52 protein-coding genes (2 of these 52 only partly in view) are annotated in these 57671 nt (G+C 47.5%); 24 read left to right on the forward strand and 28 right to left on the reverse strand.

The window, feature by feature from the left end; genetic code table 11:
- Window positions 1-771, forward strand: partial view of a hypothetical protein gene (locus tag MHM95_RS01315; protein ID WP_239383988.1) — the 3' end only. The gene continues 963 nt to the left of window position 1, outside the view; only the last 771 of its 1734 coding nucleotides appear in the window; its start codon lies beyond the left edge, outside the window; the stop codon is at window positions 769-771.
- A gap of 51 nt (window positions 772-822) precedes the next feature.
- Here MHM95_RS01315 and MHM95_RS01320 read toward each other — a convergent pair whose 3' ends face one another.
- Genes MHM95_RS01320 through MHM95_RS01350 form a run of 7 tightly spaced genes read right to left on the reverse strand, consistent with a single transcriptional unit; the run spans window position 823 to window position 8371 of the window.
- Window positions 823-1596: an SDR family oxidoreductase gene (locus MHM95_RS01320; protein WP_022944548.1), complete on the reverse strand. Its 774-nt coding sequence runs from the start codon at window positions 1594-1596 to the stop codon at window positions 823-825.
- Between the two features lie 2 nt (window positions 1597-1598).
- Window positions 1599-2486: a 3-hydroxyisobutyrate dehydrogenase gene (mmsB, locus tag MHM95_RS01325; RefSeq protein WP_239383989.1), complete on the reverse strand. Its 888-nt coding sequence runs from the start codon at window positions 2484-2486 to the stop codon at window positions 1599-1601.
- An 8-nt stretch (window positions 2487-2494) separates the two neighbouring features.
- Window positions 2495-3628 carry an enoyl-CoA hydratase/isomerase family protein gene (locus MHM95_RS01330; RefSeq protein ID WP_022944550.1) on the reverse strand — a complete coding sequence of 378 codons (1134 nt, stop codon included), beginning with the start codon at window positions 3626-3628 and terminating at the stop codon, window positions 2495-2497.
- Window positions 3628-4407: an enoyl-CoA hydratase gene (locus MHM95_RS01335; RefSeq protein WP_022944551.1), complete on the reverse strand. Its 780-nt coding sequence runs from the start codon at window positions 4405-4407 to the stop codon at window positions 3628-3630. The genes MHM95_RS01330 and MHM95_RS01335 overlap by 1 nt, the downstream gene beginning before the upstream one ends.
- Before the next feature lie 9 nt (window positions 4408-4416).
- A complete protein-coding gene (locus MHM95_RS01340; protein WP_239383990.1) occupies window positions 4417-5574 on the reverse strand; it encodes an acyl-CoA dehydrogenase family protein in 1158 nt (385 codons plus the stop codon).
- A gap of 53 nt (window positions 5575-5627) precedes the next feature.
- Window positions 5628-7118, reverse strand: coding sequence for a CoA-acylating methylmalonate-semialdehyde dehydrogenase (locus tag MHM95_RS01345; protein WP_239383991.1), 1491 nt, complete (start codon window positions 7116-7118; stop codon window positions 5628-5630).
- 59 nt (window positions 7119-7177) lie between these two features.
- Window positions 7178-8371 carry an acetyl-CoA C-acyltransferase gene (locus MHM95_RS01350; protein ID WP_239383992.1) on the reverse strand — a complete coding sequence of 398 codons (1194 nt, stop codon included), beginning with the start codon at window positions 8369-8371 and terminating at the stop codon, window positions 7178-7180.
- Between the two features lie 293 nt (window positions 8372-8664).
- Between MHM95_RS01350 and MHM95_RS01355 the strand changes: the two genes are divergently transcribed.
- From MHM95_RS01355 to MHM95_RS01420, 14 genes are all read left to right on the forward strand, one after another.
- On the forward strand, window positions 8665-9072 hold the full coding sequence (locus MHM95_RS01355; RefSeq protein ID WP_045978805.1) for a MerR family DNA-binding transcriptional regulator: 408 nt from the start codon (window positions 8665-8667) through the stop codon (window positions 9070-9072).
- A gap of 5 nt (window positions 9073-9077) precedes the next feature.
- Complete coding sequence (locus MHM95_RS01360; protein WP_239383993.1) at window positions 9078-10253, forward strand: isovaleryl-CoA dehydrogenase; 1176 nt, start codon at window positions 9078-9080, stop codon at window positions 10251-10253.
- A gap of 8 nt (window positions 10254-10261) precedes the next feature.
- Window positions 10262-11869, forward strand: coding sequence for a carboxyl transferase domain-containing protein (locus MHM95_RS01365; protein ID WP_239383994.1), 1608 nt, complete (start codon window positions 10262-10264; stop codon window positions 11867-11869).
- Window positions 11870-11878: 9 nt separating this feature from the next.
- The gene (locus MHM95_RS01370; RefSeq protein ID WP_053911614.1) at window positions 11879-12655 is read left to right on the forward strand and encodes an enoyl-CoA hydratase-related protein; all 777 of its coding nucleotides are present in this window, start codon (window positions 11879-11881) and stop codon (window positions 12653-12655) included.
- A gap of 3 nt (window positions 12656-12658) precedes the next feature.
- Window positions 12659-14611 (forward strand): acetyl/propionyl/methylcrotonyl-CoA carboxylase subunit alpha, encoded by a 1953-nt coding sequence (locus MHM95_RS01375; protein ID WP_239383995.1) that lies wholly within the window; start codon window positions 12659-12661, stop codon window positions 14609-14611.
- Window positions 14611-15516: a hydroxymethylglutaryl-CoA lyase gene (locus tag MHM95_RS01380; RefSeq protein WP_239383996.1), complete on the forward strand. Its 906-nt coding sequence runs from the start codon at window positions 14611-14613 to the stop codon at window positions 15514-15516. The genes MHM95_RS01375 and MHM95_RS01380 overlap by 1 nt, the downstream gene beginning before the upstream one ends.
- A 23-nt stretch (window positions 15517-15539) precedes the next feature.
- On the forward strand, window positions 15540-16241 hold the full coding sequence (locus tag MHM95_RS01385; protein WP_045978811.1) for a CoA transferase subunit A: 702 nt from the start codon (window positions 15540-15542) through the stop codon (window positions 16239-16241).
- A gap of 12 nt (window positions 16242-16253) precedes the next feature.
- A complete protein-coding gene (locus MHM95_RS01390; RefSeq protein ID WP_045978812.1) occupies window positions 16254-16913 on the forward strand; it encodes a CoA transferase subunit B in 660 nt (219 codons plus the stop codon).
- Window positions 16914-17127: 214 nt separating this feature from the next.
- On the forward strand, window positions 17128-19917 hold the full coding sequence (locus MHM95_RS01395; RefSeq protein WP_239383997.1) for a pitrilysin family protein: 2790 nt from the start codon (window positions 17128-17130) through the stop codon (window positions 19915-19917).
- Between the two features lie 125 nt (window positions 19918-20042).
- On the forward strand, window positions 20043-20378 hold the full coding sequence (locus tag MHM95_RS01400; RefSeq protein WP_045978814.1) for a zinc ribbon domain-containing protein YjdM: 336 nt from the start codon (window positions 20043-20045) through the stop codon (window positions 20376-20378).
- Window positions 20379-20506: 128 nt separating this feature from the next.
- A complete protein-coding gene (locus tag MHM95_RS01405) occupies window positions 20507-21430 on the forward strand; it encodes a GyrI-like domain-containing protein (RefSeq protein WP_239383998.1) in 924 nt (307 codons plus the stop codon).
- Between the two features lie 516 nt (window positions 21431-21946).
- Complete coding sequence (locus tag MHM95_RS01410; protein WP_239383999.1) at window positions 21947-22732, forward strand: NERD domain-containing protein; 786 nt, start codon at window positions 21947-21949, stop codon at window positions 22730-22732.
- Between the two features lie 276 nt (window positions 22733-23008).
- Complete coding sequence (locus tag MHM95_RS01415) at window positions 23009-23341, forward strand: zinc ribbon domain-containing protein (RefSeq protein ID WP_239384000.1); 333 nt, start codon at window positions 23009-23011, stop codon at window positions 23339-23341.
- Between the two features lie 225 nt (window positions 23342-23566).
- The gene (locus MHM95_RS01420; RefSeq protein ID WP_239384001.1) at window positions 23567-24061 is read left to right on the forward strand and encodes a hypothetical protein; all 495 of its coding nucleotides are present in this window, start codon (window positions 23567-23569) and stop codon (window positions 24059-24061) included.
- 363 nt (window positions 24062-24424) lie between these two features.
- On the opposite strand, the gene MHM95_RS01425 is transcribed toward MHM95_RS01420, so the two are convergent.
- The 4 genes from MHM95_RS01425 to MHM95_RS01440 form a co-directional block, all read right to left on the reverse strand.
- Window positions 24425-25135 carry a polysaccharide deacetylase family protein gene (locus MHM95_RS01425; protein WP_239384002.1) on the reverse strand — a complete coding sequence of 237 codons (711 nt, stop codon included), beginning with the start codon at window positions 25133-25135 and terminating at the stop codon, window positions 24425-24427.
- A gap of 112 nt (window positions 25136-25247) precedes the next feature.
- Window positions 25248-25790 (reverse strand): hypothetical protein, encoded by a 543-nt coding sequence (locus tag MHM95_RS01430; RefSeq protein ID WP_239384003.1) that lies wholly within the window; start codon window positions 25788-25790, stop codon window positions 25248-25250.
- A gap of 172 nt (window positions 25791-25962) precedes the next feature.
- Window positions 25963-26232 (reverse strand): DUF6678 family protein, encoded by a 270-nt coding sequence (locus tag MHM95_RS01435; protein ID WP_239384004.1) that lies wholly within the window; start codon window positions 26230-26232, stop codon window positions 25963-25965.
- An 84-nt stretch (window positions 26233-26316) separates the two neighbouring features.
- Complete coding sequence (locus MHM95_RS01440) at window positions 26317-26694, reverse strand: ankyrin repeat domain-containing protein (protein ID WP_239384005.1); 378 nt, start codon at window positions 26692-26694, stop codon at window positions 26317-26319.
- A 257-nt stretch (window positions 26695-26951) separates the two neighbouring features.
- Here MHM95_RS01440 and MHM95_RS18840 point away from each other — a divergent pair, with 257 nt between their 5' ends.
- The gene (locus MHM95_RS18840) at window positions 26952-27098 is read left to right on the forward strand and encodes a phage integrase N-terminal SAM-like domain-containing protein (RefSeq protein ID WP_343224293.1); all 147 of its coding nucleotides are present in this window, start codon (window positions 26952-26954) and stop codon (window positions 27096-27098) included.
- 252 nt (window positions 27099-27350) lie between these two features.
- Here MHM95_RS18840 and MHM95_RS01445 read toward each other — a convergent pair whose 3' ends face one another.
- Window positions 27351-29405 (reverse strand): TonB-dependent receptor, encoded by a 2055-nt coding sequence (locus MHM95_RS01445; protein ID WP_239384006.1) that lies wholly within the window; start codon window positions 29403-29405, stop codon window positions 27351-27353.
- A gap of 403 nt (window positions 29406-29808) precedes the next feature.
- Here MHM95_RS01445 and MHM95_RS01450 point away from each other — a divergent pair, with 403 nt between their 5' ends.
- From MHM95_RS01450 to MHM95_RS01470, 5 genes are all read left to right on the forward strand, one after another.
- Window positions 29809-30099, forward strand: coding sequence for a hypothetical protein (locus MHM95_RS01450; protein ID WP_130147858.1), 291 nt, complete (start codon window positions 29809-29811; stop codon window positions 30097-30099).
- On the forward strand, window positions 30096-31667 hold the full coding sequence (locus tag MHM95_RS01455) for a PepSY-associated TM helix domain-containing protein (RefSeq protein WP_239384007.1): 1572 nt from the start codon (window positions 30096-30098) through the stop codon (window positions 31665-31667). The genes MHM95_RS01450 and MHM95_RS01455 overlap by 4 nt, the downstream gene beginning before the upstream one ends.
- Window positions 31668-32290: 623 nt before the next feature.
- Window positions 32291-33859 carry an ATP-binding cassette domain-containing protein gene (locus MHM95_RS01460; protein WP_239384008.1) on the forward strand — a complete coding sequence of 523 codons (1569 nt, stop codon included), beginning with the start codon at window positions 32291-32293 and terminating at the stop codon, window positions 33857-33859.
- A 323-nt stretch (window positions 33860-34182) separates the two neighbouring features.
- Entirely contained in the window at window positions 34183-34593 is a 411-nt protein-coding gene (locus MHM95_RS01465; protein ID WP_152440772.1) for a hypothetical protein, read from the forward strand.
- A gap of 121 nt (window positions 34594-34714) precedes the next feature.
- Window positions 34715-36469, forward strand: a complete 1755-nt coding sequence (locus MHM95_RS01470; protein WP_152440773.1) for a DUF4209 domain-containing protein — start codon at window positions 34715-34717, stop codon at window positions 36467-36469.
- Window positions 36470-36622: 153 nt separating this feature from the next.
- On the opposite strand, the gene MHM95_RS01475 is transcribed toward MHM95_RS01470, so the two are convergent.
- From MHM95_RS01475 to sdhC, 9 genes are all read right to left on the reverse strand, one after another.
- The gene (locus tag MHM95_RS01475) at window positions 36623-38032 is read right to left on the reverse strand and encodes a DEAD/DEAH box helicase (RefSeq protein ID WP_239384276.1); all 1410 of its coding nucleotides are present in this window, start codon (window positions 38030-38032) and stop codon (window positions 36623-36625) included.
- A gap of 367 nt (window positions 38033-38399) precedes the next feature.
- Window positions 38400-39272, reverse strand: a complete 873-nt coding sequence (gene sucD, locus MHM95_RS01480; protein ID WP_045978833.1) for a succinate--CoA ligase subunit alpha — start codon at window positions 39270-39272, stop codon at window positions 38400-38402.
- Window positions 39272-40438: an ADP-forming succinate--CoA ligase subunit beta gene (gene sucC / locus MHM95_RS01485; protein WP_022946096.1), complete on the reverse strand. Its 1167-nt coding sequence runs from the start codon at window positions 40436-40438 to the stop codon at window positions 39272-39274. The genes sucD and sucC overlap by 1 nt, the downstream gene beginning before the upstream one ends.
- 180 nt (window positions 40439-40618) lie before the next feature.
- On the reverse strand, window positions 40619-42145 hold the full coding sequence (odhB, locus tag MHM95_RS01490; RefSeq protein ID WP_239384009.1) for a 2-oxoglutarate dehydrogenase complex dihydrolipoyllysine-residue succinyltransferase: 1527 nt from the start codon (window positions 42143-42145) through the stop codon (window positions 40619-40621).
- Window positions 42146-42155: 10 nt separating this feature from the next.
- The gene (locus MHM95_RS01495) at window positions 42156-44969 is read right to left on the reverse strand and encodes a 2-oxoglutarate dehydrogenase E1 component (protein ID WP_053910500.1); all 2814 of its coding nucleotides are present in this window, start codon (window positions 44967-44969) and stop codon (window positions 42156-42158) included.
- A 115-nt stretch (window positions 44970-45084) separates the two neighbouring features.
- Window positions 45085-45801 (reverse strand): succinate dehydrogenase iron-sulfur subunit, encoded by a 717-nt coding sequence (locus tag MHM95_RS01500; protein ID WP_022946093.1) that lies wholly within the window; start codon window positions 45799-45801, stop codon window positions 45085-45087.
- An 11-nt stretch (window positions 45802-45812) separates the two neighbouring features.
- Complete coding sequence (sdhA, locus tag MHM95_RS01505) at window positions 45813-47585, reverse strand: succinate dehydrogenase flavoprotein subunit (RefSeq protein WP_045978836.1); 1773 nt, start codon at window positions 47583-47585, stop codon at window positions 45813-45815.
- Window positions 47586-47933: a succinate dehydrogenase, hydrophobic membrane anchor protein gene (sdhD, locus tag MHM95_RS01510; protein ID WP_022944506.1), complete on the reverse strand. Its 348-nt coding sequence runs from the start codon at window positions 47931-47933 to the stop codon at window positions 47586-47588.
- The gene (sdhC, locus tag MHM95_RS01515; protein ID WP_051034453.1) at window positions 47924-48301 is read right to left on the reverse strand and encodes a succinate dehydrogenase, cytochrome b556 subunit; all 378 of its coding nucleotides are present in this window, start codon (window positions 48299-48301) and stop codon (window positions 47924-47926) included. Before sdhC ends, sdhD begins: the two co-directional genes overlap by 10 nt.
- Before the next feature lie 428 nt (window positions 48302-48729).
- Here sdhC and MHM95_RS01520 point away from each other — a divergent pair, with 428 nt between their 5' ends.
- The 3 genes from MHM95_RS01520 to MHM95_RS01530 all read left to right on the forward strand — a co-directional run bounded on the left by MHM95_RS01520 (window position 48730) and on the right by MHM95_RS01530 (window position 51752).
- Window positions 48730-50016, forward strand: coding sequence for a citrate synthase (locus MHM95_RS01520; RefSeq protein WP_045978838.1), 1287 nt, complete (start codon window positions 48730-48732; stop codon window positions 50014-50016).
- Between the two features lie 75 nt (window positions 50017-50091).
- A complete protein-coding gene (locus MHM95_RS01525) occupies window positions 50092-51339 on the forward strand; it encodes a cysteine desulfurase (RefSeq protein ID WP_239384010.1) in 1248 nt (415 codons plus the stop codon).
- Complete coding sequence (locus MHM95_RS01530) at window positions 51336-51752, forward strand: SufE family protein (RefSeq protein WP_138588116.1); 417 nt, start codon at window positions 51336-51338, stop codon at window positions 51750-51752. The genes MHM95_RS01525 and MHM95_RS01530 overlap by 4 nt, the downstream gene beginning before the upstream one ends.
- On the opposite strand, the gene tcdA is transcribed toward MHM95_RS01530, so the two are convergent.
- The 7 genes in view from tcdA to MHM95_RS01565 are tightly spaced (at most 59 nt apart) and all read right to left on the reverse strand, a layout consistent with a single transcriptional unit that may run on beyond the window.
- On the reverse strand, window positions 51749-52558 hold the full coding sequence (tcdA, locus tag MHM95_RS01535) for a tRNA cyclic N6-threonylcarbamoyladenosine(37) synthase TcdA (protein WP_239384011.1): 810 nt from the start codon (window positions 52556-52558) through the stop codon (window positions 51749-51751). The genes MHM95_RS01530 and tcdA overlap by 4 nt on opposite strands.
- A 5-nt stretch (window positions 52559-52563) precedes the next feature.
- Window positions 52564-53229, reverse strand: coding sequence for a TIGR01621 family pseudouridine synthase (locus MHM95_RS01540; RefSeq protein ID WP_239384012.1), 666 nt, complete (start codon window positions 53227-53229; stop codon window positions 52564-52566).
- On the reverse strand, window positions 53226-53975 hold the full coding sequence (kdsB, locus tag MHM95_RS01545; RefSeq protein ID WP_022944512.1) for a 3-deoxy-manno-octulosonate cytidylyltransferase: 750 nt from the start codon (window positions 53973-53975) through the stop codon (window positions 53226-53228). Before kdsB ends, MHM95_RS01540 begins: the two co-directional genes overlap by 4 nt.
- Complete coding sequence (locus MHM95_RS01550) at window positions 53963-54160, reverse strand: Trm112 family protein (protein WP_045978843.1); 198 nt, start codon at window positions 54158-54160, stop codon at window positions 53963-53965. The genes kdsB and MHM95_RS01550 overlap by 13 nt, the downstream gene beginning before the upstream one ends.
- The gene (gene lpxK, locus MHM95_RS01555; protein WP_239384013.1) at window positions 54161-55159 is read right to left on the reverse strand and encodes a tetraacyldisaccharide 4'-kinase; all 999 of its coding nucleotides are present in this window, start codon (window positions 55157-55159) and stop codon (window positions 54161-54163) included.
- On the reverse strand, window positions 55156-56901 hold the full coding sequence (gene msbA / locus MHM95_RS01560; RefSeq protein ID WP_239384014.1) for a lipid A export permease/ATP-binding protein MsbA: 1746 nt from the start codon (window positions 56899-56901) through the stop codon (window positions 55156-55158). Before msbA ends, lpxK begins: the two co-directional genes overlap by 4 nt.
- Before the next feature lie 59 nt (window positions 56902-56960).
- Window positions 56961-57671: the final stretch of a DNA internalization-related competence protein ComEC/Rec2 gene (locus tag MHM95_RS01565; protein WP_239384015.1), read on the reverse strand. Its footprint extends 1419 nt past the window's final position; only the last 711 of its 2130 coding nucleotides appear in the window; its start codon lies off the right edge, out of view; the stop codon is at window positions 56961-56963.

Consider the following 57671-nt stretch of genomic DNA (forward strand, 5'->3'; position numbering starts at 1 on the left):
AAAGATATTTTGGGCGCGTTACAAACTGTTCGCGGCTTTATTCCAAGTCACGTGACCAATAAAGACGATGGCTTATTTAGCGTCGGTTACGGTATCGATGTGGGTAAACTTGCACCACTTGCTAATACCGTTTGGAACGCATTTACGCAGGCTGAGTTTACCTGTGAGCCGCTAATGATGGCACAACAGCAAGCGAAACAATCAAACCCAATGGCTATGGCGATGGCCACCGGCATGGCTGCCGGAGTAAAAGGGATCAGCGTTAGCGTACAAAATGTGGTGATGGATTTCAGTGGCTATACCCCACAAGTAAGTGATATTGATGCGTTAGTCACGCTTAGCGCCGATGATCCAACAACACTCATAAACACCGCAAAAGGGTTAGTGCCGCAGCTAGCACAAATTGAAATCCCGAGTGATGGCACGGCTATTTCGATGAATGAAATTATGCCAGTGCCTGCCAGCGGTAATGTGGATGCTCAACTGGCTATAAACGGTCAGCACATCACTGTATACAATGGTGAAAAATCAACGGCGCTCGCCGCTGACATGAGTTCACAAGCAGTGGATGCCAACGGTGTATTAGGTATGAGCCTGCAATTTGCACCGATGATGGACATTGTCCTTGAAGCCGCCGCCAGTACAGGTGAAGAATTGCCACCTGAAATCCACTCGTTGGCTAAGCAAAACATGAAGCTATCATTGACAACAGATATCACCGACAACGGCATTGAGATGAAATCTGAAACCAATATCAGCAAAAGTAAATAACCACTAAAAAGGGCGCTAACAGCGCCCTTTGCTATTTTTAGCTTGCCAATACTACAGGCGAATACCGCCGTCTATCTCGACCACGCGACCGGTAAAGAAATCATTTTCGAAGATGTACTTCGCCGTATGCGCGATTTCTTCTGCTTCACCTAAACGGCCCACCGGCTTCATTTTAACAAGACGCTCTTTCGCTTCAGGCTTCATTGCATCGGTCATTTTGGTGCGGATCACGCCAGGTGCAATGGCACCCACACGAATACCATAACGACCAAGCTCTTTAGCCCAGCTTGTGGTCATGGCCACTACACCCGCTTTAGCTGCTGAATAGTTAGTTTGCCCCATGTTTCCGGAACGAGCCACACTGGACATATTAATAATCACCCCGCCCTCGGCGTGCTCCACCATGTGCACGGCGGCTTCGCGCCCGCACAAGAACACCCCGGTCAGGTTAACATCAATGACCGATTGAAATTGGCTTAGTGACATTTTATCGACCACCTTGCCCTCTTTCGCCTTGATAAATAAACCATCACGCAAGATGCCGGCATTGTTTATCAAGCCGTGGATAGCACCAAAGTCTTTCGCTATAGCAGCGAATGTCTGCTCAACTTCTTGTTCAACGCTGACATTGCAGATATAGCCTTGGATTTTGGCATCGGCGAGCGTGCTGTGGGTTTTTAGCTGTGCTATCGCCTCGTCTAATAAAGCGCTGTCCATATCAATCAGCGCCAAATGTGCACCGGCTTTCGCCGCCATAGCGGCCATCGATAATCCCAAACCTTGGGCTCCACCGGTGACAACGACTACTTTGTTGTTTAATTCCATGATTACTTCTTCTCGAATAAATTGAATATAGCACTGAAGTCTTGCGCCCCTGCCCCTTGGTTTTGTAGCAGGGTGTACAAGTTTTTGCTGAGCGCCCCTAAAGGGGTAACCGAGCCAGAATTCTGAGCGGCTTCTAGTGCTAAGCCCAAATCTTTGGCCATTAAATCGACCATAAAACCGGGCTGATAGTTATTGCTTGATGGCGCGTTTTCCAGTACCCCAGGGCAAGGATTGTACAATTCTAACGTCCAGTTCCGCCCCGAGCTATTGACCATGATGTCCGACAGCACTTTGGGGTCTAAGCCGTGATTGATGCCCATTTGCAGAGCTTCACTGGTCCCGGCCATTAAAATACTCAGCAGCATGTTATTGCAGATTTTTGCCACCTGACCGGCGCCAATATCGCCAGCATGGAAGATATTTTTCCCCATATCTTCCAGGACCGGTTGCACGGCATTAAAGTGAGTCTTAGCGCCACCAACAATAAAGGTCAAGGTACCAGCACTGGCTCCAGCGACGCCGCCCGAGACGGGCGCATCGACAAAGGCAATGCCCTTATCGGCTAAGGCTTGTCCGACTTCAGTGGCACTGGCCGCATCAATGGTTGAACAGTCAATCACTACGGTGTCACTGGCTAAATGATGGATTAAACCATCGTCTGCCAAGTACAGCGACTTAACATGCTTTGCCGCTGGCAACATGGAGATCACAAACTGTGCGCCGTGGGTGACCTCATCAGCGGTTGTACCTGCATGCGCGCCTTCATCGGCAAGCTCGTTGACCACCTGCTTGTTTAAATCAAACACGCTCACCGCGTGGCCAGCCTTAATTAGGTTACGCGCCATAGGCGCACCCATATTACCTAAACCAATAAATCCTATTTTTGCCATGCTGCCTCCTAGACTAGGGTTTCAAGTGGGTGTTCACGCCACTGGCGATTAAAAAAGCGCTCAATTACCGACTCAGGTACCTCTTGCAAACTTGGGTATTGCCACTGCGGACTCATGTCTTTGTCTATCAGCAATGCGCGCACCCCTTCTTGAAACTCACCCACTTCACAGCACGTCACCGACATACCCAGCTCCATTTTGAAGCAGGCTTTGAGTGACAGCCCTTGAGCACGCTTAAGTTGTTCAAATACCAGGTGAGCACTTAGCGGACATCCATGCTTCAGCGTTTTTACGGCTTTAGCTAACCATTTATCATCACTTTCTATACCCGTAAGGTAGTTTACCTTACCTGCTAAATCGCTGTATTCGCTCATACGATTTATGGTGTTCAAATGAGTGCGCAGGCCACCTTTTTCCATGGTTTTTGACTCACCATCAAACTTCTTCAAAAGTTGAGTGAGCTTATCATGATTAAGTGCAGCCACTTTGCCCCAACTCTGCTCGCACAAGGTTGCCAGTAAGGCGGTAAACTTGTTGCTATCGATACTGTGATCGGCAAGGGCAGCGAAGCGCGCATCATCGGCATTCATCAATGCCCCGGTCAGGCCTAAGAACAAGCCAATGTTGTCCGGTGCTTTTTGCAAAAAGTAGCTCGCGCCTACGTCAGGATACAAGCCAATGGTGATCTCCGGCATCGCAAGCTTTGAGCGCTCAGTGACCACCCGATGACTGGCGCCAGCCATTAGGCCCATACCGCCGCCCATGATAATGCCATCGCCCCACACAACAATCGGTTTGTTGTAACAGTGGATGGCATAATCAAGACGGTATTCCTCACTGAAAAAGGTTTGCCCATAGTCTGCAGGCTCCCCTGTAGCCATAGCGCTGTGCAAGCTGACGACATCACCACCAGCACAAAACGCTTTATCACCCATCCCCTTAAGAACTACAAAGGCTAATTCATCGTCATCGGCCCAATGCTTCAATTGCTTATCAAGCAAGCGAATCATATTCAAGTTCAGCGCGTTGAGAGCCTTAGGGACATTGAGCGTTGCCAATCCAATTTTAGAACCGTTGCTACACTGAGCCAGTTCAAAGACAACTTCGGCGTCTTGATTATTTAACGGGATAAGTTCGTCCATTAGCCATTCACCCACTTCGCTTTACGCTTTTCAAGGAACGCGTTAACGCCCTCGGTTTGGTCCTGGGTGTCGAATAGCTTCACGAATAACTCGCGTTCAAGTGGCAAAGCGCTGCGAATATCGCCATGACGCCCCTGCTGAATAAGAGTTTTACAATAGCTGACCGCGACTGGGCTTTGCTCACCTACCTGCTCAGCGAGGGCAAGAGCTTTATCTAAGCTTTCACCGCTGCCAACGACCTCTTCAATTAAGCCTATGCTATGCGCTTTGTCCGCTTTAATACGCTCACCACACAAAATCATGCGCTTAGCCCAACCTTCACCAACTAAGAGCGCCAAATTTTGAGTGCCACCAGCACACGGAAGTAGACCCACTTTAGCCTCAGGTAAGGCCATCTGCGCTTGCTCTTCGGCGATGCGAATATCACAGGCTAAGGCCACTTCCAAGCCTCCGCCCATAGCAAAACCATTGATGGCAGCAATAGACACACCACGAAAATCGCTTAAGGTTTCAAAGGCGGCGCCAAATACTTGTGACATTTGTGCAGCAACGCCTTTATCGCCACTGGCAAACACATTTAAATCGGCCCCAGCAGAGAAAAACTTTTCTCCTTCCCCGGTAAGCACCAAGGCAAAAATGTCCTTGTCGGCGTTTAGGGCTTCAACCTGCTCTTTAAGTGCTGTCAGTGTCTCTTTCGTCCACGTATTAGCCGGTGGGTTGCTCATTGTTAAAATGGCGGTGTGGCCACGTTTTTCCAACTTTATTTGTGCTGAGGACATAATGACTCCTTATAGAATTTCGCTGACGTGATCGGCCAAAATACGACGCGCAATGATCACTCGCATGATTTCGTTAGTGCCTTCTAAAATTTGATGTACGCGCACATCACGAAGGTGGCGCTCCAATGGGTATTCTTTGATATAGCCATAACCGCCATGAATTTGCAGTGCATCATCGCAGACCTTTACGCCCACATCGGTGGCAAAGCGTTTAGCCATGGCGCAGTAAGTGGTTTTTTCACTGTCATTGCTGTCGAGCTTAAACGCCGCTAAGCGGATCATTTGTCGGGCCGCCACCAGTTCGGTGTTCATATCTGCGAGTTTAAATTGCAGTGCCTGAAACGCCGCTAATGGCTTACCAAATTGTTCACGCTCTTTTAGATACTCTTTGGCGGTGTTCAATGCCTGCTGCGCCGTACCTAATGAGCAGGTCGCAATATTAATGCGGCCACCATCAAGCCCTTGCATAGCAAACTTAAAGCCCTCGCCCTCTTGACCTAACAAATGGTCTTGAGGAATGCGTACATTTTCAAACGTGACCAAACGAGTTGGTTGCGCGTTCCAGCCCATTTTTTCTTCGGCTTTACCATAGCTGATCCCTTCGGCATCGGCAGGCACAACAAAAGCGCTAATGCCCTTGGGCCCTGCTTCGCCGGTGCGAGCCATCACTACTAACACCTGAGTACTGCCAGCGCCGGAAATAAACATTTTTGAGCCGCTGATCAGATAATCATCCCTGTCACGAACCGCTTTTGTTTTTAGCGACGCCGCATCGGAGCCACTGCCTGGCTCGGTTAGACAATACGAAGCCAGTTTTTCACCGGTGACAAGCTCAGGGCAATAACGCTCCTTGGCGCTATCAGTACCAAAGCTTGCGACCATCCACGTTGCCATATTGTGGATAGTAAGCATGGCGGTTGTGGCGGTACAGCCCTTAGCTAGCTGCTCGAAAATAATGCTTGAGTCAAGACGTGACAGCCCTAGACCACCGACTTCTTCCGGAGTATAGAGTCCACAAAAGCCCAGCTCACCGGCTTTTTGTAGGGTCTCTATTGGAAAAATATGTTCTTGGTCCCATTTAGCTGCAAACGGGGCCAACTCTTGGGCAGCAAAACGCTCAGCCATATCGGCAAAGGCTTGTTGGTCTTCTGTAAGGTTAAAATCCATAATGCACTCTCTTTACTACTTACATAGCGGCCGGATTTAACCGGCCGAACCAGTTATTTTAGGTTGATGCTCATATTGGGACCGCTGACTGCGTCGTCTTCAAACCAACGTGCGGTGATGGTTTTGGTCTCGGTGTAAAAACGCACACCTTGTTTGCCATAGGTATGCTGGTCGCCATAAAACGAGCCCTTCCAGCCAGTAAAGGAGAAAAACGGTAACGGCACAGGAATTGGCACATTGATACCCACCTGACCCACTTCAATATGGTGCTGGAATTTACGTGCCGCTGCGCCACTGGCGGTAAATAGCGACGTACCATTGCCATAAGGGTTGTCGTTGATTAAGGCGATGGCCTCTTCCAAGGTATCCACAAACACACAGCACAGTACCGGGCCAAAAATTTCCTCGCGGTAGATAGCCATGTCTGAAGTCACATTGGCAAATAAAGTTGGCCCCACCCAGTTGCCCTTCTCATAGCCTTCGACAGTGCAATCTGAACCATCAAGCAAACACTCGGCACCTTCTTCTTTACCTTTGGCAATCAAAGAGAGAATACGCTCTTTGGCCGCAGCGGTGGTTTGCGGGCCATACGCAGCATCTTGATTATCCCAAGTACCTGGGTGTACTTTGCTCAACGCAGTTTTCAAATCATCAACCCATTGCTTTGACTGACCCACGAACACCGCCACTGAAATACCCATACAGCGTTGCCCTGCGGCGCCAACAGAAGAGCCCACTAGGTTATTAATAACATTCTCTTTATGCGCATCTGGCATCACCACGAGGTGGTTTTTAGCGCCCACACAGCACTGCACGCGTTTGAGGTTAGCGGTGCCTTTATCGTAAATGTATTGACCTACTGCACAGGAGCCGACAAACGAGATAGCGCGTACATCATCATGCTCTAGGATCTGATTAACCTGATCTTTTGCGCCATGCACCACCTGCAATACCCCTTTAGGTGCACCGGCCTCTTCAAATAACTCCACTAGACGCATCGGCGTGAGCGGATCTTGCTCAGAGGGCTTAAGGACAAAGGTATTGCCACAAACGATAGCCAGTGGGAACATCCACAGTGGGATCATCGCCGGGAAGTTAAACGGGGTGATCCCCGCACACACCCCTAAAGGTTGGATTAATGAATAGGTATCAATATTGCGGGCAACGTTAGAAACCGTCTCCCCCATCATATTTGATGGGGCGTTCGCCGCTTGCTCAACAACCTCAATACCACGCCAAACGTCGCCTTTGGCATCTTCAAAAGTTTTACCTAACTCATGGCAGATAATTGTAGCTATTTCATCATGATGCTCTTTTAGTAACTGCGCATAACGCATCATAATGCGTGCTCGCTCAGTGACCGGCACATCTTTCCACGTTTTAAACGCTTCTTTAGCTGAGGCAATCGCCTCATTGACTTCGTCTTCGGTAGCCAGTGGCACTTGCGCCAAGACTTCTTGGTTTGCTGGGTTAAGAACATCCAGCCATTGTGATGATGTGGATTGGCGCATTTCGCCGCCGATATAAAGTGGTACCTGATGCATGATGCATACTCCCCAAAATAGCAGCGCCCAGTGTTGTAGTAATTATGGGCGCGAAAAAATTAAAGTGTTTCGATAGCTAAAGCAACGGCTTCACCGCCGCCGATACACAGTGACGCGACACCGCGCTGTTTGCCTTGATTACGCAACGCATGAATTAGCGTGGTCAAAATTCGTGCACCACTGGCTCCAATTGGATGGCCAAGTGCACACGCGCCGCCGTGGACATTGACTTTGTCAGCATCAAGTTTCATTTCATTAATAGCCAGCATCGTGACCATGGCAAAGGCTTCATTGATTTCCCATAAATCAACGTCGTCTACTTGCCAATCAAGCTTTTTCAATAGCTTCTCCATAGCGCCAACAGGGGCGATGGTAAATTCAGCCGGTAAACGTGAGTGGGTGCTGTGTCCGCTGATCCGGGCAATGGGGGTCATGCCTTGCTTTTGCGCTTCGCCATAGCTCATTACCACAAGTGCCGCAGCGCCATCGGAGATTGACGAAGAGTTTGCTGCGGTGATGGTGCCGTCTTTTTTAAACGCTGGGCGCAGTGACGGAATTTTATCTGGACGGGCGTTCCCCGGTTGCTCATCCACCTCCACTGTCACGTCTCCTTTACGACTGCTGATAGTGTGCGCGGTGATTTCCGTTTTAAAGGCCCCGCTTTCAATCGCTTTATTGGCTTTAGCCAGTGAGTTAAGCGCAAATTCGTCCATTTGCTCACGAGTCATGTCGTATTGATCGGCAGTGCTTTGTGCAAAACACCCCATCGCGAGATTATCGTAAGCGTCCTCTAAGCCATCCTTCATCATATGGTCTTTTACTTCGCCGTGGCCCATGCGCATGCCTGAGCGCGCCTTCGGTAACATATAAGGAGCATTTGACATGCTTTCCATGCCACCAGCGATAACACTATTAACACTGCCTGCTTTGATTAGGTCATGAGCCAGCATTACCGCTTTTAGACCTGAGCCACACACCTTATTAATGGTTGTTGCACCAGTGTGCTTTTCCATACCTGCTTTCAACATCGCTTGACGCGCAGGCGCTTGTCCCAAAGCAGCGGGCAAAACACAACCCATAATGACTTCGTCGATTTCGCCGGCATCTAGATTAACGCTCGCTAAGGCGCCTTTGATTGCGCTAGCACCCAACTCAGTGGCGCTGGCACCGCTTAGTGCACCCATAAAACCACCCATGGCGGTACGCTGGGCACTGACAATAACAATATCGTTATCCTGCAATGGTGTACTCATACTGTGTTCTCCATATCAATTTCACTTGAGCATACATAAAATTTACGTTTACGCCAACGTCAATTAGATAAGTGAAATGATGAAATTTCAATCGCTGTAAACTTTAGCAGCCACCGCCTAGTTACGCCTATAAAAACAATGCGAGTTTAAGCTAAGCCTTATAAACAGTTAGCTTCAGGGCTTATGGAAAAGAAAATAGAAGAATAAAAGTGAGCACCAAATGCAGCTTTACCTTTACGTAAACTTCACTTATATTGGTGTTAAAAATTTGTAGTAGATAAGACTAAAAGACAATGACAGAGCAAAGCCCAACGGCCAGCGAGCAAACGTTCTCTATCAGTGAGCTTGCCAAGGAGTTTGATATAACCACCCGCAGTATTCGTTTTTACGAAGACCAAGGGCTTATTACTCCGAGACGAAATGGCCAAACCAGAATCTATTCTAAACGCGATAAAGTGCGCTTGAAGCTGATCCTTCGCGGTAAACGCTTAGGTTTCACCCTAGCAGAAACGGGTCGATTGTTCGAGCTTTATGATGCGGACAAATCCAGTGCCAAGCAGCTTGTCACTATGCTCGATCTTATCGAAGAAAAGAAAGCACACCTCAATCAGCAAATGGACGACATTAAAGTCGTGCTAATGGAACTCGTTACGGCTGAGAAACGCTGCCGTGAAACCCTCTCACATTTACAACAGGATTAATCACCATGAGTACAATTTCGCTTTATAAAGAACTCAACTTCGGCCTCGGGGAAACAGCCGATATGATCCGCTCCCACGTAAACTCATTCGCCAGCGCCGAAATTGCGCCGCTCGCAGAACAAACCGACGAGAAAAACATGTTCCCCAATGAGCTGTGGCCTAAATTTGGTGAGATGGGGCTACTAGGCATGACGGTAGATGAGCAATATGGTGGTGCCGGCTTAGGTTATCTCGAACATGTTATTGCGATGGAAGAAGTAAGCCGTGCCAGCGCCTCAATTGGTTTAAGCTATGGCGCACACTCTAACCTTTGCGTTAACCAAATCTTCCGTAACGGTAACGAGCAACAAAAAGAAAAATATCTGCCTAAGCTGGTCAGTGGTGAGCACATTGGTGCATTGGCGATGAGTGAACCTGGTGCCGGTTCAGACGTGGTGTCTATGCGCTTAAAAGCGGAGAAAAAAGGCGACCACTACATCCTAAACGGCAACAAGATGTGGATCACTAATGGTCCTGACGCTCACACCTTTGTAATTTATGCCAAAACCGATGCCAACGCCGGCCCGAAAGGGATCACCGCGTTTATCGTCGAGCGTGGCACTCCTGGATTCAGCCAAGCGCAAAAGCTCGATAAATTGGGGATGCGTGGCTCAAACACCTGTGAATTAGTGTTTGAGGATTGCGCCGTGCCCGAAGAGAACATTCTTGGCAACCTTAATGAGGGTGTCAAAGTACTTATGAGTGGCCTCGATTATGAGCGCGTAGTACTCGCTGGCGGACCGCTGGGTATTATGCAAGCGTGTATGGATGTGGTCGTTCCTTATATCCATGAGCGTAAACAGTTCGACAGCCCGATTGGTAACTTCCAACTTATTCAGGGCAAAATTGCTGATATGTATACGCAAATGAATGCCGCACGCTCCTATGTTTACACCGTTGCCCAAGCGTGCGACAGAGGCGAAACCACCCGTAAAGATGCGGCCGGCGTTATCTTATACGCAGCTGAACTAGCAACAAAAATGGCCTTAGATGCAATTCAGATTCTGGGCGGCAATGGCTACATAAACGAATACCCCACTGGGCGCCTGCTGCGTGATGCCAAGCTGTATGAAATTGGTGCTGGCACCTCAGAAATTCGCCGTATGCTAATTGGCCGCGAGCTATTCACTGAAAGCCGCTAAGGTGCGTTATGACGATTTTATCTTCTGCTATTAATCCTAAAGACCCGCAGTTTCTCACTAACGACGAGTCGATGCGCTCATTGGTTCAAGACCTTCATGAGCGCGCCGCCACCATTCGTGGCGGCGGCGGTCCGAAATACGTGGAGCGCCATCAAAGCCGAGGCAAGTTATTTGTCCGTGACCGTATTGAACATTTGCTCGATGAGGGCTCGCCGTTTTTGGAAATCGGCCAGTTTGCCGCCCACGGCGTGTATGAGCAAGACATTCCCTGCGCCGGTGTGGTTGCTGGGATTGGTCGAGTGCAAGGCGTGGAGTGCATGATTGTCGGTAACGATGCCACCGTTAAAGGCGGCACTTACTTCCCGCTGACGGTGAAAAAGCACCTGCGCGCTCAAGAAATTGCCGAGCGTTGCCACCTACCTTGTATTTATCTGGTCGACTCCGGCGGCGCTAACCTGCCAGAGCAAGACGAAGTGTTTCCCGATAAACTACACTTTGGCCGTATCTTCTACAATCAGGCGCGCATGTCGGCAAAAGGGATCCCGCAAATCGCCGTGGTCATGGGGCTGTGTACCGCTGGTGGTGCCTATGTTCCCGCCATGGCTGATGAAAGTATTATTGTCAAAGAGCAAGGCACTATTTTCCTTGCCGGCCCTCCCTTGGTTAAAGCGGCTACCGGGGAAGAAGTGAGCGCCGAAGACTTAGGCGGTGCCGATGTGCATTGTAAAACCTCCGGTGTGGCTGACCATTATGCTGACAATGACGAGCACGCCCTGTCGATTGCGCGCCAATGTATTGCCCGCACCAATCATGTACGCCCAGTCGCGCCGGTATTAAAAGAGATTAAGGCACCACGCTACGATATCCACGAGCTCTACGGCATTGTCGGCACCGACTTGAAAAAGAGCTTTGATGTGCGCGAGGTGATTGCGCGCGTCGTCGATGACTCTTCTTTTGATGAATTTAAGCGCTACTTTGGCGAGACCCTAGTGACCGGCTTTGCCGAAATTTACGGCCACCCGGTGGGCATTGTTGCTAACAACGGCGTGTTGTTTAGCGAGTCGGCGCAAAAAGGCGCGCATTTTATTCAGCTGTGTGCCAAACGTAATATCCCACTGGTGTTTTTGCAGAATATCACCGGCTTTATGGTCGGGCAGAAATACGAGGCCGAGGGCATCGCCAAGCACGGCGCGAAAATGGTGACCGCCGTCAGTTGTGCCGAGGTGCCTAAGTTTACCATTCTTATTGGTGGCTCGTATGGCGCCGGTAACTACGGCATGTGTGGCCGCGCCTATGAGCCAACCATGATGTGGATGTGGCCCAACGCCCGTATTTCGGTGATGGGCGGTGAGCAGGCCGCAGGGGTATTAGCGCAAGTGAAGCAAGATGGCCTAGCGCGCAAAGGCGAGTCCATGAGCGATGAACAGCTAAACGAGTTTAAAAAGCCCATCATTGACCAGTATGAGCGCCAAGGGCACCCCTACTACGCCAGTGCAAGGCTTTGGGACGACGGCATCATAGACCCCGCCGACACCCGCTCAGTACTTGGTTTGGCACTTGAGGCCACCACCAATGCGCCAGCGAAAGAGTCCGAGTTTGGCATATTTAGGATGTAAGGAGGCGCTATGTCTGTCACATTAACAATAACTAAAAGTCGCATCGCCATCTTAACCTTGGCCCGTGTTGAAAAACACAACGCCTTTGACGATGTGCTTATCAACGAGATGATCCGCTGTATCGAGCATGCCAGCACCTTAGATGTACGCGCTTTGGTACTTAAAAGTGAAGGCAAACACTTCTCCGCTGGGGCCGATTTAAACTGGATGAAATCCATGAAGGATAATAGCTTCGAGGATAACGTTGCTGATTCCATGGAGCTCGCACGCTTGATGCAGGTGCTGTATGAGTGTCCCCTGCCCACGGTGTGTTTAGTGCAAGGGGCCGCTTTTGGCGGCGCGCTGGGACTCATTGCCTGTTGCGACATTGCCCTCGCCGATAGCAGCGCCAAGTTTTGCCTGTCAGAGGTCAAACTGGGGCTTATTCCTGCCGTGATCAGTCCTTACGTGATCAACGCCATGGGCGAGCGCAATGCACGACGTTATTTCCTCACCGCAGAGGTATTTAACGCTGAGCAAGCACAAACGCTCGGGCTGATTCACGAGCTCAGTGACGATCTGGACGCTAGCGCCGAGCAACTGCTCAGTAAATTAGCAGATAATGGCCCGCAAGCTGTTAAAGCAGCGAAGCGCCTAATTGCCGAGGTGGCTCATCAGCCCATCGATGATTCTTTACGCCAACTGACCGCCGAGCGTATCGCCGCGATCCGCGTCAGCGACGAGGGCCAAACTGGGCTTACGGCGTTTTTTGAAAAGCAAGCTCCAGCCTGGCAACAACAAGGATAAGCTATGTTAAAACGAATTTTAATCGCCAATCGCGGTGAAATCGCCTGCCGCATTATCCGCAGTGCTAAGGCCATGGGGCTGCACACCATCGCCGTCTATTCCGACGCCGATGCCAATGCACAGCACGTTAAATTAGCCGATAGTGCCTTTCATATTGGTCCGGCACCAAGCAAGTCATCCTATTTAGATATTGAGACCTTGTTTCGCGTTGCCAAGCAGGCGGCGGCCGACTGCATCCACCCCGGTTACGGCTTCCTATCTGAAAACGAAGCCTTTGCCGAGCGCTGCGAGCGCGAAGGCCTGACGTTTATTGGCCCCAGTGCCAAAAGCATCGAAGCCATGGGCTCTAAAACCCGCGCCAAAGAAATTATGGCAGCGGCTAATGTGCCACTGGTTCCCGGTTATTATGGCGACCAACAAGACACCGAGTTTTTACGCCAAGAGGCGGATAAAATCGGTTACCCCGTACTTATTAAGGCAGCCTATGGCGGCGGCGGTAAAGGCATGCGCGTAGTGCGCGACAAAGCCGACTTCGTCGAGCACCTTGAGGGCGCAAAACGCGAGGCAGCCAGCAGTTTTGGCAATGATCTGGTGCTCATTGAACGCTATGTGGACACCCCGCGTCACGTTGAAGTGCAAGTGTTTGCCGATAAGTCGGGAAATTGCATCTACCTTGGCGATCGCGACTGCTCTTTGCAGCGCCGTCACCAAAAAGTGATTGAAGAGGCCCCCGCCCCCGGACTCAGTGATGCCTTACGCACCGCTATGGGCGAAGCCGCTGTGCGCTGTGCGCAGGCCATTGATTATGTCGGCGCCGGTACGGTGGAGTTTTTACTCTGTGGTGAAGAGTTCTTCTTTATGGAGATGAACACCCGACTACAGGTTGAGCACCCGGTCACGGAGATGGTCACCGGAGTTGATTTAGTGAAATGGCAAATTGCCATTGCTTCAGGGCAGCCTTTGCCATTAACGCAAGAGCAGGTACGCATTAGCGGGCACAGCTTTGAAGCACGCATTTACGCCGAAGACCCGGCGCAGCAATTTATGCCCAGTAGCGGCACCCTCACCCATGTGCAATTTCCACCGGCCAGCGCACAGATACGTATTGATACCGGGGTGACCAGTGGCGATGAAATAAGTCCGTTTTACGACCCCATGGTAGCCAAACTTATTGTTACCGGTGATAACCGCGAGCAGGCCTTAGCGCTTTTGGCTGATGCCCTAAAACAAACTCATATTGCCGGGGTAAAAGCGAATATTGGCTTTTTATTGGCGCTGACTCAAGCCGAGCCGTTGCAACAAGGCACCATGGATACCCACTTTATCGACAGTCACAGCGACGCATTGACCGTTGAGCCCCAAGCCGATGCCCATACATTGGCGATGGCCGCTTGGGTGTATTTCTGCCAATTAAATACTCAGCAATCGAGCGCCTCACCGTGGCAACGTTTAGCGGGCTTTAAACTCAACTCAGTCAATGAAGTTGCCGTGCCGCTTATTGGTCACGATGTGGTTATGCATGTGGCCACCACCGGGATGTCGGTGGATATTGATGGTCAGCGCTATAACATTAATGGCGAACGCCATGGCAACCACTATGTGGTGGTGGTCGATGGCCAGCGCTTTAGCGCCGATGCCACAGTTGATAGCGAGCATTTGTGTGTGATGCGTGACGCCCAGCAATTCCAGTTTGAGCTGGCATCGAAGCACTATATTGGTGCTGAGCAAAGTGCCAACGACGCCCTTGCCGCGCCAATGAATGGCACAGTGGTCAAACACCTGCAAACGCTTGGCGCTGAGGTCTCTCAAGGCGATGCCATCGTGGTCATGGAAGCCATGAAAATGGAATATACGCTTAATGCCCCTCATGATGGCGTGTTAAGCAGTTATTGCTATGGCGAGGGTGAGCTCGTTAGTCATGGCGCGTTACTTGCCGTGGTCGAGGAGCACAGCTAATGGCCATGCCTAATCAAGTGCGCATCGTCGAAGTTGGGGCCCGCGATGGCCTGCAAAACGAAACCAGTGTGCCCTTGGCTGCCAAGGTCGCGCTGATAAATGGTTTATGTGACGCTGGGCTTAAACATATTGAGGGTGGCGCCTTTGTTTCACCGAAGTGGGTGCCACAAATGGCCGACTCCAGCGCGGTATTTGCCGCTATTGAGCGCCCCAATGAAGTATTATTCAGCGCCCTGACCCCCAACCTAAAAGGAGCTGAGCTTGCACTGCAAGCCGGGGTGGGCGAATTTGCTATTTTTACTGCGGCCAGTGAAGCCTTCACCAACAAAAACATTAATTGCAGCATTGATGAGAGCATTGAGCGCTTTCGCCCAGTGGTGGCTTTAGCTCAGGCTAACGGCATCAAGGTGCGCGGCTATGTAAGCTGTGTGCTGGGGTGCCCATATCAAGGCGAAATCAGCGCTCAAAAGGTGCTCGAGGTCAGCCAGCAGCTGCTCGATTTAGGCTGTTACGAAGTCAGCCTTGGCGACACCATTGGTGTGGGCACTGCCAACCAAGTAGAAAGCCTGCTGAGCGTGCTATTGCAAGATATTAGCGCTGACAAGCTGGCGGTACACTTTCATGATACTTACGGCCAAGCCATCAGTAACATCTACACGGCGCTCAAAATGGGGATTGCCACCATTGACAGTGCCGTGGCGGGGCTCGGTGGTTGCCCCTACGCCAAAGGCGCGTCAGGAAATGTTGCCACCGAAGATGTGGTTTATCTATTACAAAAGCTTGGCATCAACCCAGGTATTGATTTACAAAGATTGGCACAGACAGGCGCAGCAATATGCCGCGCCCTTGATAAACAACCACAAAGCAAGGTCGCAAACGCCGTTCTTGCCCACTGTGACCAATAACAACAACGAAGGAGTGCGTAGACATGTCCGGTTTTGACAAAGTAGTCACCAGTTACGCCGATGCAATGGCGGGAATTAAAGACGGTGACACCGTGATCGCAGGCGGCTTTGGCCTGTGCGGGATCCCAGAAGGCCTCATTAGTGAAATTAAACGCCTAGGGGTGAAAGACCTCACCGTGGTTTCTAATAATTGTGGCGTGGATGACTTCGGCCTTGGTGTGCTACTCGAAGATAAACAAATTAAAAAAATCATGGCGTCTTACGTCGGTGAAAACGCCCTATTCGAAAGACAAATGCTGGATGGCGAATTAGAAGTTGAGCTCACCCCACAAGGCACCTTGGCTGAGAAGATGCGCGCCGGCGGTGCCGGTATTCCAGCCTTTTACACCGCCACTGGCTACGGCACACCAGTCGCCGAAGGCAAAGAAGTGAAAGAATTTAATGGTCGCCCCTATATTCTCGAAGAATCAGTCACCGGTGAGTTTGCCATTGTTAAGGCGTGGAAAGCCGACCGCTACGGCAACTTGGTATTTCGCCATACGGCCATGAACTTCAACCCCATGGCCGCAACGGCGGGTAAAATTACCGTTGCTGAGGTGGAAGAGATTGTCGAGCCGGGCGAGTTGGAGCCCAGCCAAATCCATACCCCAGGGATTTACGTTAATCGCGTTATCAAAGGCGATTTTGAAAAACGTATTGAACGTGTTACCACACGCACTGCCTAAGGAGTACTGAGCATGTCATTAAACCGCGAACAAATCGCCCAACGTGTGGCGCAAGAGCTCGAAGACGGATATTACGTTAACCTAGGTATTGGTATTCCCACGCTGGTGGCCAACTATGTACCGCACGGCATTGAGGTCATGTTGCAATCAGAAAACGGGTTATTGGGTATGGGTCCCTACCCCAGCGAAGATGAGCTCGATGCTGATATGATCAATGCGGGTAAAGAAACCGTTACAGCAGCCACAGGTGCAGCCATATTTAATAGCGCCGATAGCTTTGCCATGATCCGTGGTGGTCATGTAGACTTGACGGTACTCGGTGCATTTGAAGTGGATCAGCAAGGCAACATCGCCTCGTGGATGATCCCCAAGAAATTAATCAAAGGCATGGGCGGCGCCATGGATCTCGTGGCGGGGGCGAAAAACATTATCGTCACCATGACCCATGCAAGTAAGCACGGTGATTCGAAGTTGCTAGAGCAATGTACACTGCCGCTAACCGGCGTGAATTGCGTTAAAAAGATAGTGACTGACCTCGCAGTGCTAGAAGTCAAAGACGGCGCGTTCCATTTGCTAGAGCGTGCACCCGGTGTTAGTGTTGATGAAATAATCAGCAAAACCGCAGGGAAACTCATCGTTGAAGGCGATGTTCCCGAGATGCGCTTTGACTAACGGGACACCCCGTTAATGTACCATCCTCATTCCCAGTGCTAGTTGGCACTGTGTTACCCAAAACCCCTCATTTGAGGGGTTTTTTTTATACTTTAAATAACTAAACATATTTTCTTACATTTGTAACTCTCCAGTGCTCGCATCGATGATGCCGCTGGTTACAAAATCATGCTAAGTTACTACTGGACTCATAAATAGAATAACAAGGACTACCATGAATAAGATGTCTTTAAGCGCGATTAGTGTCGCCGTGATGTTATCCCTCAGCGGCTGCGCAAGCACTGCATCGCAAACGAATACCTCCGCCACCCAACAGGCGGAACAAACTGCAGCGCCAGCGCTGCCATTCGTTAATATCGATTATCAAACGTTCACCTTGGACAATGGCCTAACCGTGGTCGTGCACACCGACCGTAAAGCGCCAATTGTGGCGGTAAACGTGTGGTATGACGTAGGCGCTAAAAACGAACAGGTGGGTAAAACCGGCTTTGCGCACTTGTTTGAGCATTTAATGTTTAATGGCACGGAAAACTACGACGACGAGTATTTCGGACCATTCGAGCGCGCGGGTGCCACCGAGCAAAATGGTACCACTAACTCAGATAGAACCAATTATTTCCAAAACGTGCCGACCCCTGCCCTCGATATGGCATTGTGGATGGAGTCTGACCGTATGGGCCACTTGCTAGGCGCTATCACTCAAGACAAGCTCGATGAGCAACGCGGCGTAGTACAAAATGAAAAACGCCAAGGTGAAGCTCAGCCTTATGGCACCATGTGGAATAACGTGTGGAAATACACTTTCCCACAAGGCCACCCTTATTCATGGTCAGTCATCGGCTCGATGGAAGATTTAAATGCGGCATCGTTAGACGATGTGCATCAGTGGTTTAAAGACTATTACGGCCCCAATAACGCAGTGTTAGTGCTAGCCGGTGATATTGATGTTGAGACTGCGAAGAAAAAGGCCAACAAATACTTTGGCGATATTAAACCGGGTAAACCGGTAGCCAAACTGGAAAAATGGATAGCCAAACGTGAAGAGCAATCGCGCATGGTGATCAAAGACCGCGTACCTGCTTCGCGTATAGTGAAGGTGTGGAACATCGCAGAAAAAGGCACCACCGATGGCGAGTATTTAAACCTGCTAAGTGACGTGTTAGCCGGTGGTAAGAATTCGCGTTTGTATCAACGCTTGGTGTACGATGAGCAATTAGCATCTAACGTATTTAGCTTTAATTACCTGCGCACTTTAGCGGGTCAGCTGATCATTGGTGTTGATGCCCTTGATAAAGCAAATATTGAAAAAATCGAAGCCATCATCGATGAAGAAATTGCTAACATCATTGCTCAAGGCCCCACTACTGATGAACTTAACCGTATTAAATTCTCTAACGCCGCTGAGTGGGTAAAACAAGTAGAAGGCGTGGGCGGCTTTGGCGGTAAATCCGATGTACTTGCCTCCGGTGCCGTGTATCACAACGATCCAGGCTACTATAAACGCGCGTTTGAAATTACCAGCAACGCCACAACCAGCGATGTACAAGGCGCCGCCGAGCGCTGGCTAAGCAGTGGCGACTTTGTGTTGACCGTGCACCCATTTGCCGAGCTTAGCGCCAACGAACAAGGCGTTGATCGTTCCACTGGAGTACCGGGTGCAGGTGACGTCCCGAGTCTTGACTTGCCCGAGGTGAATACCTTTACCCTAAGTAATGGCCTTGAAGTGGTGTTATCTCAGCGCAGCGACACACCGGTGATTAATATGCGCTTAGATATATCTGCCGGTACCGCCAGTGACGATAATAACAAGCCAGGCGTGGCCAATTTCACCGCCAATATGCTTGATGAAGGCGCCGGTGAGTTATCGGCCTTGGCCCTTGCTGAAGAGCTCGAAAAACTTGGCGCATCGATCGACACCAGTGCAAGCCTTGATAAGACCTCGCTGTCGATGTCGGCCATGGCGATTAACTGGCAACAAAGCTTAGCGCTGTTTTCTGAGGTACTGCAAAACCCCAGCTTTAATGACAGCGACATTGAGCGCGTGCGCACACTCATCTTGCAGCAAATCAAGCAAGAAAAGGCACGGCCTATGAGCAATGCCCTACGTGTATTACCGCCCCTGCTCTACGGTGCCAGCCACCCTTACGGTAAACCGCTCACCGGTACTGGTAACGAAGAATCAGTAGCGGCAATTAGCCGTGATGATATGCTCGCCTACACCGAGAAATGGATGCGCCCTGATCTTGCGCGCTTAGTGGTTGTTGGCGATATTGACCAAGCGCAATTGAAGCAGAGCCTTGAACAAGCCTTAGCAAGCTGGCAGGCACCACAGCAAGCGGCGCCTAGTTTAGATATTCCGACGGTGGACAACGCCGAGCAAGCGCGGGTCTTTGTACTTGATAAACCAGACTCGCCGCAGTCATTGATTATTTCTGGATTGCTGGGGCCCGATGCCAGCGACACTGACGCCCAGCAAGAAGTGACCTTGGATATGATGAACACCATCATCGGCGGCAGTTTCACCTCACGTATGAATATGAATTTACGTGAAGATAAGGGGTGGTCTTACGGTGCTCGGACTATTTTAATGGATACCGACGCGCAAAGTACGTTCTTTGTGTTTGCCCCAGTGCAAACCGATAAGACCAAAGAGTCAATGCAAGAAATTCTGAAAGAGCTTAACGGCTATATTGGCGAGCAACCAGCTACTCAAGAAGAGCTGGACAAAGTGGTTGCCAATAAAATCGCGAAACTGCCAGGTCGCTATGAGAAGAAACGTTCTCTGCTTAATGCCTTGGCTGATGCCTACGACAATGGCCGCGACGTAAGCTATTTAGAAAAATACCCGCAGCTAGTGCAACAGCCAGATACGCAGGCTATCGCTAAGCAGGCACAGTCACTTATTAAGCCCAAGCAGCTTACATGGGTAATTGTTGGCGATGTTGCTAAAATCAAAGAGCAAATCGAAAGCTTGAACCTAGGTGAAGTCACTTACTTAGACTAAAGCTAAGGTAATATAATATACTAAGCCCCAACTTGTTTGGGGCTTTTTTGTGTGCGAAGGCACTCGCAAAATCCCGTCCCAGCCTTTATCATTGGCGCTATTGTCAATCTCAGTAGTTAAATAGTATGTCTCTTCCTCCTTGCCCAAAATGTGACTCACAATACGTGTATCAAGACCAAAACCAATTGATTTGCCCTGAATGCGCCTATGAATGGGACCCCAATCAAATCGAAGAAGAAGAAGCGATCACAGCCAAAGACGCCAACGGCACGGAATTAAATGAAGGCGACAAGGTGACCCTTGCCAAAGACTTGAAAGTAAAAGGCAGCTCAATGGTCATGAAAATCGGCACCAAAGCCGTGATCCGCCGCATTCAAGACAGTAAAGACCATGAGCTCGACTGTAAGGTCGATGGCGTAGGTGAAATGATGGTTACCGCTAAGTTTGTGAAAAAAGCCTAACCGCGCTTTATACCCGCCTTGCTGCCTGCTGTGCTAAGCCACTAGCAGGTGGTAAGCTCACTGCCCCGCTTCGCCTTTAATACTGTGGCAGGAAATATCACAGTAGCCATATTTTAAATCAGGTTTCTATGGACAGAGAATATAAAAAGCGCATTGAGAGAGTAATTCAATACATTGAAACTCATTTAACGGAAAAAATTTCCCTTGCTGATGTGGCAAAGGTTAGCCATTTCTCGGCGTATCACTTTCATCGTATTTTTACCGGGGTTATCGGTGAAACCGTCAACGATTACATCGCTCGGCGAAGACTCGAGCGAGCTGCGAATTTTTTAATCTTTAAAGATCAGTTAACAGTCACCGAAATAGCCTTAGCCTGTGGTTTTTCATCAAGTGCCAACTTCGCAAAAGCCGTTAAGCTTCACTTTGGCTTCACGCCATCACAAATACGAAATCCAGAGAAAGTTAAAAATAGCAAGATTGGAAAAATCTTTAGCAAATATGGAAAAGATTTCCATCCTCGCGATTTATATCCTGCACACATCACAAATGAAGTGATGATTAAAACTAAATCGAAGGATATAAATATGAATGTTGAGATCAAAGACCTTGATACCCAGCGCGTATGTACTTTAGCCTCACAACGAGGCTATGAGCCTGAGTCTATATATAACGCATGGGATAAAATAATTGAATGGGCAACGAATAATGGCATAAAAGCGGACGAACAACAGCGCTTTGCCTTCGCGTTTGATAACCCAACAGTCACTCCCGAGGATAAGTGCCGCTACAGCGCCTCTATAGTGGTTGGCGAAAACGTGAGCATCAAGCCGCCATTTTCGCCATCTGAAATTCCAAAAGGTAAGTATGCCGTCGTCTATTTTAAGGGGAGTCCAGAGGAAACGATTCAGGCCCAGCTAGGTATTTATTCTGACTGGCTGCCTAATAGCGGATTTGAACCCGACAACTTTCCAATGTTGGAGCGTTATCTGAATGATGCAAGAGTTGATGGCTACGTAGAAATGGAAATCTACGTTAAATTGAAAGACCTGTAGGAAAACAAAGTAGCTGCCGGCAGGAAGTTGCAAAGCTCAACAAGTTAAGCAATGTCTCTGCTGGCAGCTTCTCGGATAAAAATGATGAAATATTATTTGAAGTCTAGCTCTCTCTGTTTGCTGTTAATTCTTAGCCTTTCAATTTGGGGTTATTACATATTACTGGGTAACTTAGGTGACCCTCGTGTTGCTGACTCAAGCCTAGATAGTGAGGAGATGTACGTATGGGAAGTGCTACTTCTTGCCTTATCACTGCTTTCTTTATTTTACCTTTGGGCCTGTTCTTTGGTTCATTGTTTTAAAAATAAACGTATATTCGTGGCAATTCTCATTATGCTAATCTGGCCCTTAACCTATATATACAGCCTCTATATTTTGAGCGGCCACGTCGCCAGAAACAAGGCTCGCTAATTTATACTTACATACGCGTGCCGTCGCGCCAGAGGCTACTGTGCTCAGGAGTACTTTACCAATTTACCGTATTGAACTGCGGTAAGATTTAAATAAGGATGTTATGTGGACATACTAGCACTGCTAGCCGGGGGGTTAGCGAAAGCTTGGTACTTCGTACCGCTAATTATTATTCTCTGTGTATTCAAAAGCCCTTGGTTCAAAGGCCGCGCCGGCGAGTTTGTTATAAATAGACTGTTATCACAGTTACCCTCGTCGGATTACACATTAGTGAAAGACGTAACTCTGCCAACTGAGGGCGGAACGACGCAAATAGACCACCTTGTTATTTCTGTATATGGGTTATTCGTTGTGGAAACCAAAAATATGAAAGGCTGGATATTTGGCTCTAAAACACAAAAGCAATGGACGCAAAAAATTTACCGTCATTCAACGCGTTTTCAGAACCCGCTTCATCAGAATTATAAACACACTAAAACTCTCGAGTCGTTATTGGCGATTGCACCAAATACATTGCATTCAGTAGTCGTTTTTATCGGTGATAGTAAGTTTAAAACCGTGATGCCAGACAACGTTACTTATGCACGAGGATGCGTGGCTTATATTAAGCAATTTACTCAGCCAGTGTTTTCAATGGCCGAGTGCCATGACATTATTGCATCCATTAACGAGTTAAAGCTTAAAAAAGGCGTGGTTACTAATTTTAACCATCGTCGTCATGTAAAAGACTTGCTAGCGAACAAAGCCAACGCAAAAACGTGTTCGCGCTGCGGCTCCGCGATGGTTATTCGTAAAACCAAACGCGGTGTCAATAAAGGCGCTCAGTTTTGGGGGTGTTCAACGTTTCCGAAGTGCCGCTCAGTGGAAACACTCAGCGAAAACGACGCATAACACACTTTGCCTAAAAACGCTCAAGCCACTTGTTGCAACTTTAGAGAAATCAAATACTATAAATGGCCACGAAGTTAGCCAGTTTTCCAATGTCGGTAAGAATGTTGCCCACTCCACTCACACTGCCTGAGGTAGTTCTTAATTTACCTAATAAATTGCGACAGCTCTTTGCGCCTTACTCAGAGGTTTGTATTTGTTTAGGCTTGTGTTTAACAAAGTGGCGTGCCCTGACAATTCTCGCTAATACGTGTTCTATCCATTGTTGGAGAAAGATTGATGTTTGACAATGAACCAAATTACAGTTCATATTCCTTAGATGAACTATTTGACGCCTACTCTTCTATCGATAAGGACAGCTTCCCGGAAAGGTTCAATTTAATTAAAAAAATTATCGCTGAAAAACAAGGTGGTGATTACCAATGCCCCAAGTGTAAGTGCAAAGGTTATGAAGCTAGTCAACTCTATGCTGCGGCTGACCGCTTAGAAAGTATTCTGGATTATGAAACCGGTAAATATGTAACCATTAGCTGCCTGGATTGTGGTTTCACTGAGTTATATAAACGCAATAGTTCGGTGAGTGCTCCGCTTGTGGACTTTTTCACCACCTAGGCTTAAGGCTAGGTGATGAAAAAATTATATGAATAACATGTATGTACGTCACCGCTATCTCACATAGCAACAATGCTTTTTGTAATGTCCTTATCCAAATTTAGTAACCGATTAAATACAAGCCGTATAGTTCGTGGTGTGCAGTTTCTGGATTGATATAGTTAAGGGAAACGGAGCGAACATGGTTCATATGCATGTGCAACCAAGATTAGATAGAGAGCAATAATGTTTGAGATTTATTATCAATCTAAAATTCCAACTATAGGCTGGGACTTCTATATCAAGATCGCGATTACCTTATCTTTAGTCTTCTCTTTTTTCTTTCTCAAGAGGTTATATGAGGATAAGCTAAAACTGTCTAATTTAATGGATTTTATATTACTGTTTTCATTGGTTTTGCTTTATTTGGCTGCTAACATTTATACTTATTGTGAAAGAATTGAAAGAATTGATAGAATTGAATCTGGAGAGTTGGTTTCTGTTGAAGGTATAATAAAAGAGTTAGCTATTAGTAGCTCTAGCAGTCGAAGTGAGAGCTTTAAAGTTGGAAAGGTTAGTTTTGATTATAATGATTTTGGCACTAGCGGCATGTTTTTCGCCAACAGAGCGCATGATTCAAAAGTAATAAAAGAGGGTAACAGAGTTAAAATATCTTATTTGCCCGAAGAGGATGATAACTTAATTTTTGAGATTAAAGTTTTTAAGCCTAACGTTAAATAATAAGAGTCATAATCACGGTTAAGCGATGATAAGAGAATGACAGCCTGTTAGTGGACTTTGTTAATCGCCTAGACCATGATTTGAAGCGAAGAGCAAAGAAACCAATTCCAAACCTCAATGCGTCTACTAGGGAAAGCTAATTGCATCCAAAAGGCTCTCCAATGATTGGTCGTTAATTGAGGAATAACATAGGCTTAATGCTTGTAGCGCGAAAATCATGGGAAAGATTTTGATGCCTTCCCTTGATTTTTCTCCTCACTATTTATATCGCTTCTGATTTCATCCTCCCTTAAATAGTTGGGTAAGTCCTTTGGCTAAGGTCCGCAACAGCCGGGAGCGCAGCGAGTCGGCTGCTTGCGTTTGCTATGCATTTTTCCCTAGCAACTGTGAGACCGTAACAAATTTGTAGCCCTTTGCTCTCAGCCCCTTAATTATTGGCCCTATAGCGTCTCGCGACTCTTTGTTTTTAGACCCCAAAACGTGTAAAAGAATAATTGAACCTGGAGTAGAAGAGTTAACAACATACTCTGCGATAGACGCAGAACTTCCTGCAACTTTAGGATAGGTTTCAGGCTCAACGTTCCATGTGATTGTTTTTATTCCTTCCGAATTCAAATAATAGGGCAAAACAAAAAGCTTTTTACCATACGGAGGCCTAAAATATATTTCACCCTCGAATCCAATCTGGCGAATTAAGGCTGTAGTGGAGTCGACTTCATCCCTCACCTCGTCAAGCCCCATTAACGTCATATTTTTATGGTTGTACGAATGATTGCCTATCTGATGACCTGCGTTAACCAGATCTATAGCCGATTGCTTGTTTTGTTGAATTCCCGACCCATTGAGGAAGAACGTACCCTTCACGTCATGCTCTTCGAGGATATTCAACACTTGAGTGGTATATTTCGCCCCCCAAGGACCATCATCAAATGTTAAGGCGATAACCTTTTCATTCGTTTCAGCCTTTGCGACTACCTCCCCAAAAACCTGAAAAGTTCTTGATTTACTTATATTCCAAGCTCCCAAGACCATTACTACAGAGAGAGTCAATATCGTCAGGTATACTCTTTTCAATGGGTTCCATCCTTATTTTCATAATGCTTGATAAAAAGCAAAAAATAGCAGGCAAAATAAGCGACCAAGGAGCGCACGCCTGTTGTTTTACGCCCACAGTTTAACTAACTTGTTATACGGCAAATACACCAATCATAATCAAAGCGACTAGTAAAAAAGCCATAATAAAGTATTTACCGAGCCCCTGAACCAATTTCATTTCTTGTTGGTAAGCTACCCTTGCTTTGTTTACTTCACTTTCGTTCTTGCCAAAACAATATGGGCAATCTTCAAAGTCCTCTGAAACAGGTAAACTACATTTAATACATTGTCTGGGTGCTCTAGTGCGAAGACTCGGCACTCCGAGCAGAAAGCTAACTTCGTTCGCTTCAGTCACCCCCGAATAGCCAACATCTTTACTTAACCTTCGCCTAGATGTATTTAATTGAGCTTTCTTATACTCTTTATCCAGCTTAATTTTTTCGGCATCACTCAGCAATAGCTCTTGTGGTAACTCAAAACTACAAAATTCACAATGCGATAATCTTCGATTGAAAATAGTCTTATCGCAATTTGGGCATTTATACTTCATATTTAATATATTATTGAAATGTAACGCCCGCCTAAGAGGCGGAAAATACTTGGCTAAAATTAGCGAGGAACGAGCATCAGCCAAGCTTTAGACGTCCATTCATTCATGCGATTGTTAGGTATACTTTCCACCAAATTATTTGTAACACTTTGGAAAGTAACACCAAACTCTTACAAATGAATCTGTCGCTTTAAATTCAAAGCCGATGTGTTGAATAAGGTTTAGAACCTTTTCAGACAAATCAATATCAATCCACTCAACACTCAACACTCAGCAGTGGAAATGGCAAGTGATAGTACCATTCGCTGTCCCAATCAGAAATGTAACCGTTAACCACCTTTGTTCGATAACATGGCTTTTCTGAAAATTCACAAACCTCAGAAATAAGCTCATTCCATTTGGTATTGTTGGCTACCCCAACCAACTGTCTCTCAGCAATAATACTCTTTGCTTCTTTTTTATACTTTTCATCAGAAACGGCATCAGCCATTGGCAGCAGACTCATTGGTATACCTAACGCCGCCATATGGGCCGCACAAATGCTTGGCTAAAACTAGCGACGAAGGAGCGCAAGCTAAGCGTTTTGCGTCCAATTACCATAATGGCCTTGTTATATTTGCTTTGCACCATCGAGGTACTCAGCAATAAACTTTTTGTTTTGTTCATTTAAACGGGGCATGGAGCATTCAGCTAGCCTTTGTTTCGCTGTTTTTCCACTATTATCTTTTAAACTAGGTTTGGCTCCATTAACAACAAGCAACTTTACTATATTTGGGTAGCCAGCAGTGACGGCTCTGATTAGAGGCGTTGTATCCGAACAACTAGAATTCAAATCAACACCAGCTTTTATGAAAAGGGAAACAATGTCTTCTGCCCCGCATTGGATTGCCATAATCAAAGGAATTCCATTTGGGTTTGCTCCAGCTTCAAGCAACTCTTTAGCTGATTCGAGGTCGCAGTCAGCAGCTTGAATTAATGCATCATTCAATTCCCTTTGATTCAAAACTTACCCTCGATTCTGATTTGCAAATATAACACGTTTATAGCGAGCTAATCGCGCGTTTTTCTACTACGCTACCGCTCACTTTTCTGAATGATATATTTTTAACAGAGTAGTTAACTCATTGCCAGCATTATCAAAAACAGCGATTGGACAATTGCTGTTCAATAACACTGTGTCCACATATTTTCAAAGGAATGAAAATTAAAACTTGCTCGCCTTATTTAAATTACATCGCAGACAACATGTTGACTCGACAGTATTCATTGAGAACGGTTAACGCTTACCTTAGTTGGATATCTAACTTCATACATTTTCATAATAGAAGATATCTCACTGCTATGGGCGATAACGAAGTGTTTAAGCTTTCAGACCCCTTAATTTTAAAATGAAATATGTCGCCCAGAGAGCACATGGGGCCGCATTAAATGCATTAGCGTTTTTGTACAAACACATAATAAAAGAAGAATTGTCGTTGGACTTAAGTTTTGCCAAAAGCAATCGACAACCAATGACACTATAAGAAGTCAAAGAAATAATGTCGTGTATGAAAAAGCGCTATTACTTAATTGCGGGGTTAATGTACGGAAGCGATTTAAATTAAGCTAGTCGCTGGTTCATCAGCGACTAGCTATCTTGTTAGATTAGAATCGGTAAGTAACTGATGCACCGACTGTTTGCGGGTTCACAACGGCCGCATAACCTTGTGGGTAACGGCCACTTGCCGGCTCTTGTGAAGTGTATGCCTCTTCATCTAGGGCGTTATTGATGAAGGCACTGATCAACCATTGCTCGGTGTCGTAGGTCATTGATAAACGAGTAATAGTGTAATCACCTGCAATACGCTCTTCTGTGTTTGTTAAGTCACCATAATACTCACCCACATAGTTGGCGCTTAAATTTACTTTTAGGCTATCGGTAAACCAGTGTGAAAGACCTAAACTCGCCGTTAGTTCAGGTGCAGAGTTTAAATCACTGCCAACGGCATCTGGAAAGGCTGATGATTCATCAATGTTAGTTTTTAACAAACCAAAACCACCATGTAGCTGCCACTGCTCTCCAAGCATACTGTAAGCATCGACCTCTAAACCGTAGCTATGAGCATCTTCTACATTCGTGATTCTGCGCGCTGAACTTAATGCTTGATACCCGTTAAAATTGTTGTAAAACACATTAGCGCTAATATTGATGTCGCCATTATCTATTACGCTGCGTGAACCTATTTCATAGGTATTAACCGTTTCTTCGTCGTAGTAGTAGTAATCTTCAGCGGTAAAATCGAGCGCACCGCCCCCTGCGTTATAGCCACGGCGAGCACTGGCAAATAAAGTCGTTTCGTCGCTAACATCATATTGAATCGCTAATTTTGGTAAACGCACTGTGTGTGAATTATCAAGTTGTTCAACGAGCTGATCACCACGAAACGCCATATTGAAATTACGTAATTGTTCTTCACGCTCAATACGAAGGCCCGCAGTTAACGTTAATTCGCGGCTTAAGTTAAAGCTTGTTTCGCCATAAACTGCGGTCGATTTACTGCTATCGTCACCGTAGTAGTTTGTTGCCCCCACACTTTCAAATTCTTGGTCGCGATCAAAGTAAGCAAGGCCGATAAAACCCGAGTAAAAGCGGTTGCTTATCCCAAAGTTGAGCTTGGTATCGACGGTGATATTGCTCTCGTCCATTGATACGTCAGATTCGGCGCTTTCAATGGGCTCGTATGCTTCAAAGCTCCATTGATAATCCATGTAAGCAACTAATACGTCTAACGAAAAATCATCATTAATACTGTAATCAATATTTACTTGCGTAGTATCAGAGTCTGTATCCACAATACGTTGATATAGCGGCTTATAATCAAATGGTTCGTCCGCAACAAAGTATTTACGACCAGAGTTACCCTCTTCACTGTAAGTTGAATAAGTCAGCTGTACGGCAAGGTCTTTGCTTGGCGTGTAAAGTAATTTAGCGCGCGTACTGCTGGTATTTAACTTGTTTAATTCACGATCAGTTGGGTTTGTGTCGTATACCGACGGGTTTGAAAATGTTTCGCCATCGACATACTGAGTTGATAAACGAAATGCCAATACATCCTCAACTAATGCTCCCGATACCACTGCGGCAGTATCAAGGTAGCTATCTTGATTGCGATAACCTACGCGCACTGCCCCTTCAAAATCCTGAGTTGGCGCTTTCGTTGTCATGTACACCGCACCTGCGATGCTATTGCGACCATTGCTAGTTGATTGCGGCCCCCGGTAAACCTCAATTTGTTCTACATCCCAAAGGCCGGTATCACCCGTTAAGTCAGCAACAAAGGGTTGGCTTACACCATCTATTAACGTTGAAACACGGGCTTTTGAACCTCCGCTAAATGAGTTAAAACCGGTTGCCCCACCATTACCAGACACTCCTCGCATATCAGGCACCGAACCCGTTAACACCACCACGTTTGCCATTTCTGAGAGCGCTTCGGATATAGACGCAAGCTGGCCGTTTTCTAGTAGCGCCTTATCAACAACCGCCACCGACGACATGGTTTCTTTAAGAGACTTTTCCGTTTTTTCACCGGTAACAACAATAGTGTCCATTGATTCTCGACTGCTTTGCTCGTCGTCAGCCCAAGCCGAGCCTTGAGCAGCAAGTAACGATGCAAAAATAACCTTGGTTATTGTGTTGAGTTTTAATGCAGTAGCCAATGTCCTTTCCCCGTAAGAGATTATTAGAATTAAACAAATCGAGCTTGATAAAAAGCGCTAGGAAATTAACACAGGCTTAATGATATTGCAATTGAGTTTAGTTATCATTTACAATGCGATATAACATAAATTCTAACTCTCATTTTATGCTCATTTTCACCGTTACTTTACTCATCGTTTTCGCTGTCAGCACTTTTTACTGCACCAGAAAACAACAGCGATTTTTAAAAAAACCGATAAAAAAACATTGGCGATTACTATCGTTTGCATTAATAGCGTGTGCACTAACACTTGCCTTTGTGCAGCTATCAGCCACAGCAGCTGTGTTCTACATAATCTTTAGCGTGATGCTTATGCTAATGCTGATCCCTTTTATTAGCCTGCTGCAAACAAAGGGTAATTCATGAAAAACTCATCAAAGCGCCAACCAACGTGGTTAGGTAAAACGCTAGCCGGTGCCTTTTTAGGGTTGGCACTGTCATTTATATTCATTGCTTTTTTTGCTTGGTATGGCCCTGGAGGCATTGAAGCTCGCGATAAAGTGCAGTTTAACATGTGGATGATCACCCCTATTTGGCTAACCATTTTTAGTTTTAGTTATTTGTTCAACTCTGCAAAGCAAGCTTGGCTTGTCCTTGGCAGCTTAACTGTGCTGCTTTATGGCGTATTTTTCATGCTCAGGAACGCACTATGAAAGTAAGATCGGATATTTTACGCACCTATCAAGGTGTACATACATGGACGGGCATTATTGCTGGCTTAGTGCTGTTTATTGGTTTTTATGCTGGCAGCCTGACCATGTTTAAACACGAAATACAACGGTGGGCTGCACCGGTTACAGCGCCTAAAGTAACCAGTTCTGATTATGACTACCAAAAACTGGTAGATACGGTAATAAGTGTGCGTGGTGACCAACTTGCTAAAGGCTTTAACCTAGACTTACATACCCAAGACGCGCCTCTTTCTTGGTATATCAAAGGCAGTGCCCGTGGCATGGAGCTTGATAAACAGCTCAACTATGCCCACCTCAATGCTGATGGCACATTAAACGTCAGCGCGCAAACTGAAAACGAACTTGGCGATTTAATTGATTATTTACATCGCACAGCAGGCTTTATTGGTGAAATTGGCCATGACCAATCAGGGGTTTATATTCTAGGTATTGCCAGTGTGTTGTATTTTTTAGCTTTGGTCTCTGGGGTCATTATTTTACTGCCGACACTAGTTAAAACCTTTTTTGCATTGCGTAAAGAAAAAGGGCCAAGCCGGTTTTGGCTCGACAGCCATAACCTTGTGGGGATTGCCAGCTTACCGTTTCATTTAGTCATAGCCTTCACTGTGGTGGTGTTTGCATTTCATGACTTTATTTATGGTGGCTTAGCGCAATTTTATGATGATAAACCGCTGTTTCAGCGCCCTACTCCCGCTGCGCAAAGTTTTCACATTGACAACTTGCCTAGTATCGACGAGCAAGTGCTTGCAGCTAAAAGCTATGCGCCTGGCTATGAGCCTATCCACATTCGCTACAGTAATTTAAATTCAGCTTCGCCCTCTGCGGTGTTTATGATGAGTAACAACAATGCGGTTGTGCGCGGCCCAGATACTGACTATTTGTTTATGAACCCGTATACCTTAGAGGTCGTTAACTCAAGCTACCCACAAGGCGAAGATGCAGTGTGGGGTAACATGGTGGCCAGTATTTTCTCACTCCACTTTGGCACCTATGGTGGAGAATGGGGGCGCTGGGGTTACTTTATAATGGGCTTACTTGGGGCATTTTTGTTCTATTCAGGCAATTTATTATGGATAGATAAGCGCTTCAAAAAAGATCCCAACAAACGCAGTACGTTGTTTATGGCAAAGCTCACTATTGGTGTTTGTTTAGGGTCGATGATTGCCGTTGCTTTCACGTTAGTTGCAGCTAAATGGCTACCTACATTTGTTGCCAATACAAACTACGCCAGTCTATACAGTTACTACGCCGCGTTTTTTGCTTTTGTGATATATAGCTTCATAAAACCTGTACAAAAGGCAACGACGGTTGGCCTTTATTTACTCGCGAGTTTGTGTGCATTAATGGTGCTATCAACGCTGGTGAAACTTGCACTAAATGACGGGAATACGCTCTTCTACTCAAGCTATACGGTTGATATCGTCGCCGCTATTTTTGCTGTTATTTTCTTTAAAATGTCGAAACATCAGCAGCAAAAACAGGCCACACAAAGCATCATGCCAGCCTTTGAAAAAGTCAGCCAAACTTAAGCACTCCTAGTATGGGTATCAGAGCAATTTGATACCCATCCTTTTGCCTTATCCACGATTCGCTCCCGTTTAATGAAAGCATTTCTTGTCCCATAAAACAGCTGTAGTAACAAGTAATGGTGTCAGGTCGTGCAATGTGCATGTTCCCAACGTTCGCTTGTAGCACGTCAGCGAAGTTCAAAATAAATCCGTGGAGTAAATACAAACCAACTAAAGCGCCATGTACCAAAAGCGCGAAGATAATTAACTATTCGCGGTACTACACTCGCGTGGAATGCTTAAGCGGTGAGCCTTTTGAGCATTCTGGTAGTGCGCACTTCCCCACCAGAGTGGGTGCGCATCATAGTTTTGCCAGTAGGAGGCATCTTGACCCAGCCGGAAAGGATGCTGTAGCCTTGGTTTATCACTTCTAAGGAGATTACGCCAACATGAACAACTAAACCTGTCATCCATTTCTTATTTTCTTTTTGGATTTACAGGGTGAGTAGGCGTAGCTCACATTCCGATATGTCTGTACAAGCGAATTGTGTATTTTGCCCATCGGCAGAAGCGTATAGTGGTATTGATCACCTCTAAAAGATAGCTAGCTGCGACTGTTGCCCCTTTCGTACAGGAGGCACTTTATGCCATTACTACAGGCTTACAATATAAGTTATCAATTGGATAACGGCGATTTTCTCTTTCAACAACTGTCATGTTCACTGTCTAACAAGCGTGTTGGCTTAGTCGGGCGTAACGGTGTTGGGAAGTCAATACTCGCGTCAATTTTAAGTGGTGAACAACAACCATCAAGTGGGGCTGTTGCTTTGCCTCAATCAGTGGCTGTGTATCATCAGCAGCCACCCCAGTCACTATCTTGCGAACTGACGATTGCTCAGTTCTTAGGTAAAGATCAGGTGCTTAAAGCGATAAAGCAGGTTGAGTCGGGTGATTGTTCACAGCAATGGTTTGATATAATAAAGGAACAATGGGACTTGCCCTTAAAACTCACTCAGCAATTAAAAGAGCAAGGCTTACCAACAGATCTAGATTTTCCATGCGCTCAGCTCAGTGGTGGGCAATTCGCCCGCTTAAAGCTTTGGCAGTTGTTTGCAAGCGATGTTGAATTACTCATACTTGATGAGCCATCCAACCACCTTGATGTGCAGGCTAAACACTGGTTAATTCAGTCTATGCGCGCCTTCAAAGGGGCAATTTTACTTGTCAGTCATGAGCGAAGGTTACTGCATGAAATGGACGAAATTTGGCAGCTTTCAGAGCTTGGGTTACAGGTATTTGGCGGCAACTATACTCTGTACGCCGAGCAAAAAAGGGCCGAGTTACAAGCGCTTGAACGAAAACTGGCAAGCATTGATAAACAAAAAAAGCAGTTACAAGTACAAACGCAGAAAAACCGTGAAAAGGCAGAGCAAAGAGCGGCTCAAGGTACCCAGTTACGAAAGAATGGCAGTCAGCCCAAAGTGTTGCTTGATGCTAAAAAAGACAAAGCAACGGCACAGGCAGCTAATCGAATTAAAAATGAGCAACTTCGTCGAGCGCATTTAGCTAATACAGAGCGCTCACTCAAGGCACACAAAGAGTCACTGAAAGGCCAAAAACTCTATTTAGCGCATACCCCTATTCGCTCACGTAAAGTCATTTCGATTCATCAAGGCGTATTGCCGTTTGGTCGCACTGAGCCTGTCTCATTTCAAGCATACGCTCATGATAAGATTTATCTGACAGGCAAAAACGGCAGTGGTAAATCAACGCTCCTGAAAACGCTATTAGGTGACGTTTCTCTCCAGCAAGGCGAGCTGCAAATTAATACCCCTTTGTATTACCTTGATCAACATTTTGGGGTTATTCGAGGGGATTTATCGCTACTCGATAACCTTGTAACGCTTTGCCGTGGCCTTAAGGAGAGTGATGCCAGAACATTGCTAGCAGGCGTTGGCTTTAGTCGTGACAATGTGTTTCGTCTTGGTCACATGCTTAGTGGCGGTGAGAAGATGAAGTTAGCCATGCTTATTGTTAGTCACCAGCAAGCTAAACCTTTTTTACTGCTCGATGAGCCTGATAACCATCTCGATCTTGAGTCAAAACTTATGCTAGCCCAAGCGCTCAATCAATACCCTGGAGGCTTTATTCTCGTTAGCCATGATGAAGACTTTGTTCGTGAATCAGGGGTTCAGATGCGAATCGATATTTAACTAACATAACTGCCATCTGGCAGCGAACTATATCGTCCATGGTACAAAACGAGCTATCGGCCATGGGCGGCATGCCCTCTTTCACCCACGCGAAAATAACTGTTTATACATCCACACTCTTTGAGTTTCCCCCATAGTCAGGAAAACGACCCATTGGGTCGTTTTTGTCGTATCCACGTTTAGAGCAATACCGCCTAACTTCAATGCTGGTAAGTACTTGTTTAATTTGCTATCAATGGTCTTAGGACAAAAACGAGAATGATTGCGTTAGAAAAACGACCCAATCGCTCGATATTAAGTTGTTATAAGCCTCGGAGGTTTAGGTGAGCGGAATAATCTCTCGAATCCATCAGGGACGATATGATACAGAGAAAGAGCTATTGAATTTAAGAACCAATGCAATAGATAAAAAGCGCACTGATGTTTTAGATGCGGTAAATCAAAGGCTAAAGAAGTTACACCCTAAAATTTATCAACGAATTGTAGGTCCTTTGGAAATAAGGACAAGAGACGAAAAATATAAATGTTACTGCAATAACCCGAGTACATTGCATGAAGTTTACAAAGATATTGTAAGTAATAGTGTTCATCATCACTCTTTAACATGCGACGCTTGCTGGCAAGAAGATTTAGCCAAAACATGGGGATATTATGGTTGGGCTAGTAAATTAATATCTCAAGAGGTTTGGGACGCACTTTGTGAAAAAAGAGCAAACTATAAGTTTGTCGAATAGGCTTATAACAAGCGCATTAAGCACGGGATTGCTAATAGTTTGCTCGGTTCCGCTTCGTTTCACATTTTAGCAAACAATTATCAGCCCCTTATGCGGGCGTTAGATTTCCTTGGAGAGTTTTATGAGTCACATAGAAGCAGCCACCATTGCCAACGAAATCATCGCAACATGCGATGATTTCGACTGTGTCTACTATCAGAGTACGTTACGGCAGAAAGCGGAAGACGCCACCATTGGCTTGGAGACTCGAGGTTGCCTCAAAGTTCTGGCCTCCGTCGCTTCATATCACTCTAAACGTGAAGATAGCGCCTCCCCATTCGGCCCCCTCATGCAAACTCCTGAGGGCCGCTCACCTATTCCTGAGGATTTAACTGAAGACCAGCTCTCGCTACTTCAAGAGACTCATCCCTACCTTGAATCAAGCGCGCTCAAGGCAAGAGTTCTAGATGTTTTATGGTTGCGTCTACGCTCACCAGATAATGCGGAACAAGCAATTAATGAGTATATAAACTGTGCCCGCAAATATTTCGATCTAGAACATTGGACACATAGTGCCGAGTACGCCGAACGTGCGCTGAGACTATCGGCATTGTTTAGAAAGAAGAATTCTGAGCTGTTTGATTCAGTAGCAGAATTGTTTCTGTCTTGGGTTCAAAATCACATCACAGCGGACAAAAAGTTCATAACTGCTCGGTCTATTCAACTACTTCTAGACTTTGGTGCCGCTGAGGCTGAGGAACTACTAGAAGCCTCGCAAACAGCGGCAAACATCGCAGAATCAGTTGGGGATCACCATAGAGCTGAAAATTACTGGAAACTCGCTGTAAGTGCTGCCCGGAAGGCTAAAAATGAAGAGGCAGCAAACGCAGCACAAACGGCCCTTGCTGAAACCTATGTGAGTAACGCAAAAGGCTTGGGTGGTGGAATGTCCGCTGCCCATTGGATGCAACAGGCCATTGAAGCATATAAAGCAGTTCCAAATTCTAAGGGGCGACGCGACGAGCTCTATACAGAGTTACTGGAGTTCCAAAAGCAGAGTCTAGACGAAATGGGTAAGTTTGAGAAGCCACTCGATATATCGGATTGCGTATCTCAGACTGTGGAAACCATAGAGGGCAAGCCTTTTCGGGAGGCTCTTTTCGTTTTTGCATTTAGTATCACTTCAGTGCCTAACTACGAGAAACTAAAGCAACAGGCTGAGGAGCTTGCAAAGAAGCACCCACTTTCGCATTTGTTCGGCGCTACGCATCTGGACCACGAGGGCAAGGTAATTGCAAAGTCTCCAGGCAGCTTCGACACAGGCGAAGTTTCAAGTCACAACCTTTACCGCTCGGCAGCGTTGAATCATCAAATTTCTGTTGCTGGCTGTATCTTGCCAGCATCTGACATCATTCGAGTTGAGCATCCATTTACGTTAACTGAGTTCGAAGCCCTTACCACGAACAACCCATTTGTAGCGCCGGGCCAAGAACGTATGTGGGCGCAAGGGCTGCTAGCTGGTTTGGACGGAAAGTATGAAGTTGCACTTCCGATCATAATCCCGCTGCTAGAAAACTCTCTTAGAAATATTCTCAAACAATCAGGTGTAAGGGTGTCAACGCTCAATACACATGGTGTCCAAGAAGAATTGCGAATATCCGCAATTCTTGACCATGAGGTCGCATTGGAGCTTTTTGGATATGACCTAATTATGGATCTCAAAGGCTTATTGCAAGAGCGAACATATGCGAATCTACGAAATGTGGTGTCACATGGGCTTGGTTCAACTGGCACTTATTATTCAGCGCCATCAATCTATTTATGGTGGCTGTGTTTCCGATTAGTATTAACTCCTTACGCGAAACAGCGTTCTGAACCTGAAAGTCCGGAAATCTAACAATGCCTTGCAGCCGTCAAATTTACCGCTGAGCGCAGCGGTAGCGACCGCATCAGCTAGCCACTGCGTGCCGAAAGTTCACACTAGCCTTGGCAATACAACCAAAAAAGCGAGCCTCTAAGGGTCTCGCTTTTTTTAGATAAGTGCTAGAACCTAGCTGCTGCCGGTTTTGGCGCGTCGTGTTCTCCAGCGGTTATTTCTTCTTGCCGGGCCTTTCGCTTGGGGTGAGTCGCTATCGCGCCCTCTGGGTTTATTAGCAACGCCCTGCTCTTTACCCTGCTGCGGCGCACTCGCCGCTTTTTTCGCGTGCGAAGGCTTCTTTTTCACTGCTTGCTTAGCGGTGTTGCCTGGCTGATCGGCTTTGGCTGCTTTCGGCTTTTTGGGTTTTTTAGGCTTTTTCGGCGCCCGCAATGTGCTTGGTGCCACCTCATTCGTGGGCTCAAAGCCCGCGATAGTTTGCCGTGGCAATAACTCTTGAATTAGGTTTTCAATGCCGTTTAAGTCTTTTGCTTCATCGGCTGTGACAAATGAGATAGCCAATCCTGAGGCCCCTGCCCGACCGGTTCGTCCGATACGGTGAACATAGTCTTCGGCAACATTGGGCAAGTCAAAGTTGATCACACAAGGAAGCTGGTCAATATCAATGCCGCGCGCGGCGATATCGGTGGCCACCAGAACTTTAATACTGCCGTCTTTAAATCCGGCCAACGCTTTGGTTCTGGCGCCTTGGCTCTTGTTGCCATGAATCGCGGCAGAGTGAATGCCACGCTTTTCCAAATTAGTGGCAATGCGATTCGCGCCATGCTTGGTGCGGCTAAACACCAACACCTGCTGCCAATCATTTTCTTTAATTAAATGACTTAGCAGCGCTGTTTTACGCGATTTATCCACTGGGTAAACCCACTGCTCTATGGTTTTTGCCGTGGTATTGGCAGGCACCACAGAAATCTCTAGCGGCTGGTAGACTATGGTTTTCGCCAATTCACGGATCTCGTCCGAGAAGGTCGCCGAGTACAGGAGGTTTTGTCGTTTCGGCGGCAATAACTTAATAATGCGGCGAATATCGTGGATAAAGCCCATATCTAACATGCGGTCGGCTTCATCAAGCACCAGCATTTCTAGTTGCTCAAATTTAATGGCATTTTGCTGATACAAATCCATTAACCGTCCGGGCGTGGCCACGAGGATATCGGCCCCGCGACGCAGTTGCATCATTTGCGGGTTAATTTTAACGCCGCCAAAGGCCACGCAATAGCTCAGCGCTAACTCTTTACCATACGTAGCGACACTGGCGCCGACCTGAGCGGCCAGCTCACGGGTAGGAGCAAGCACTAAAGCTCGCACGTTATTACCGCGAGCACGCTGCCCTTTACTTAATATTTCTAGCATCGGCAAGGTAAAACCCGCCGTTTTACCGGTGCCGGTTTGCGCTGCGGCCATCACGTCGTGGCCGGATAACACCGCAGGAATGCCTTGCGCCTGTATTGGTGAAGGATGCTGGTAGCCTTGGCGTTCAATCGCTTGAAGTAGTTTAGGTTGTAGTTTTAAGTCACTGAATTGGATGGTGTCTTCGGTTTTGATGGTGTTGTTTGCTGATGGTACTTGCTGTTCGGTCATATAAACTCGGTATACATGGCGAAACAAGCTTAAACCCGATTGCATCACCAAAAAATTAAAAAGGCGTAGCGACTTGCTACACAGGCGTAAAGAGTAAAGAGCGTCGGCGCAATGGCGCCTCAAGGTATGCTCTTTACTGATCACGCTGCCATCATAACACACTCTGGGTTGATACAGTGCATGGCAAAAAAAGAAAGCGCAAATCCGCTGCTCATTCCCATTGGCATGTGCCCTACTCACTTGTAACTGAGCATCAGTGCAGCCATAAAAAAACCCGCTCGAGGCGGGTTTTTATGTCACTCACTAGCAGAGCTTACCAACCGGTTTTCTCTTTTAGTGCGTTGCCAATTTCAGCAAGTGAACGTACAGTTTGTACGCCCGCTGCTTCTAAGGCTGCAAATTTCTCGTCAGCAGTACCTTTACCACCAGCGATAATCGCACCAGCGTGACCCATACGTTTGCCTGGAGGTGCAGTTACACCAGCAATGTATGAAACAACAGGCTTAGTGACGTTGTCTTTGATGTACGCAGCCGCTTCTTCTTCAGCTGTACCGCCGATCTCACCGATCATTACGATAGCTTCAGTTTGCGGATCTTTTTCGAACATCTCTAGTACGTCGATGAAGTTAGTACCAGGAATAGGGTCACCACCGATACCAACACATGAAGATTGACCAAAGCCAGCGTCAGTTGTTTGCTTAACGGCTTCATAAGTCAAAGTACCAGAACGTGATACGATGCCTACTTTACCAGGCTTGTGGATGTGACCAGGCATGATACCAATCTTAGACTCACCCGGAGTGATAACACCTGGGCAGTTAGGACCAATCATACGCACGCCAGTTTCATCAAGCTTAACTTTAACGTCAACCATGTCTAGCGTTGGGATACCTTCAGTGATACAAACGATTAGCTCGATGCCCGCATCGATCGCTTCTAGGATTGCATCTTTACAGAAAGGCGCTGGTACGTAGATAACAGAAGCCGTTGCGCCTGTTTCTTCAACAGCGTCACGTACAGTGTTAAATACCGGCAGACCTAGGTGCGTTTGACCGCCTTTACCTGGTGATACACCACCAACCATCTGCGTACCGTATTCGATTGCTTGCTCAGAGTGGAACGTACCCTGACCACCAGTGAAACCTTGGCAGATTACCTTAGTGTCTTTATTAATTAGTACAGACATTATTTGCCCTCCGCAGCAGCAACAACTTTTTCAGCTGCGTCTGTTAGAGATTCTGCAGCAATGATGTCTAGACCTGAGTTAGCAAGAACGTCACGGCCTAGTTCAGCGTTAGTACCTTCAAGACGTACAACTACAGGTACGTTTACGCCAACTTCTTTAACCGCACCGATAATACCTTCTGCGATCATGTCACAACGTACGATACCGCCGAAGATGTTAACAAGTACTGCTTTAACATTGTCATCAGAAAGGATGATCTTAAATGCTTCAGCAACGCGCTCTTTAGTTGCACCGCCGCCCACATCTAGGAAGTTAGCTGGCTTGCCGCCGTGTAGGTTAACGATGTCCATAGTACCCATCGCAAGACCCGCACCATTTACCATGCAGCCTACAGTACCGTCTAGCGCTACGTAGTTTAGTTCCCACTGTGCTGCGTGTGCTTCACGCTCGTCTTCTTGCGAAGGATCGTGCATCGCGCGGATTTTAGGCTGACGATATAGTGCGTTGCCATCAACACCGATTTTACCGTCTAGGCAGTGTAGGTTGCCTTCGTCAGTGATAACCAGTGGGTTGATTTCAAGTAGCGCGAAATCGTGATCGATAAACATGTTGCCAAGACCCATGAAGATCTTAACGAACTGCTTAAGTTGAGTTGGGTTCAAGCCAAGTTTGAAAGCAAGCTCACGGCCTTGGTAAGCCTGAGGACCTACAAGTGGGTCGATCTCAGCTTTGTGGATAAGCTCTGGCGTTTCTTCAGCAACAGTTTCGATTTCAACACCGCCTTCGGTAGACGCCATGAAAACAACTTTACGTGAAGCGCGGTCGACAACAGCACCAAGGTAGAGTTCGTTTGCAATGTCAGTGCAGCTTTCAACAAGGATCTTTGCAACAGGCTGACCATTTTCGTCAGTTTGGAAAGTTACTAGGTTTTTACCTAGCCAGTTCTGTGCAAACTCTTTGATTTCTTGTTTGCTGTCAGCAAGTTTTACACCGCCCGCTTTACCACGGCCACCGGCGTGAACCTGACATTTAACAACCCATTTATCACCGCCGATTTTATCAGCAGCTTCAGCAGCTTCTTGAGGTGTGTCACATGCGTAACCTTCAGAAACTGGTAAACCATATTCGGCAAAAAGTTGTTTTGCCTGATACTCATGCAAATTCATGATGCTTTATCCAATTTTTTGTACTAAAAGAGCTGAATAAATATGCAATTTACCCAACCATCCCAAATTGCGCACCTAGTATAGATCCCATGGCTATGCTTGAAAACCCTAGTGGGACTAAAGGCGGCAAAAAAAAGCTGCGGCGCGGGCCACAGCTTAATTTTTATTCATTCTCGATGTTTATACATCAAGTAGAAGACGTGTTGGATCTTCTAACATCTCTTTAATGGTCACTAAGAAGCCAACAGACTCTTTACCATCGATTTGGCGGTGGTCATAAGACAGGGCCAAATACATCATAGGTAGAATCTCAACTTTGCCATTCACCGCCATAGGACGCTCTTGGATTTTGTGCATACCCAAGATTGAAGACTGTGGCAAGTTGATGATTGGCGTTGATAATAGTGAGCCAAATACACCACCGTTGGTGATAGTAAAGTTACCACCGGTCATGTCTTCAACCGTTAGCTTACCATCACGGCCTTTAAGCGCTAGCTCACGAATACCGGCTTCGATTTCTGCAACCGACAGCTTGTCACAATCGCGTAGTACTGGCGTTACCAAGCCACGCGGTGTTGATACCGCAATGCTGATATCGAAGTAGTTGTGATAAACGATGTCGTCGCCATCGATTGATGCGTTCACATCTGGGAAGCGTTTAAGCGCTTCTACTACCGCTTTAACATAGAACGACATGAAGCCTAAACGGATACCGTGGCGCTCTTCAAAGGCGTCTTTGTATTGCTTACGAAGGTCCATGATTGGCTTCATGTTCACTTCGTTAAAGGTGGTCAACATCGCCGTTGAGTTTTTCGCTTCAAGTAGGCGGTTAGCGATGGTCTTACGAAGACGTGTCATAGGTACACGTTTTTGCGTGCGGTTACCCACAGGCGCTGACTGAGCATCATCGGCTTTGCTTTCTTGCTTAGCCGGCGCTTGCTTAAGGAACTTGTCTACGTCTTCTTTAGTAACACGACCGTTTTTGCCTGAACCTTTGATTTTTGACGCATCTAGGCCTTTTTCAGCAATGAGGCGGCGTACTGAGGGAGTCAATGCATCACTGGCACTGCCATCACCACTTTGCTCGGCAGCCGGAGCAGACTCTTCTTTGCTACCGCCAGCAGCTTTAGCGCCTACTTTCACTTTACCGATAACTTGCTCGGCTGTGACCGTATCGCCTTCACCGTGAACGTGCTCGCCCATGACACCGTCATCCGGGGCTACCACTTCAAGTACAACTTTGTCAGTTTCAATATCAACCAAGTTCTGGTCGCGGCTGACCGCTTCACCTGGTTGAACATGCCATGTTGCGATGGTGGCATCGGCAACAGATTCAGGAAGTACAGGTACTTTAATATCCACTTCTTTACCTTCTGAAGCACCGCTGTCTTTGGCTGGTGCTGAATCAGCTTTTTCTTCACTTTTAGCGTTATCGTCGCTGCTGTTCTCATCAGCAGCAGGCGCATCGTCGGCTTCGCCAACAATGGCTAGCACTTGCTCAGCAAGTACCGTTGCGCCTTCTTGCTCTTTAATCTCGCTGATCACACCGTCTGCCGGCGCCGCTACTTCAAGTACGACTTTATCGGTTTCGATGTCTACGAGGTTCTGGTCACGACTTACTTTGTCGCCAACACTGACATGCCAAGTTGCAACGGTGGCGTCTGCAACTGACTCAGGAAGAACAGGAACCTTGATTTCTGTGGTCATCTCTTATCCCTTATTTTTTAATGGTAAGCGCGTCAGCGACTAACGCTTGTTGTTCTTTAGTATGTACTGACATGTAACCACATGCCGGTGACGCGGACGCGTTACGTCCTGCATAAGTTAGGTTTGCACCTTGTGGAATTGCCTGCCAGAAGTGGTGCTGCGAGCAGTACCATGCACCCTGGTTTTGTGGCTCTTCCTGACACCATACGAAATCTTTCACATGGCTGTAGCGTTCGATAATGTCAGCCATTTCCTGATGCGGGAATGGGTAAAGCTGCTCAACACGCACAATGGCGATGTTATCCAGCTCTTGCTTACGACGCTCTTGCAGCAGCTCGTAGTAAACTTTACCGCTACAGAACACCACGCGCTCAACGTTTTTAGCATCAATATCATCGATTTCGTCGATCATATTGTGGAATACGCCTTCAGATAACTCTTCTAGCGTAGAAACGGCTAACGGGTGACGCAACAATGATTTCGGGGTCATAACAATCAGTGGACGACGCAGCGGACGCACTGATTGACGACGCAACATAGCGTAGACCTGCGCTGGTGTCGACGGCACACACACTTGCATGTTGTGGTCTGCACATAGCTGCAAGAAACGCTCTAGGCGCGCTGAGCTGTGCTCTGGGCCTTGACCTTCGTAGCCATGAGGTAGCAAACAGGTTAGGCCACATAAACGGCCCCATTTTTGTTCGCCTGAGCTCAGGAATTGGTCAAATACTACCTGCGCACCATTGGCGAAATCACCAAACTGCGCTTCCCACATCACCAGTGATGTTGGCTCGGCGGTGGCGTAACCATATTCAAATGCAAGCACGGCTTCTTCCGAGAGCACCGAGTCGTACACTTCAAATTTACCCTGGTCTTCTTTGATGTGTTGCAGCGGTAAATAGGTGGATGCATCTTCTTGATTATGCACCACAGCATGACGGTGGAAGAAGGTACCACGGCCTGAATCTTGGCCGGTTAGACGAATGTCTGTGCCCTGCTCAACCATAGTGGCATATGCAAGGGTCTCAGCCATACCCCAGTCGAGTTTTTTCTCGCCGGCGGCCATCGCTTTGCGGTCATCGTAAATCTTCTTAACCCGAGATTGCGCTTTGTGCTCTTCTGGATAAGAAGCCACCTTCTCGCCAAGCTCTTTAAGCTTTTCAACAGGAATATGAGTTTCATACTCGGTATCCCAATCGTGACCGACGAATTTCGACCAATCAGAAGAGTGCTTAGTTTCTGGCTCGATTTCTTCAACCACGCAGTTGCCTTCGTCTAGGCCATTGCGGTAATCATCAGCAAGTTTCTTAATCTCTTTTTCACTCAAGACACCTTCGCTAACCAGCTGATCAGCATAGATTTGGCGCGGCACTGGGTGCTTTTTGATCTTTTTGTACATCAACGGTTGCGTGGCGCTTGGCTCATCCGCTTCGTTGTGTCCATGACGGCGGTAACACACTAAATCAATAACCACGTCGCGTTTGAACTGATTACGGAAATCAAGTGCAATTTGCGTCACTAAGGCAACCGCTTCAGGGTCGTCGGAGTTAACGTGGAAAATCGGTGACTGCACCATTTTAGCAATGTCGGTACAGTAATCGGTAGAACGTGTGTCGTCTTGCTTAGACGTGGTGAAACCAACTTGGTTATTGACCACGATGCGCACACTGCCGCCTACTTTAAAGGCATTAGTTTGCGACATGTTGAAGGTTTCTTGCACACACCCCTGACCGGCGATGGCCGAGTCACCGTGGATGGTGATAGGCAGTGCTTTTGAGCCACTTTCACATTCTAAACGGTCAAGACGCGCGCGTACCGAGCCCATCACCACTGGATTAACAATCTCTAGGTGTGAGGGGTTAAATGCCAAGGCCATGTGTACGCTGCCACCTTCGGTGGCGAAGTCTGATGAGTAACCCATATGGTACTTCACGTCACCAGAGCCCAGCGTGTCATCATGTTTACCAGCAAACTCATCGAACAGCGCCGATGGGTTTTTACCTAGTACGTTCACTAACACATTGAGACGACCACGGTGGGCCATACCAATCACCGCTTCTTGTTGGCCACTTTCACCAGCGCGGTGAATAAGCTCTTTAAGCATTGGCACTAAGGCGTCGCCACCTTCCAATGAGAAGCGTTTGGCACCTGGGAATTTCGAGCCTAGGTATTTTTCAAGACCATCGGCCGCAATCAAGCCTTTAAGAATGCGCTGCTTGGTTTTGCTATCGAATTGAGGGCGTGCTTGAACCGATTCTAAGCGTTGCTGTAGCCAACGTTTTTCTTCGGTAGATGTGATGTGCATGTACTCGGCACCGATGGAACCACAATAGGTTGCCTTCAATGCTTTGTATAAGTCACCCAGTTTCATCATTTCGCCGCCGGCGGCAAACGAACCTACATAAAACTCAGTGTCAAAATCGTCTTCAGAAAGACCGTGGAAGTCTAACTCCAAATCGCGAACGCGTTCACGTTTCCAAATCCCGAGTGGGTCAAGATTCGCGTTTTGGTGACCACGGAATCGAAAAGCATTTATCAGTTGCAATACTTTGATCTGTTTGGGGTCACCCTGACCACCTTCTGCAACAACTACTTCGCGATGTTTATTTTTTGCCAGCTTGGCGAATTCAGCTCTTACTTGTGAATGCTTAGTTTCTACATCCACCCCTTCCACTTTGGGAAGTTGCTCGAACACTTCACGCCATTCTTCTGGCACTGAAGTCACATCATCAAGATATGCTTCATAAAGCTCCTCAACATAGGCAACGTTACCGCCGTACAGATGAGAAGACTCTAGCCATGCCTTCATCACACCATCGTGCATTTATAAGCCCTTTTATCTAGCGCAGAATTTACATTGTCTGACTTACTTAAAACTCAAGTAAGTGATCGAAGAATGGCCAGACAGACGTCCAGCCATTCTTAGTTCTATTATGCCCTTAAACGGAACGATTAAGAAGCATTGATTTGATTTGCCCAATCGCTTTGGTCGGATTCAAACCTTTCGGACATACATTGACACAGTTCATGATATTGTGACAACGGAATACGCTGAATGCATCGTCTAAATCTGCCAAGCGCTCATCGGTGGCGGTATCTCGGCTGTCCGCTAAGAAGCGGTAAGCGTGTAATAGGCCGGCCGGGCCGATAAATTTGTCTGGATTCCACCAGAAGCTTGGACATGATGTTGAACAACATGCACAAAGAATACATTCGTATAGCCCATCTAGCTTTTCACGATCTTCAATCGACTGCAAACGCTCACCCGCTGGAGGCGTATCATTAATGAGATACGGCTTCACTTTCTCGTACTGAGTGTAGAATTGCGACATGTCGATTACAAGGTCACGAATAACCGGTAAACCCGGTAGTGGACGAATCACTACCTTGCCCTTGCCGTTTGTCTGCAATGCAGAAATTGGCGTAATACAGGCAAGGCCATTTTTACCATTCATGTTCACACCATCGGAGCCACATACCCCTTCACGGCAGGAACGACGAAATGCCAGGCTTGGATCTTGCTCTTTTAACATCAGCAGTGCGTCAAGCACCATCATGTCACGACCTTCTTCCACCTCAAGGGTGTAGTCTTTCATGAATGGCGCATCATCCACGTCTGGATTGTAACGATAAACAGATAATTCTAAAGTTGCCATCGTCATCTCTCCTAGTAAGTACGAGCTTTAGGTGGGAACGCTTCACGAAGCTTAGGTGCATAGTTTACATCACGCTTAGACATTTCTTCTGTCTCAGGGTTGTAAACACTGTGGCACAGCCAATTTTCGTCATCACGGTCCGGGTAGTCGAAGCGCGAGTGTGCACCACGGCTCTCAGTACGGAAATTCGCAGCAACCGCTGTTGAGTAAGCTGTTTCCATCAAGTTATCAAGCTCTAAACACTCGATGCGTTGAGTGTTGAACTCGCTTGACTTGTCGTCCAAGCGGGCATGCTGAAGACGCTCGCGAATTTCTTTTAGCTCTTTAAGACCCGTTGCCATTGAATCACCTTCACGGAATACCGAGAAGTTAAGCTGCATACATTGCTGTAGGTCTTTTTTGATTTGCACTGGGTCTTCGCCCTGGCCTTCTTTTGATGTTTCCCAACGGTTGAAACGTGCCAATGCACCTTCAATGTTGTCGCTTGAAGCATCACGTTGCGCTTGGTAATCGTTCAAGTAAACACCTAGGTAGTTACCTGCTGCACGACCAAATACAACCAAATCAAGTAGAGAATTACCACCTAGGCGGTTAGCACCGTGTACAGATACACAAGCGATTTCACCGACTGCGAATAGACCTTCAACAAGCGTGTCGTTGCCTTGGGCATCAACGCTTAGCACTTGGCCGTTCACATTAGTTGGTACACCACCCATCATGTAGTGACAGGTTGGAATAACTGGAATTGGCTCTTTCGCTGGGTCAACGTGAGCAAAGGTTTTAGCTAGGTCACATACGCCAGGGAGACGTAGATTTAGCGTTTCCTCACCAAGATGATCCAGTTTCAGTTTAATATGCGGGCCCCATGGACCTTCACAACCACGACCTTCGCGGATTTCGGTCATCATTGAACGGGCAACTACGTCACGTGACGCTAAGTCTTTGGCATTAGGCGCATAACGCTCCATGAAGCGCTCGCCATCTTTGTTCAGAAGATAACCCCCTTCACCACGGCAACCTTCGGTTACCAGGGTTCCGGCACCGGCGATCCCGGTTGGGTGGAACTGCCACATTTCCATGTCTTGCATGGCTACGCCAGCACGTGTGGCCATACCCACGCCGTCACCCGTGTTGATGTGCGCGTTAGTGGTCGAGGCATAAATACGCCCTGCACCACCGGTGGCAAGCACAACAACTTTCGATTTGAAGTAAACCACTTCACCAGACTCGATGTCGATAGCTGTACAACCCACTACCGCGCCGTCGTCGTTTTTAACAAGGTCCAGTGCATACCACTCAGAATATACATTGGTTTTGTTCTTTACGTTTTGCTGATATAAGCAGTGCAGCAAGGCGTGACCAGTACGGTCCGCAGCAGCAGCTGTACGCGCTGCTTGCTCGCCGCCGAAGTTTTTCGACTGACCACCGAATGGGCGCTGGTATACGCGGCCGTTCTCAAAGCGTGAGAATGGCAAGCCCATGTTTTCAAGCTCGGTGATTGCCTCTGGGCCAGTTTTACACATGTACTCGATGGCGTCTTGGTCACCGATATAATCGGAGCCCTTAACGGTATCGTACATGTGCCATTCCCAGTTATCCTCGTGCGAGTTACCTAGTGCTACGGTAATACCACCCTGAGCCGACACGGTGTGTGAGCGGGTTGGGAAAACCTTGGAAATAAGCGCACAAGACTTGCCTGATTCAGTGATTGCTAAGGCTGCGCGCATACCCGCACCGCCAGCGCCAACCACTACTGCGTCAAATTCGCGAACTGAATATTTCACTTAAACACCCCATAGAACAAACAGGCCAACTACTACGTAAGATAGGGCCATAAGGTTTAATACGAAGCCAAGAAACGCGCGTAGTTTGGCGTTCTTTACATAGTCGGTTAGCACCTGCCATAGGCCGATGCGTGCGTGCACCATAATGCACGCAAGGGCGATTAGGGTGTATACCTTCATCGCGAAGTTACCGAATAACCCCGACCATGCTTCATAGGTTAATGCTGGAGTGCATAGCAGATAACCAATAATAAATAGTGCATAAGAGCTGATGATAAGTGCCGTCGCTCGTAGCGATACGAAATCCTGAACACCATCACGCTTTAAAGATGCTTGATTTAAGACCATAGCCAAACTCCCGCCAATACGGCAACAATCACCCACAATACAAAGCCGATTTTAGCGGTTGCATTGCCTGAATCTAATTCTTTCCACGGACCCAAGTCTTGGATTAAGTGGCGTACACCTGCGATGAAGTGATACGAGAGAACGGTGAGGGTACCCCAGGCGATAAATTTGGCAACAAACCCGGTTAACAGGCTTTTGACAAATTCAAATCCTTCCGGAGAAGACAGTGACACAGCCCATGCCCAGATAACAAAGGTCAAGGCAAAGAACATTGCGACACCGGTGACGCGGTGCAGAATTGATGCTTTGGCCGTTGCTGGCATAGAGATGGTCGTTAGATCGAGATTTACAGGTCTTTGCTTTTTCACAGTTACTTGCCCATCTTGCTCACATTGATAAATAGAGCCATCTACATTGTTGTTATAACCATTTATGCAATCACTGCATAAATGCGCTCACATAAATAAACCCACAGACGCGAAAAAAGATCACTTTATTTGTTCAATTTTAAAGCGAAATTTCACGTGTTTGTAATAAACGGTTTACTCAAAGACGTTACGGTATTGAACCCCTGACAGTATATAAGTCTGCAGCGGATATTACAATTCTTGTTTAGTCACGGAGGTTTGCGAATTAGCCATTGGTATAATATTTAATCTTTGCAGAATATTTATTATACACAAATGCATTAAAATTGACTTTCTACCCCTCTTGTACGTTAGAATGATCGGAATTTGCTTAACATTAGTATCACGCATAACAGCTTTAGCTTGTTATTCTTATAGGAGATAATTAGATGGCAGATAAGAAAGCCACTGTCCATATTGATGGACAAGACCCGATTGAACTTCCCATTTACGAAGGTACTGCGGGTCAAGACGTTATCGACGTCCGTACCTTAGGCGCACACGGCTACTTCACCTACGACCCAGGGTTCATGTCGACTGGCTCTTGTGACTCATCTATCACCTACATCGATGGTGGTAAAGGCGTATTGCTACACCGTGGTTACCCCATTGATCAGCTTGCTGAACAATCTAACTACGTCGAACTTTGCTACTTACTGCTTAACGGTGAATTACCGTCAGAAGCAGAGCTTGAAGAATTCTCTAAGTCAATCACTCTAAGCACCATGGTGCACGAGAAAGTGGCGGCCTTCTTCCAAGGTTTCCGCGTTGATGCTCACCCAATGGCGATGCTATGTGGTGTGGTTGGTGCCATGTCTTCTTTCTATCACCAAGACTTAGACATCTCAGACCCAGCGCAGCGTAAGCGCAGTGCCACTCGCCTAGTTGCGAAACTGCCGACTATCGCAGCGATGGCGTACAAGTACACCATTGGTCAACCATTCGTTTACCCACGTAACGACCTGAGCTACGCAGAGAACTTCTTACACATGATGTTCTCAGTGCCTTCTGAAGATTACCAAGTAAATCCTGTGCTTGCTAAAGCCATGGACCGTATCTTCATGTTGCACGCTGACCACGAGCAGAACGCATCAACTTCAACGGTACGTATTGCTGGCTCATCTGGTGCTAACCCTTATGCATGTATCGCAGCGGGTATCGCATCACTTTGGGGCCCTGCGCACGGTGGTGCCAACGAAGCATGTTTGAACATGCTGCAAGAGATTGGCTCAGTTGATCGCATCGACGAATACATCGCTAAAGCGAAAGATAAGAACGACCCGTTCCGCCTAATGGGCTTCGGGCACCGTGTTTACAAAAACTTCGACCCACGTGCCACGGTAATGCGTGACACCTGCCACGAAGTATTGAAAGAGCTAAACATCGAAGATCCTCTTCTAGATGTTGCTATGCGCTTAGAGCAAATTGCTCTTGAAGACCCTTACTTCGTTGAGAAGAAACTATACCCGAACGTAGACTTCTACTCAGGTATCATCCTTAAGGCGATTGGCATCCCAACCAGCATGTTCACCGTTATTTTCGCTATGTCGCGTACTGTCGGTTGGATCTCGCACTGGGATGAAATGCTGTCTCAGCCTGGTCACAAGATCAGCCGTCCACGTCAGCTATACAAAGGCGCAACGAAGCGCGATTACGTCGCTCAAGACAAGCGCTAAGCAACGCGTTTTAGAGTTGAAAAAGGTCGCTCCCAAGCGGCCTTTTTTATTGCCATTTCAGCCTAGTTCTCTACAATGGCGGCATTTGTACAGCCAGCTTTACTAACCATGTTTGATATAGACGCAATACGCCAAGATTTCCCTGCCCTGACTCAACATGGTGACACCGAACGTGTTTATTTTGATTCGGCCGCAACGGCGCACAAACCACGCTGTGTGATTGACACCTTGACGCGCTTTTACAGCCAGGAAAACGCCAACGTGCATCGCGGCGCACACCAATTAAGTCAGCAAGCAACCAGCCGTTATGAGCACGCACGCCAGCAAGTGGCCGAATTTATCGGCTGTCAACATAACGAACTGGTATGGACCAAAGGGGCCACCGAGGCCATTAACCTGGTTGCCTATGGGCTGACGGCGCAGTTACAACCCAAAGACGTGATTTTAATAACCGAACTTGAGCACCACGCCAACATCGTCCCGTGGCAGCAGCTAGCGAAGCGCACCGGTGCAACATTGATGGCCGTACCGGTCACCCCCGCAGGTCTACTCGATATTGCTCAAGCGGAGCATATGATTGCCCAGTATCGACCCAAGGTATTTGCCCTGGCCCATGTTTCAAATGCCCTTGGCAATATTAACCCCGTTAAAGCGCTACTCAGTCAGGCCAAGCAACAAGGTGCTTGGACCTTGGTTGATGGTGCCCAGTCGCTGCTACATTTGCGCCCGCAAATGGCCGACTTGGTCTGCGACTTTTTCGTGTTTTCGGCACATAAATGTCTCGGCCCTACCGGCCTTGGCGGATTGTTCGGGCGCTTTAGTTGTCTTCAGCAACTCGATGTTTTTCAAACCGGCGGCGAAATGGTCGCCAAGGTGCGTATTGAGCATACCGAATTTAACCCGCCCCCGAGTAAGTTTGAAACCGGCACACCGAATATCAGTGCGGTGCTTGGCTTTGCCGCCGCCATTGAGTATTTAAATAACCTCGATAGCGCCGCCCTAGCAGCGCACGAGCGTAGCCTAATGCAGTATTTAGTGGCGCACTTAAGCGAAATTGAATCGGTGTCCTTGCTTGGCGACATGCAGCATAATGTCGGTACCGTCAGCTTTTATGTACAATCTGAGCACCCCTATGACATTGCCACCTTACTCGATATGGAAGGCATTGCCCTGCGCCATGGCCACCACTGCGCGCAGCCGTTAATGCATGCGTTAGGGGTGAATGGTACGGTGAGAGTCAGCTTGGCGTTCTACAATACCTTTGAAGAAATCGACCACTTTATCAGTGCGCTACGTAATACCTTGGAGATGATGGCACCATGAGTTATAGCAATTACCCTGAGCTAAAACAGGCTTTTCAAGCCCTTCACGGCTGGCAACAACGTTATCGTGAGTTGATGCTGTTGGGAAAAAGCTTGCCAGTCCTTGCCAATGAGCTAAAAGTCGATGAAGCTAAGGTTTCCGGTTGTGAAAGTAATGTCTGGTTGTATATCGACTTCACTCCCCAAGAAGATAAGCTGGTTGTGGTGGCCGACTCCGACACTCGCATTGTTAAAGGATTACTGGCGTTGATTCTCATGATGTACAACGGTAAAACCCCGCAACAAGCAGCGGCCCTTGACGCCGAGCAAGAGTTCGAGGAGTTAGGTTTGATGCGCCACCTCAGTCCCTCGCGCGGTAACGGCATTCGCGCCATTGTCAGCGCGATTAACCAATTTGCCAAAAGCCACTGTTAACCCTGGCTTTGCTCACTCAAACGTTGGCGCTTATTTAAGTATTTGCGCACTGCTTTAGCCGCTGCGAAAAAGCCAAAGCTGCCGGTCACCATGGTTGCCGATCCAAAGCCATTAGCACAGTCCATATTCATCGTTGAATCGGCCCCTTGCTTAGCTCGACATACCTGCCCATGGCCATCGGGATAGACCAACTGCTCGGTGGAATACACACAATCGACATCAAACTTACGCTTCGGATTGTTGCTAAAATTATATTGTTTGCGCAGTAAATAGCGAACCTTGGCCAATAACGGATCGTGGGTGGTTTTGGCGACATCGCCAAATTTTATCTCACTCGGGTCGGTTTGCCCTCCCGCGCCGCCGGTGGTGATAATAGGTAACTTATTGCGTTTGCAATGGGCAATCAAGGCCGCCTTTTCCTTCACCGCATCAATGGCATCGATGACGTAGTCAAAGCCTTGAATGTGTTCGCGAATGTTATCCATAGTGATGAAATCATCAATCACATGCACGGTGATCTGTGGATTGATAAGCAGGCAACGCGCTTTCATAGCTTCCACTTTGGCTTCGCCCACCGATTGCGAATGCGCATGAATTTGCCGGTTACTGTTGGTAACGCATATATCATCGAGGTCGATAAGGGTGAGCTGCCCTACTCCGGTACGCGCCAGCGCCTCGGCTACCCAACTGCCGACCCCGCCAATGCCGATGACACAGAAATGCGCCTGCTGCAGCCATTGGGTTTGCTGTTGTCCGTAAAGGCGGCTGATACCACCGAAGCGAAGTTGATAATCATCTTGTGTCATTGTCTCTACCAATTTAACTGCCAAGGTTGGTTGTCACAAAAGCTTAAAAGTGTATTTAACTGCGCTGCATGCTGTCCTTCTTGCATCGGCGCACAAAAACAATAATGCTGGTCGCGATATTGAAAACGCAGCGCGTACGCATGTAAATAGGTGCGATCGCTGGCCTCGGCGCCATACAGGGTATCGCCCAGAATCGGTGCCGATAATGACTTCATGGCAACACGGAGCTGATGTGTTTTGCCACTGAAAGGCTTTAACACCATGCCCCTTAGTCCCGGTGCCAGCGAGTAGCTATAAAATCGGGTAATGGCCGGGTTTTCTTGGGTTTTTAGTAGCTTAAAAGCGCCGCGCCGGGCTTTGCCCATGTCACCTTTGATCCACCCCTGCTTCTTTTTCGGTTTTGCCGTACAGAGCGCCATATAGAATTTATCTACCTCGTGGGCACTGAACATCGCCGTGAATGTGGCCGCCACCGCGCTGCTTTTTGGTAGCAGCACTAAACCTGAGGTCACCTTATCAAGGCGATGTACGGGGTAGAACTTAGTGTCCAATTGCTGCTGGGCTATGGCCACCAGCCCCGGCTCGTTATCCTGCGAGTGAAAATCCATCCCCGCCGGTTTATATACAACGGTGAAATCGCTGTCATCATTGATGACTGTGAGGGTACTCATTGAAGTGCGCTTATCACTCGCGCTAGGTCTTCTTCGGTATCCACTCCCGCAGCGGGCACCTGTTTGGCTTCGGCCACGTTAATGGTGAAGCCATGATAAAGCACACGTAATTGCTCCAGCGACTCCAGTTGCTCTAAAGGCGATGGCGCCAAGCCGATATACTCATTAATAAAACCTGCGCGATAGGCATAGATACCGATATGGCGTTGCATGTGGCGAATGTCTAACTCACAGCTTTTTGTTAGTAATGCATCGCGATGATAAGGGATCGGCGCGCGGGAGAAATAAAGTGCTTGCTGTGCAGTATTACTCACCACCTTCACTGCATTGGGATTGAGCGCCTCTTCGCGGTCTATAATCGCCGTCGACAGGGTCGCCATCGGGGCGTCGTTACCACTGAGCAATTGCGCCACTTGGGCGACATTTTCTGGCGCTAGTAGCGGCTCATCGCCTTGCACATTAACCACCAGTGTATCGTCATCTAACGCTAGCTTAGCTACGACTTCGGCTAAACGCTCTGTGCCGGATTGGTGGTCTTCCCGGGTCATCACCACGGGGGCACCGAAGCCCTCGCACACGGTCGCCACATCAACGTGATCGGTGGCCACATAAACCGCCGTCGCGCCAGATAACACCGCACGCTCATAGACGTGCTGAATCATTGGCTTGCCGGCTATATCAGCCAGCGGTTTGCCTGGTAAGCGTGTAGAGGCATAGCGTGCGGGAATAATAACTACGAATTCCACTGCTCAACCTCGTCACTGCTCAACTCTCGCGCTTCGTTTTCCAACAGTACCGGAATGTCATCACGAATTGGGTAAGCCAGTTTCGCAGCGGTACTAATGAGTTCTTGATTGTCTTTATCGTAGCGCAACTTTCCCTTACAAACTGGGCAGGCAATAATTTCTAAGAGCTTAGTATCGAACGCCATTTACAGCACCCCTTTACGTTTTAAAATAGTTGTTAATTGAGTTTCCAAAACCTGATTGGCCTTGGCATCTACGCGTAAATAATAACACTGCCGGTGAGCGAAAGTACGACATTTTACCGCATCTTTCTCTGTCATATAGACAGCCTGTTCGCCAAACTGGGTTAAATCCGATGCTTGATAATGGTGATGGTCACGATAATGCACGGCTTCACTAATAGCCACGCCAATTGCTTGCAGGCTCTGCTCAAAGCGCTCCGGATTGCCAATCGCACTGATGGCGACGCCCTTTGCAAAAGGGGGCGATAGCGGCTGCTCATCGGCAACCCCATAAAGCCCGGATGAGGCTAACTGATAACTGGCTTGTCCTGCTTGCTCACCATTATAGATCACCAAATCGACAGACTTTAGCCGCCCTTGACCCTCGCGCAACGGCCCTGCGGGGAGCAGTAAGCCATTGCCAAAGCGCCGCGCGGCATCGACTATACATAATTCGATATCGCGCTCTAGCGCGTAATGCTGCAGACCATCATCGCTGAGAATGACATCGACACTGTGTTGCGCCAGCAATTTTTCTATACTGGTCTTGCGATCGCCGCCAATCACCACCGCACATCCGCTGCGTTTGGCCAGTAGCACCGGCTCATCGCCGCCTTGATGGGGCTCGGTGTCCGCTGTGACCACAAAGGGCGTCTCTGGTGGGTGGCTGCCATAGCCACGGGAAATAATACCAACGCGCTTACCGCGTTGCTGCAGCAGCTCGGCCAGATAGAGTGTCATGGGCGTTTTACCATTACCACCCACACTGATATTACCCACGACAATCACTGGTACTGGCGCCCGATAGGCCGTGAATAGGCCCAAACGATAGCCAAGGCGACGAGCATGACTAACCAACCAGTATAAGGCCGTTAACGGCAATAACAGCACCGTAATCAGGCTCAGTCGGCGAAACCAAGAGCGCTCTATCGCAGCGCCGATGCCGTTATCGGCGCGACTCATTGCCCCTCGCCTTGCTGCATTTTTGCCAGCGCCGCATAGGTACCGTTGGCATTTAACAGTTCGCCATGGGTGCCCTGTTCAATAATTTGTCCATGGTCGAGCACATATATGCAATCTACTTGCTCTATGGTCGACAAACGGTGGGCGATAATAATCGCGGTTTTGTCTTTCATCAGCGACTCAAGCGCTTGCTGGATTAACTTTTCCGACTCGGTATCGAGTGCTGAGGTGGCCTCATCGAGGATCAGTATCGGTGCATCTTTAACCAGAGCCCTGGCAATGGCAATACGCTGGCGCTGACCCCCGGAGAGCATGACACCGTCTTCACCAATCATGGTATTTAAGCCTTGCGGCAAGTCTTTAACAAACTCCCACACATGTGCTTTTTTGGCTACTTCGATAAGGGCTTGTTCGCTCAGCGGTTGTGCCAAGCCATACATAATATTGTTAGCAATAGTATCGTTAAAGAGCACCACCTGTTGCGAGACAATAGCAAACTGTTGACGCAGGCTCGCCAGAGTCAACTCATTGGTGGCAATACCATCGAGTTTAATCGCCGATGCCGGGTCGACGTCATAGTAACGCGGTAATAGGTTCGACAGCGTCGACTTACCCGAGCCCGAACGCCCGACCAGGGCGATATTTTGCCCCGGAGTAATATCCAGTGACAATGACTTTAATACCGGCTCTGCGACATCGGGGTAATGGAAGGTCAAGTCGGTAATTTGAATATGCCCTTTGGCTTTTTCTAGTACTTGCGTGCCGGTGTCTTTTTCCTGTTCGGTATCAAGCACGGTGAAGATACTTTGCGCAGCGGCGATACCACGTTGCAGCTCGCTGTTAACATTGGATAGCTGCTTCAGCGGGCGTAGCATCAGCATCATCGACGAGATCAGGCTGACAAAGGTTCCAGAAGTAATTGAGTTAAGCATGCTGGGCATGGAGATAAGCACTAAGATCACCGCCATAGATGAGGCAGCAAGAATTTGAATGACCGATACGCTCAGCGCTTTGGTGGCATCCATTTTCACCCGTTGCAGGCGGTTGATATTGTTAACGTGGGCAAAGCGCTCGGTTTCCTGTTGCTGGCCATTAAAACCATGGATCACTTTGTGTCCTGAGAGCATCTGCTCTGAGCAACGGGTAACATCACCCATGGCATTTTGAATATTTTTGGAAATACGGCGAAAACGCTTAGACACCACAGTCACGATGATGGCAACAATCGGCGTGATCACTAAAAACACCAGCGACAGCTTCCAACTGGCGGCAAACATCACCACCAATAAAAATGCCACATACGCCCCTTCGCGCACCAGCACCAACAAGGCTTTGGTAATAGCCTGTTGCACCTGCTCGGTATCAAAGGTGATCTTTGAGATAAGCTCACCATTGGAGTGCTTATCATGAAAACTCACCGGGAGGTTAAGCATGTGTTGGAACAAGTCTTGGCGCAATGAGCGCACCACTTGCGAACCCACATAGGCCAAACAGTAACTGGACACAAAGTTAAATGCGCCGCGCCCTAATACCAACGCAATCACAACAAAAGGAGCCCAAGTCAAAACAGCGCTGTTACGCTCAGTTAAACCTTCATCGATAAATGGCTGCATTAGCCACACAAAGGTGGCATCCATTGCTGAATACCCTAGCATGCCAATAATGGCGACAATGGCGGCGGCTTTATAAGTTTTTACATAACCAAGTAGTCGCTTATAACTTTGGGAGGCGCTTTGCTGCATAATACTCTCGAATCAACGCAATAGCGGGTATTGTAGCTTTAGCAAAGCAAAAACAAAACTCAATCACTGATAAACCAATAGCTTTTGTCTGCTTTTGCTGTTTTTATCTGCATTTCGGTGTCATAAAATTGCACCCGAATCCCACCTTGCAATTTAGTTTGGTATTGCTCTGCATTATGCGCTGCAAAACGTGCGAACACCTCGGGGTGTGGCATCTGCCAATTACGACGGGTGCCACTTGAGTGAATCACCACCTTAGGCTTGGCTTGTTTAATAAACGCGGCACTAGAAGAGCTGTCACTGCCATGGTGGGCACTGACCAAGACATCCACTGGCCTTATTTTATCTTGCGTTAACAGCTGCTGCTCTTCTCGCTCGGTGATATCACCGCTTAGTAGCACATTGTATTTGCCATCACTGATGTGCACCACACAAGAGTTAGCATTGTCATTTTGCTGATTGCTGTGCGGCCAAATAGAGCGAACAGTCAAGCCATGCCAGCTCAATTCGCTCATTCTACAGATACCTGGATTACCATTATGAAAGGGTTTTAAGGTGTGCCCATACCCTGCTTGTAGCCAGTGCTCTAGCCCGCCAGCATGGTCATTATCGCTGTGTGAAATAATGGTATGTTCGACCTGCAAGCCTCGCGCGTTAATGATAGGTAGCAAGGTATTTTTAACTATCGAGTAGCGCGAGAAATAACTAGGTCCAAGATCATAAACCACGGCTTTGCCCTGGCGGCTGATCACTATGCTCAGCCCATGGCC

The sequence above is a fragment of the Pseudoalteromonas sp. CnMc7-15 genome, from assembly GCF_022347925.1.
In the GTDB taxonomy this organism is placed as follows: Bacteria; Pseudomonadota; Gammaproteobacteria; order Enterobacterales; family Alteromonadaceae; genus Pseudoalteromonas; species Pseudoalteromonas ruthenica.

What these genes read in the sequence shown, in the direction of transcription:
- MHM95_RS01415 (WP_239384000.1), top strand. Translation starts at nt 23,009, where the DNA reads ATGTTTGACAATGAACCAAATTACAGTTCATATTCCTTAGATGAACTA.
- MHM95_RS01540 (WP_239384012.1), bottom strand. Translation starts at nt 53,229, where the DNA reads ATGAGTACCCTCACAGTCATCAATGATGACAGCGATTTCACCGTTGTA.
- MHM95_RS01495 (WP_053910500.1), bottom strand. Translation starts at nt 44,969, where the DNA reads ATGCACGATGGTGTGATGAAGGCATGGCTAGAGTCTTCTCATCTGTAC.
- MHM95_RS01435 (WP_239384004.1), bottom strand. Translation starts at nt 26,232, where the DNA reads ATGGCGGCGTTAGGTATACCAATGAGTCTGCTGCCAATGGCTGATGCC.
- MHM95_RS01380 (WP_239383996.1), top strand. Translation starts at nt 14,611, where the DNA reads ATGGCCATGCCTAATCAAGTGCGCATCGTCGAAGTTGGGGCCCGCGAT.
- MHM95_RS01335 (WP_022944551.1), bottom strand. Translation starts at nt 4,407, where the DNA reads ATGTCCTCAGCACAAATAAAGTTGGAAAAACGTGGCCACACCGCCATT.
- sucC (WP_022946096.1), bottom strand. Translation starts at nt 40,438, where the DNA reads ATGAATTTGCATGAGTATCAGGCAAAACAACTTTTTGCCGAATATGGT.
- MHM95_RS01460 (WP_239384008.1), top strand. Translation starts at nt 32,291, where the DNA reads ATGCCATTACTACAGGCTTACAATATAAGTTATCAATTGGATAACGGC.
- MHM95_RS01320 (WP_022944548.1), bottom strand. Translation starts at nt 1,596, where the DNA reads ATGGAATTAAACAACAAAGTAGTCGTTGTCACCGGTGGAGCCCAAGGT.
- msbA (WP_239384014.1), bottom strand. Translation starts at nt 56,901, where the DNA reads ATGCAGCAAAGCGCCTCCCAAAGTTATAAGCGACTACTTGGTTATGTA.
- sdhD (WP_022944506.1), bottom strand. Translation starts at nt 47,933, where the DNA reads ATGGTCTTAAATCAAGCATCTTTAAAGCGTGATGGTGTTCAGGATTTC.
- MHM95_RS01385 (WP_045978811.1), top strand. Translation starts at nt 15,540, where the DNA reads ATGTCCGGTTTTGACAAAGTAGTCACCAGTTACGCCGATGCAATGGCG.
- MHM95_RS01360 (WP_239383993.1), top strand. Translation starts at nt 9,078, where the DNA reads ATGAGTACAATTTCGCTTTATAAAGAACTCAACTTCGGCCTCGGGGAA.
- lpxK (WP_239384013.1), bottom strand. Translation starts at nt 55,159, where the DNA reads ATGAGTCGCGCCGATAACGGCATCGGCGCTGCGATAGAGCGCTCTTGG.
- MHM95_RS01370 (WP_053911614.1), top strand. Translation starts at nt 11,879, where the DNA reads ATGTCTGTCACATTAACAATAACTAAAAGTCGCATCGCCATCTTAACC.
- tcdA (WP_239384011.1), bottom strand. Translation starts at nt 52,558, where the DNA reads ATGACACAAGATGATTATCAACTTCGCTTCGGTGGTATCAGCCGCCTT.
- MHM95_RS01365 (WP_239383994.1), top strand. Translation starts at nt 10,262, where the DNA reads ATGACGATTTTATCTTCTGCTATTAATCCTAAAGACCCGCAGTTTCTC.
- MHM95_RS01550 (WP_045978843.1), bottom strand. Translation starts at nt 54,160, where the DNA reads ATGGCGTTCGATACTAAGCTCTTAGAAATTATTGCCTGCCCAGTTTGT.
- MHM95_RS01375 (WP_239383995.1), top strand. Translation starts at nt 12,659, where the DNA reads ATGTTAAAACGAATTTTAATCGCCAATCGCGGTGAAATCGCCTGCCGC.
- MHM95_RS18840 (WP_343224293.1), top strand. Translation starts at nt 26,952, where the DNA reads ATGTTGACTCGACAGTATTCATTGAGAACGGTTAACGCTTACCTTAGT.
- MHM95_RS01470 (WP_152440773.1), top strand. Translation starts at nt 34,715, where the DNA reads ATGAGTCACATAGAAGCAGCCACCATTGCCAACGAAATCATCGCAACA.
- MHM95_RS01450 (WP_130147858.1), top strand. Translation starts at nt 29,809, where the DNA reads ATGAAAAACTCATCAAAGCGCCAACCAACGTGGTTAGGTAAAACGCTA.
- MHM95_RS01520 (WP_045978838.1), top strand. Translation starts at nt 48,730, where the DNA reads ATGGCAGATAAGAAAGCCACTGTCCATATTGATGGACAAGACCCGATT.
- sucD (WP_045978833.1), bottom strand. Translation starts at nt 39,272, where the DNA reads ATGTCTGTACTAATTAATAAAGACACTAAGGTAATCTGCCAAGGTTTC.
- MHM95_RS01400 (WP_045978814.1), top strand. Translation starts at nt 20,043, where the DNA reads ATGTCTCTTCCTCCTTGCCCAAAATGTGACTCACAATACGTGTATCAA.
- MHM95_RS01405 (WP_239383998.1), top strand. Translation starts at nt 20,507, where the DNA reads ATGGACAGAGAATATAAAAAGCGCATTGAGAGAGTAATTCAATACATT.
- MHM95_RS01355 (WP_045978805.1), top strand. Translation starts at nt 8,665, where the DNA reads ATGACAGAGCAAAGCCCAACGGCCAGCGAGCAAACGTTCTCTATCAGT.
- mmsB (WP_239383989.1), bottom strand. Translation starts at nt 2,486, where the DNA reads ATGGCAAAAATAGGATTTATTGGTTTAGGTAATATGGGTGCGCCTATG.
- MHM95_RS01420 (WP_239384001.1), top strand. Translation starts at nt 23,567, where the DNA reads ATGTTTGAGATTTATTATCAATCTAAAATTCCAACTATAGGCTGGGAC.
- MHM95_RS01350 (WP_239383992.1), bottom strand. Translation starts at nt 8,371, where the DNA reads ATGAGTACACCATTGCAGGATAACGATATTGTTATTGTCAGTGCCCAG.
- MHM95_RS01455 (WP_239384007.1), top strand. Translation starts at nt 30,096, where the DNA reads ATGAAAGTAAGATCGGATATTTTACGCACCTATCAAGGTGTACATACA.
- MHM95_RS01330 (WP_022944550.1), bottom strand. Translation starts at nt 3,628, where the DNA reads ATGGACGAACTTATCCCGTTAAATAATCAAGACGCCGAAGTTGTCTTT.
- MHM95_RS01340 (WP_239383990.1), bottom strand. Translation starts at nt 5,574, where the DNA reads ATGGATTTTAACCTTACAGAAGACCAACAAGCCTTTGCCGATATGGCT.
- MHM95_RS01345 (WP_239383991.1), bottom strand. Translation starts at nt 7,118, where the DNA reads ATGCATCAGGTACCACTTTATATCGGCGGCGAAATGCGCCAATCCACA.
- MHM95_RS01390 (WP_045978812.1), top strand. Translation starts at nt 16,254, where the DNA reads ATGTCATTAAACCGCGAACAAATCGCCCAACGTGTGGCGCAAGAGCTC.
- MHM95_RS01530 (WP_138588116.1), top strand. Translation starts at nt 51,336, where the DNA reads ATGAGTTATAGCAATTACCCTGAGCTAAAACAGGCTTTTCAAGCCCTT.
- MHM95_RS01500 (WP_022946093.1), bottom strand. Translation starts at nt 45,801, where the DNA reads ATGGCAACTTTAGAATTATCTGTTTATCGTTACAATCCAGACGTGGAT.
- MHM95_RS01395 (WP_239383997.1), top strand. Translation starts at nt 17,128, where the DNA reads ATGAATAAGATGTCTTTAAGCGCGATTAGTGTCGCCGTGATGTTATCC.
- odhB (WP_239384009.1), bottom strand. Translation starts at nt 42,145, where the DNA reads ATGACCACAGAAATCAAGGTTCCTGTTCTTCCTGAGTCAGTTGCAGAC.
- MHM95_RS01525 (WP_239384010.1), top strand. Translation starts at nt 50,092, where the DNA reads ATGGCGGCATTTGTACAGCCAGCTTTACTAACCATGTTTGATATAGAC.